The sequence below is a fragment of the Nocardia sp. CS682 genome (genome assembly GCF_004634405.1).
Lineage (GTDB): Bacteria > Actinomycetota > Actinomycetes > Mycobacteriales > Mycobacteriaceae > Nocardia > Nocardia ninae.
In genome coordinates this window covers 4,460,815-4,517,559 of the sequence record NZ_CP029710.1, presented here as the reverse complement: position 1 = coordinate 4,517,559, position 56,745 = coordinate 4,460,815, and the positions used below count along the sequence as shown (strand labels likewise).

Here is a 56,745-nt window from a genome sequence, read left to right as displayed (position 1 = left end):
TTTTGGTCCGCCGTACCCGGCGATCCGTGCTGCCCGTCAGTCTTTTCACTTCCGACGACAATGTGCCTCCCGTACAAATGTCGCGAATCCGTCCCGAATGGAACGGTTTCCGTGGTTTTGCCTCTGGTCGAAGTGGCGGCCCCTCCCGACCATGAACACATGACCAAAAACGCACCCCAGTCTTCCATTCGACAGGGCCACCATGACACCGAAACCGGTGTTCTGCTTACCGAGCCGCGGCGTTACCGCATATTCAAGGCTCTATTTCTACTCGGTCGAGGTAACCGCCTCAACGCCAGGCTGGTCGTCCTCAGTGGTGCGGCCCCCGGCCATGCGGTAGCCGATATCGGTTGCGGGCCAGGTGATCTCGTCCGAGCGCTGGCCGCACGAGTCGGCCCCGACGGTACTGCTGTCGGCATTGATCCGGCCGTGGAAATGATCGAGTTCGCGACCCGGCATTCCCGTGCGGTGCCGAATTGCCGATTCGAACTCGGTGCCGCACAGACGCTACCGCTGCCCGACGCTTCCTGCGACGTGGTCACCTCGACCTTCGCCATGCACCATATCCCGGAGGCGCACCGCGCGGCGGCCGTCGCGCACATGTTCCGGATACTGCGGCCCGGCGGCACGCTACTGCTGGCCGATACCCATCCGACGGGCCGGGTATTGCCCGCCGTGGTCCGGGTAATGGCACGCGCCGCCGCGCGCCGCACGCATGACGAGATCGGCTCGGATCACCACGCGGATCCGTTGGCGGCGGTGGATATTCGCCGCTATCGAGACATGCTGACCACGGCCGGATTCGCCACCGTGACCTTCCACGCCGTCCAGCCTGCGACGGGAGTCCTGCTGGCCACCAAGCCGGCTGAGGTCTAGATCATGTCCTTCGACGCCAGCCAGCGCATGGTGAACCAGCCGCACAGCACCGGCAGCCAGCAGGTGAGCACGCGGTAGAGCAGCACCGAGGGCACCGCGATGTCCAGCGGCACGTTGAAGGCGCCCAGACCACCGATCAGCGCCGCCTCGACGGCGCCGACACCGCCGGGTGTCGGCGCCGCCGAGGCCAGCGTGCCGCCGATCATGGTGACGATGGTGACGGTGATGAAGGTGGTGCCGCCGCCGAAGGCTTCCACGCTGGCCCACAACGCCCCGGCCATGCCGAGGGTGATCGCGGCGCAGCCGAGAATGATCACCGAGAAGCGCTTGGGATCGCGCGCCAGTTGGGCGAGCTCGCCGAGTACCTCCTGCAATTGCGGGCGCACCGAATTATTGAGCCAGCGGCGCAATTTCGGCACGAACATGAAGGTGCCGATGATGCCGACGCCGACACCGGCGATCAGATACAGCACCGTGGCATCGGGCACGAAGTGCGAGAGATCCGCGGAGGTGCCCGCCGCGATGCTGAACACGGCGAGCAGGCACAGGTGGGTGATCACCTGGACCGCCTGCTGCAGCGCCACCGCCGCGGTGGCGCGCACCGTGCCGACGCCACCCTTCTGCAGGAACCGCACGCTGAGCGCGAGTCCACCGACCCTGGCCGGGGTGGTCGTCGCGGCGAAGGTGTTGGCGATCTGCATGATCACCAGGTTCTTCAGGCTCACCGCGCCAGACGCGCAGGCCCACAGTGCCGCCGCCGCACCGATATAGGTGAGGCTGGAGACGGCGAGTCCGAGCAGTGCCCACCACCAGTTGGCCGTCTTGAGCTGGGTGAAGAACGTCGGCACCGCGCTGATGAACGGGTACGCGACGTAGACGAGCCCGATCAGCAGCACCAGCTGGATGATCTGGTTGCGGGTGAACCGGGTGATCTGTTCGGCCTCGATCTTGTCCTGGCCGGTCTGCTTGCGCACCTCGTCGCGCGCGTCGGCCAGCGCGTCCTTCCAGCCGGGCACCGACTTGCGCAACCCGGCGGGCATGGCGGACTTGGCGAGCCGGCTCGCCGCGGCGATGACCGGCTCCTTGCCCAGGGATTCGATGGCCGCGGCGACCGCGGGTTCCTTGCCGAAGATCGCGGTGGTGGACACCAGCAGCTGGGCGATATCGGATTGTTGCTGCTTGTCCGAGGCGCCGTACTCGGCGTTGGCGAAGCCGCCGAACAGCGTGGTGCCGTTGTCGATTCGGATCTCGGTCGGGCGCAGGTCGCCGTGGGAGATCTGGCCATGGTGCAGGGCGCCGAGCGATTTCCAGACCCCGGCCAGCTGCTCGACCGACGCTTCGCTGATCCGGGTGCCCTTGGGCATGGTGTGCGCGTGCAGCATCCAGCCGCGGTCCAGCGCCGCGACGGCGACCGGTGTGCTGCTCGCCAGGCCGAGGTCGCCGACGGCGATAGTCATCAGCGCGCGATGCTCGACGGCGCGGTGCATGGACCCGTGCATCGCCGCGGTTTCGCTGGCGCGGAAGGTGAGCCAGCGCCACAGCTGGCGCAGCGCGCCGAAGCTGCGCTGGTTCTTGCCGTACATCTCGACGACGAGTCCGCGTTCGGGCCCGTCGATGGCGGCGGCCAGCACCAGCGGCCCGCGCCCGGCCGGATGCACCACGGTGAATCTGGTAACCGTGTGCCCGCGTTCGGCCAGCACCCGCACCGCGGCGTCGAGCGGCACCTCCAGCGCGGGCGTGCCGACGACCAGCACGATGACCGCGCCGACCAGCCAGCCGACGGCCAAGCCGAACATCGCCCGTGCGGGGACAACGGTGCTGACCACCAGATGGATCGGCGCGAACGCCAGCAGCAGGAACCACAGGTACCGCCGGGGCCGGTTGGGCAGCCACGGGCTGGACACCGTGAGCACGGCCGCCAGCATCGCGATCCAGCGCGGATCGTCCAGGAATTGGGAGAGGAAGGTGTCGAGCCGATCCGGCACCTGCAGATGCCATTTCGGCGCCGAGAGGCCCGTTCCGGTGATCGAGAGCAGCAGCCCTGCGGTGAGCCCCGCCGCGGCGTAGCCGGCGAGCAGTTTCCACTGCCTGCCGATGATCAATTCGATCAGGATGGCGAACGGCAGCGCCAGAATCGCCATGCCGTAGACGAGATACACCAGATTCGATTGGTCGGGGTTCAAGAATCCGACGATGTTGGATACCGAACGTTCCAGCGCAAGCCATTCCGGCCGGGTGATCACCGAGGCCGCGATGACGATCGCCACCCACGTCGCCGCGAGCACCACGCGAATGATGTCGCTCGTCCGCCGGATCAGCGGTTGTAGGAGGTTGCCCGTTACCGGGATTTCCCGCCCGTCGACTCGCATGAGCTCCTCCGCCTCTCCGCGTCTCTTGCCGGTCGTTCGGTGCGCTCAACGTACCGTCGCGGCCCGGCGGTTCACGGCATGCTGCGTTCTGGGCGTACCCGGCGAGTTACCCGTGTAGTGACGAAATCAGTTGTTTACGTCCGCCGGGGAGAATACACACCGTCGCGTCGCGGCTGCCTCGCCCGAATCGCCGCCGATCCGCGGGCCTGTGCGGTATCTCACGCCGCGCCGGGGTTGAACCTGACATGAGTGTCAGATTCGAGAATCGACGCATGGACAACGAGCTCTACGACTACAGCCCGATCACCGACCGTGCCCCGATTCGCTGGCCGGACGGCGCTCGCGTCGCCTTCTACGTCGGCCTCAACGTCGAGCACTATCAGGTGGATCGACCCTCGACGAGCATCTTTCCCGGGACCGCCGCCCTCGCCCCCGACCCGTTGAACTACGGCTGGCGCGATTACGGCCCTCGGGTGGGCATCTGGCGGTTGACCGAGATCCTGGACCGGCACCGCGTTCGCGCCAGCGTGCTGCTCAATTCCGATGTGGTCGAGCACAATCCACAGATCATCACGGCGGGCCTGGCCAGGGACTGGGCTTGGCTGGCGCACGGGAAGAACAACTCGATCTTCCAGGCCGATATGACGATCGAGCAGGAGCGCGCCTACCTCACCGAGGTGGTCGAGACGATCGAGCGGGGGACCGGGCGCAGGCCGCGCGGCTGGATGGGCCCGGCACTCACCGAGACCTTCAACACCCCTGCGCTGCTGGCCGAACTCGGCCTGAGCTACGTGCTGGACTGGACCAACGACGACCAGCCGTACCGGCTGAACGTGCCCGAGATGCTGAGCGTTCCGTACACGGTCGAGCTGAACGACAACACCCTGTTCCTCGGCAAGGGGACCAGCGGCCCCGACTTCGTGCGGATCGTGCGGGACCAACTCGACCAGCTCTACGCGGAGTCGGCCGACAGTGGCCGGGTAATGGCGCTCGCGCTGCACCCCTTCGTCATCGGGCAGGCGTTCCGGGCCAAGTATCTGGATCAGGCGCTCGAGTACGTGGTGAACCATCCCGGCGTGTGGCCGACCACCACCGACGACATCGCCGCGCACTTCGCGGGCGCGTCACCCCTTGCCGAATCCGCGCGGGCCGAAGACGATCAGGGCAGTTAGGCGTACCCGCGGCCGGACGAGGCCGGGGATCGACTACGTCCGGCTGCTCGCGTTTGGCCGATGTTCAGGAGGCAGGAATGGCTGTGCAGGACCAGGATCTGACAGGGAAGACGGTGGTGGTGACCGGTGCGAGCTCCGGTATCGGCGCCGAGGCGGCGGCCACATTGGCCGCTCGCGGCGCCACCGTCGCGGTGGTCGGCCGGTCACCGGAGCGGACCGCCGAGGTGGCGGCCAAGGCGGGTGCGGAGCCCTTCCTGGCCGACTTCGCCCGGTTCGACGAGGTGCGCAAACTCGCCGACCAGCTGCTCGACCGCTATCCGCGCATCGACGTACTCGCCAACAACGCGGGCGGTTCCTGGCCGAAGCGGACCGCCACCGACGACGGCAACGAGCTGACCTTCCAGGTCAATCACCTGTCCCCGTTCCTGCTGACCAGTCTGCTGCTGGACCGGCTCGTGCAGTCGCGGGCGCGGGTGATCAACACCGCGAGCATGACCTACCGGATGGCGAAGCTGAACCTGGACACCGTCAACGCGACCACCGGGTCGTTCAACCAGATGGGCGCCTACGCGGCGTCGAAGCTGGCGAACATCGTGTTCACCCGGGAACTGGCGCGCCGCACCGCGGGCACCGGCCTGGTCACCGCCGCGTTCCACCCCGGCGCGGTGGCCACCCACGTGTACGACAACGCGCCGCTCGGCCTCGGCATGCTGATCCGGTCCCCGCTGGCCAAGCCGTTCTTCATCAGTCCGAAGAAAGGCTCGGAACCGTTGGTGCACTTGGTAACCACCGCCGACGACATCAACGGGCACTACTTCCACCGGTTCAAGCTGGAGCCGCCGAGCAACAAGCAGGCGGTGGATCAGGCTCTCGCGCAACGGCTGTGGGAGCTGTCCGAGCGGGTCACCGGCGCGTCGCGGTAGCGGTTACTGTTCGGCCTCGGCGAGCTGGGCGGGCGCGCCGTCCGGCTCGCTCGGCTCCGCGCCGATGCCGAACACCCCGCCGGTGAAGCTGCCACCGTCGAGTTCGACGATCGCCTGCGCGACCTGCTCGGTGGGTACCAGTGCGGGAAACGTGGTGGGCGCGATGGCATTCGCGCGCACCCCGAACTCCGCGAACTCGTCGGCGATATTCCGGGTCAGCTGATTGAGCGCCGCCTTCGACGCGGAGTACAGCGTCTGCCCCGGATACACCTCCGAGCCGGAGATGCTGGAGACGTTGACGATGTTCCGGTTCGCCGCGCGATTCTCGGCGCCGGTGTGCAGCCAGCTGCGCTGCGCCAGCCGCGCCGCGAACCGCAGCGGCACCGCGACATTCAAGGTGAAGTGCGGATCGAACTGCTCCAGCGAGGCGTCACCGTCGACGATGCCGCGCGGCTGCAACTGGACGTGCGCGGCATTGTTGACCAGCAGGTCGACCTTGCCGTACCGGGCGAGCGCGAGATCGACCACCCGCTCCACCTCGCCCGGCACGGTGAGATCGGCGCGGACCACGAAGACTCGCGAATTGTTCTCCGGCACCGGCTTTTCCGGCTCCAGCGGGTCGACGAACGACTCCAGCTGCGAGGGCACCGCAGGCGTCCGGGTGCGGCAGACCGCGACGATGTCGTACTCGGTGTAATAGGAGCGACAGAACACGTTGCCGAGCGTGCCGCCCGCGCCCGTGATCAGACAGACCCGGCGTTCACCAGTAGACAATCTTGTCCCCTCCCCAGCGGGCCACCGCGTCGTCCTTGGTCCGGTGCACCCACATCACCACGCTGTTGCGGTCCTTGACGTTGCCGCCTGCGAACGTGTGCCAGGTGCGCGGCGTGACTTCGAACAGGATCAGCGAATTGTCCAGTGGCGGAATCAGCGTCAGGTCCGGCAGCTTCTCGCCATCGGAAAGGTTGTTGTAGAGCGCGGTTTCGCCGCCGTCGCCCGGCTGCCAGTCCGGGTTGCCGAAGTAGAACAGCACGGCCACCGCGCGGATCGACTCGCGGGCGAGCACCCCCGCTTCGCGCTTGCCGGACTTGGTCTCCACCGACTCGGCAGGCAGCCGCACCTCGTCGGGGCCCGGAGCCGCGCCGGGGAACCAGGCGGGATTGAGATCATTGTGCGGCCACCCGTACGGGGCGCCCGGCGCGTGATGATGCACCGACCCCTCGACGTCGCCGGTCGCGGTGACGCCGACGATCCCCGCGACCAGGTCGTGCCAGTCCCTGGAGGCGAACACGTCGAACGCGGTGCCCCGCAGATTGGCCAGGCTGATGCCGTCGGCGCTGTAGTTCGCCGCCACCTGCTGGAACAGGCCGGGGCTTTCGCGACGCACCTGGGCCAGGTCCTCGCTCATCCGCGCGAAGTACTCCGGCACGAACACGTCGCGGGCGTACACATGCGGGAACGGCTCGCTGCGCCGGATCCAGCGCCGATGGGCGAACAGATCCGCGAAGCGCTTCGGGCGCGCCTCGAGTACCGACTCGGTTGTCACATCACTCACTCCCTCCCGGTCGAACCACTCGCGATCATATTGCGCGGTGCACGCAGTCGCCGCTGGTGTGCGTTTTGTGCGCGGGTGGGTGGGCGGTGCGCATCGGTGGGAGTGGTCGGGACAGCGGGAAGGCGCGCGGTCCGATTTCCGGCAACCCCTCGTGTTCCGGAATTCGCGACCGTGCCGGTTGTCAGGCCGGGCCGGTCACCACGCGACCGTGCCGGACTGTTCGACCGGCCGGGCGCCGGAGAACCGTGCGGCGAGGAAAGCGAGGTAGGCGATGAAGCCGACGGAGCCGAGCGGCCTGCTCCGCCGGAAGGTGATCGCCAGTCCCAGTACTACTTCGGTGAGCCCGTTGCGATAGGTCCAGCGGCGGGTGGCGCGGGGAAAGGCACGCGCGGTCAGCGGATCGAAGGCCTGCGGGGCCGTGAAATGTGCCGCGCCGGTACCGGCGAGTCCGAGTCCGAAAGCCCGCGCGCGCAGGCTGTCCGGCTTGCGCGGCGGGAGCGCGACGGGATGCTGCGGCGGACTGCCCGCCGCGAGCGCTCGGCTTGCCTTGCGGCGCTTACGACGGCCGATGATTCTGCCCATGCTTCTCCTCGGTGTTCGCTGGGTACGGATGCTCAGCCAGCGACTGCGGACGATCTCGGCCGACTGGCGGCCGGCTCCCCGCGTAGCTGACACGTAGGTACCCAAACCCTAGCACTGTCTGAGACAGCATGTCTCGGTAGGTGTCATACCCCGCTCGTAGGGGGCAGCCCGGTCTCAGCCGACCGACATCTGGCGATCCGCAGCCTCGGCTCGCTGCTCGCGCACCGTGGCCAAGTCCACCGGCCGGTCCGGGTCGGGATCCTCGAGCGTGCCGAGCGCCTCGGCCAGCATCGGCATCCAGCGCAGGATCTCCTCGCGGTAGGGCCCCTCGGTCTCCAGCTGGCTCAGCACTCCGACCAGCGTGAGCGCGGCCCGCGCGAACGGCGTGAAGTAGGCGGGCATCGTCATCTCGCGCACCACGTTCGACAACCGCGGATTGGTGGTGCGCAGCACCTGCTTGCGCAGCCACGGCGTCGTCATCCGATAGGTCGCGTGCTTGAACGGCTCACTGCACGGTTCGACAACGGCGTAGAGCGCATCGCTGTCGAACGCGCGTCCGAAGGTGACGAAGCCGTGCCGCCGGGTCGCCGCCGCCAGCTGCTCCGGCCCGCCGCCGGTGAAGAAGGCCTTGCAGTAGTCGATCGCCAGTTCCTCGAAACCCTCCGGGGGCCAGGCGCAGCAGGCCCCGAAGTCGACCACGCCGAGCCGTCCGTCGGGCAGCACCCGGAAGTTACCGGGATGCGGATCGGCATAGAGCAGCCCGTGCCGTCCCCAGCCGGAGGTGACGAAACGAACCATGAGCATGCCGACCCGATCGCGCTCGGCCTGCGCACCGGTGGCCACGATCCTGGTGAGCGGGGTGCCCTCGACCCACTCGGTGATCAGCACGTCGCCGCACTGCGCGACCACCTCGGGGACGTAGAAGTCCGGGTCGTCCGCGTAGGCCACGGCGAAGGCGCGCTGATATTCGGCCTCGGCCGCGTAGTCCAGTTCCTCCCGGACGCAGTCGCAGATCGCCTCGGTGACCGCCTTGACGTCGGCGCCGGGCAGGAAGACGGTGGCCAGATGCGAGATCCGGCGCAGCTGCTCCAGATCGCCCTCCACCGCCTGGCGGCCGCCGGGGTACATCACCTTGACCGCGACCGCTCTGCCGTCGTGCCACACGGCGCGGTGCACCTGGCCGAGCGAGGCCGCGGCCGCCCGTCGATCGTCGAATTCCTGGAAGCTGTCGCGCCAGTCCGCACCCATGCTGGCCGCGATGGCCTCGTGCACGGTCCGCGGCAGCATGGCGGGGGCCGCGTCCTGCAGCCGGCTCAGCGCGATCCGATACGGTTCGGCGAGTTCCGGCGGCAGTGCCAGTTCGTAAATCGCAAGCAGCTGACCGAGTTTCGCGGCGCAGCCCTTCAACTCACCGAGCACCTCGAACATGTGCTGGGCGGTGCGCAATTGGATGTCTCGATTGACTTCTTCGGACGATCTGCCGAGGGCGCGTTTACCGACGCCCGCGGCCTGCCGACCGGCGAAGGCCAAGGGCAGTGCGGCGAGCTTCGCATTGCGAACAGCGGTGCGAACTGGGGGTTTGCCGTCGGACCTCGACGCAAAAAGGCGCGAGCGCTTGCTCGCTGAACCCTCGTTTGAACTGTCGCCGCTGCGCCGGATCGCCATGACTCACCTCACACTGTGCGCCGACCAGTGTTACACACGTGCAGTCTGGCACAGTAGGCCTTAGACTGTCTGGGACGTATTCGAACGTAGTCGAAAGGTGACTTCGATGGGATCCCAGACGGTAGTCGCCGACGTTGCCGATGAGTTGGCACGCCGGGTTGCCGCGGGGGAGTATCAGCCGGGGGATCTCATGCCGTCCGTGCGGCAGGTGGCCGAAGAGTTCGACATGAACCGGGCGACCGCGCAGCTGACGCTGGGACGGCTGGAGACGAACGGATTCGTCGAGGCGCGCCGCGGCAAGGGTTTCACCATCCGCGATGTCCGCGAGGCCGGTGGCGTCGATGTGTATCGGCAGCTGTTCCGGTTCTCGATTCCGATGCCCGACGTCGCGACCGAGATGTTCCGCGACATCGTCGATGTCGAGCGCGGCATCGTGATGGAGACGCTGCTCGCCTACACCGGCAGCGAGCAGGCGATCGATCAGGCCGTCCTCAAGGCGGAGATCGACAAGCTGGAAGCCATTGCCCGACAGGATGATCCGGACCTGCGGCAGATTCTGGCCATCGAGGTTGGGCTGGTCCGCAGGCTGCTCACCGCGCTGGGGCTCACCATGCAGCGGGCCATCATGAACTCGGTCGGCGAGATGGTGCTCGAGGTGCCGGAGGCGGTCGAGGCGTTCTTCGCGGGCGCGCCGGATCTGCACGTGCTGGTCTGGCGGGCGCTCGCGGCGGTGTGGGACTCCGGTTCCGGGCCGTCCGACGCGCAGGTCGCGCTGTTCGAGGATCTGTTCGGGATGTACCACGAGCGGGTGATCCTGCGCTTCGACGAGCTGGTCGGCGCGACGGATGGGCAAGTCGACAACGGACACGCGGCGACCGCCTGACGGCGTCTTCCTCGCCGCACAGTCCCGATACCCCTTGCTGTTTCGCGCGGTCCATGCGACTCGTGCGGCCGTATTGCCCCATTGCCTCACTGTCCCAGACAGAATAGGGTAAAGGGCACGCAACGAAGCGAGGGAAACATGGCAGGCAGCAGGCGTAAGGGCTTGGCGCGGTCGGCGAAGTTGGCCGGCCTGCCGATGAGCATCATGGCCCGCCGGGTCACCGCGACCGGGCGCGCGATGATGACCGGCGCATCGCGCGACGAACTCGACGACGAGCTCATCGACAAGGCCGCCGACCAGATGTTTGCTGTGCTCGGCGAACTCAAGGGCGGCGCGATGAAACTCGGCCAGGCGCTGAGCGTGGCCGAGGCCAGCATTCCGCCTCGCTTCGCCGACCGCTACCGCGACGCGCTCACCAAGCTGCAGTCGCAGGCGCCGCCCATGCCGACCAGTTCCGTGCACCGCATGCTCGCCGAACAACTCGGCTCCCGCTGGCGCGAACGCTTCACCGAGTTCGACGACGAGCCGGTCGCCGCGGCCAGCATCGGGCAGGTGCACCGCGCGGTCTGGCGCGACGGGCGCACCGTCGCGGTGAAGGTGCAGTACCCGGGCGCGGACACGGCCCTGATGTCGGACTTGAAGATGCTCCAGATGTTCTCCGGCGCTTTCGGTCTCATGATGCCGGGCGCGGATGCCAAGGCGCTGATCGCGGAGTTCATCGACCGCACCGCCGACGAGCTCGACTACCGGATCGAGGCCGATCACCAGCGGCGTTTCGCCAAGGTCTTCGCCGGTGACCCGGCCTTCCAGGTGCCCAGGGTGATCGCCAGTGCTCCGAAAGTGCTTGTCTCGGAATGGATGCAGGCCACTCCGCTGGCCGCGATCATCGCCGACGGCACCAAGGAACAGCGCGATCGAGCGGGCCGACTGCTCGTCGAATTCTCGCTGTCCTCGCCGGTCCGGGCCGGGTACCTGCATTGCGATCCGCATCCGGGCAACTTCCAGCTGCTCGACGACGGGCGCCTCGGGATCATCGACTTCGGTGCGTCCATCGCACTGCCGGAAGGCATTCCGCCGGTGATCGGGGAATTGGCTCGCTGTGCGGTGCGCGAGGATTACGAACAGTTGGCGATCGTGCTGCGCGACAACGGTTTCGTGCGGCCGGGCCATGCGTTGGAGCTGGGCCCGATCGAGCGGCTGGTCGCGCCGATCGTGGCGCAGATCAGTGGCGAGAGCGTGCACATCAGCCGAGAACTGTTGCAGGGGCACACCGCTCGCGCGCTGGACATGAAGAATGTGTCGCTGGCCAACACCCGGGCGGTCAAGGCGCCCGCCGAGATTCCCGAGCTGGCCATGCTCGGCCGGGTCTTCGCCGGCGTCGTCGGGGTGTGCGCCCAGCTCGACGCGGAAGGACCGTTCGTCGAGCTGGTCGCGCGCTGGCTGCCCGGTTTCGGTGCAGACGGCGCCGCGGCCTGATCGCTCAGAGACGACTGGCGAGCCCGCGCAGACTCCACCGCGCGAACGGCCGCGCCAGCGGGGCGAAGAGCCGATACGGCAGCAGCCAGCCGAGGCGGGGCTGTGCGGCCAGCGTCCAGGTCAGGGTGGTTGCGCCGGAATCCGTTGCGCTGAGCACGTATTCCTCGGCGATCGACTTGACGGCGAACGGCACCGAGGAGGTGGTCGCGGTCAGCGCGAGCCGGTGCCCCTCCTCCCTGGCGACGACCTGCTCCGCTCCGGCGACCAGAAAGCCGTCGAAGACGCGGGTGGCACCGACGCCGCGATCCTGGTCGGGGTAGCGCATGCCGTTGATCAGCGGCAGCCAGGAGAAGAACCCGTTGGTGTGGAGCGCGGCCCAGACACGCTCCGGTGCCGCGTCGTAAGTGTGCGCAGCGGTGACCACGAAGCCCGCTTTGCTCGCCATGAAGCGCTCGAGTTTGTCGGCGCGCGCCGGCGTGAGGGAGCTGCCGCCACCGGCCAGCAGGGCCTTGGCCGAGCGTCGCAACCCGATCAGCACGGCCACTCCGGCGAGACCGAGGACGAGCAAGATGGCGGCGGCAATGATCCAGGGCGTCATGGGGATACTCCTCGTGCTGCTACTGCGGTGATCGACGGTGCGTCCGTCGAGGCGGGGGTCATGCCGAAGTCCGGCGTACTCGTCGGCGGGCCTTCGCGGCGCAATCCCTTGCACCGCTGCGGTGACCGCGCTTGCGAAGTGTACACTGTCTGGGACAGCTGGAATCGATACTTTCGGCTGACCCACGGCCTGCGACCTGATGCACCGACTCGTCCACTGGGGCGTGCCCGGCACCGCAGAACTAGCCGGGTGACCGGCTGGACGCCGGCCCGCCGCCGACCTTGCCGGGTGACGGTGGCGGGCCCGGTGGACGCGGCGGCGTACCGTTTTCGGCATGACCGTGCCATTCGAGCCGTTGCCCGCGATTCCGCTGGACTCCTGGCGGCCGACCAAGGAGACCCTGCACCGCTTCGCCCAGATCGTCGGCAAGGTGGCGCTGGCCAAGGGCGTCCGGCGCAACCACTGGTGGCATATGACTTACCGGCTCACCGCGCGCGGCTGGACCACCGTCCCGCTCGGGTCCGCCCGCAACGGGCCCGTTTTCACCTGCGCGTTCGACTTCTTCGATCATGTGCTGCGCATCGCCACCGATCAGGGCACCCAGGTGGAGATCGACCTCGTCGACCAGTCGGTGGCCACCTTCTACGGCGCTGTGCGTAACGGCCTGCGCGACTTGGACGTGGATGTCGTGCTGGCGCACCCGAATCCGTTCGATCTACCGGACGCGCACCGGCCGTTCGAGGACGACGACGAACACCGTGACTACGATCCGGACAAGGCGCGCCACGCTTTTCAGGTGCAGAGTCAGGTCGGCCGGGTGCTCGAGGAGTTCAGCGCGACCTTCTCCGGCAAGATCAGCCCGGTCCAATTGTTCTGGCACACCTTCGATATCGCGGTGCAGCGGTTCTCGCCGCGGCACATCGAACTGCCCGACACGGTGGATCCGGTGACCCGCGAGGCGTACTCACGCGAGGTGATCAGCTCCGGCTTCTGGTTCGGCGACGACAAGGTGCCCGAGCCGACGTTCTACTCCTACACCGCACCCGAGCCCGCCGGACTGGCCGACCGCGCGCTGACCCCCGCGGGCGCCCACTGGATCACCGCGGGCGCGGGCCACTCGGCGTACTACCCGTACGACGCCGCCCGCCGGACCGCCGACCCGGTCGGCGCCGCGCTCGAGTTCTTCCAGTCCGTCTACGCGAACGGGGCCGAGCTGGCCGGGTGGGATACCGACCAGCTGGCCTGCGCGGGCGGCATCACCGACCCGGTGCTCAAGCGAGGAGACGTGCGCTCGCCGGGATGGTCAGCATCGGAATGGACAATCGGGCAGTAGATTTCGCGAGTACATGGGTAACTCACCGGGCACGCCCAAAAGGTGATGAGCGCCTGACGCAGGACCTGGACGCGCCTGGTGGAGCACCCGACCTGTATGGCCTGAGGCGCGGAGAGGCGGGGGAGCTGGAGTGACTACAGTCCGCCGTTGAGTTTGTTGAGCCGGTCGCAGGATTCGACGTATTCCTGGATCAGCCGATTCACCACGTCGGCGGAGCGCTCGACCTTGGTCATCATGCCGACCACCTGGCCGACCGGGTTGAAGTTCACGTCCTTGGCCGCCTCCGGGTAGCGGTGCCCGCGCTTGACGCCGTCCAGCGCCACCATCATCTGCAGCGGCATGGGCAGCGGGTCGGGGGTGTCGGCCTGCTCCCAGGCGTCGGTCCAGTCGTTGCGCAGCATGCGACACGGCTTGCCGGTCCACGACCGCGAGCGCACGGTGTCGTGGCTGGACGCGTCGATGTAGGTCTGCATCTGCGCGGGCGGCACATTGGCCTCCTCGACGGTCAGCCACAGCGAACCGGTCCACGCGCCCGCCGCGCCCATCGCCATGGCGGCGGCGACCTGGCGGCCGTTGCCGATGCCGCCCGCCGCGAGCACCGGCAGGTCGCCGACGGCGTCGATCACCTGCGGCCACAGCACCAGCGAGGAGATCTCACCGCAGTGCCCGCCGCCCTCGGTGCCCTGGCAGACGACGAAGTCCAGGCCCGCGTTCTTGTGATTGAGCGCGTGCTTCACCGAGCCGCACAGCGCGCCGATGAGCCTGCCGGAGTCCTGCACCTGCTTGATCACGTCGTCGGGCGGGGTGCCCAGCGCGTTGGCGACCAGCTTGGCCTTCGGATGCCGCAGGATCACCCCCACCTGCGGGGCCGCGGTGGTCGCGGTCCAGCCGAGCAGCTGGTTGTGCCGCTCGCCGTCGGGCAGCGCGGGCACACCGTGGTCGGCCAGGATCTTCTCGGCGAAATCCCGGTGGCCGTTCGGAACCAGTTCCGCCAGTTTGGCTTCCAGCTCTTCGGGGGACAGACCGTCGATGCCCTGGCCCTCGTACTTGCTCGGAATCACCAGGTCGACGCCGTACACGCCGTGCACGTGCTCGTCGAGCCAGGCCAGCTCGACCTCGAGCTCCTCGGCGGTGAAGCCGACCGCACCGAGCACGCCGAGCCCGCCGGCATTGCTGACCGCGGCCGCCACGTCGCGGCAGTGGGTGAACGCGAAGATGGGGAATTCGATCCCGAGCCGTTCGCAGATTTCGGTACGCATGGCGTGCTGGTCTCCCTCACTGCTCCGCCGCCGCGAACGACGAGCTGCAGCTTGTCCTAGAACGAGTTACATAGTTGTCCGCGGTGCTCGTCAGCTCACGCTCGAACCCAGACGCGTCGAATCGGCCGCGAGCCGCAGAGATCGCCATGACGCGGCCGCGGCTTCCTCGACTGGTCTGTGCACCATCATCTGACAGTAACACGTTCTAGTTTTGCTCGGCAGACCTCTTTCAGACGGCGGCTTCCTCCAGTGCGGTCAGCGCGTCTTCGAGGTGGTCGAGCAGGCGGGGGAGTTCCGGCACGCTGCGTCGGCAGCCGACCAGACCGAAGTCCAGATTGTCCGCGTTGGTGGTCAGCGTGATGTTCACCGCCTGGCCGTCGAACGGGATGGACATCGGGTAGGTGGCGTCGAGGCGAGCACCGTTCCAGTGCATGGGTTCGCGGGGGCCCGGCACGTTCGAGATGACGATATTGAACGGCGGATTGGTCAGCGGGACGAGACCGGGCAGCAGGCTGAGCGCGATCGGGCTGACCATCAGCGCGGACAACGCCATCGTCTGCAGGTTCGACAGCGAGCCGTACACCTCCTTGCTCTTGCGCATCGACTCGCTCACCACCCGCAGCCGTTCCAGCGGATCGGCGACGTCGGTGCCGAGGTTGCACAGCGCCGCACCGACCTTCACACCATTGGTCTCCACGTCGTCGGCGCTGCGCAGCGACATCGGCACCATGGCGATCAACGGCTTGTCCGGCAACTCGTTTCGTTCCGCGAGGTAGGCGCGCAACGCACCGGAGGACATGCTCAGCACCACGTCGTTGATGGTCGACCCGGTGGCCTTCTTCACCTGCTTGATCCGCTCCAGCGGCCAGGACCGGACCACGGTGCGGCGGGCGCCGCCGATCGGCACGTTGAACATGGTGCGCGGCGCCTCGAACGGCATGGTCAACTGCTGCTGGACCAGCACGGAGCGTGCGGTCCGCAGCAGGGCGGGCCCGGATGCGGCCGCCGACAACAAGTTTCGGGCCGCGCCACGGAGTCCGTTGGACGACTCGGCGGCTGGCTCGCGCGGCGTCCTCGGCAGGTTCCACGGGACCTTGGCCTCGGTCGTGGCCGGGTCGTTCGTCAAGGTCCGCTGGATGACGCGTTGTGCGGAGACGCCGTCGATCAATGCGTGATGCATCTTCGAGTAGACGGCGAAGCGGCCGTCGGCCAGGCCCTCGATGAGGTAGATCTCCCACAGCGGGCGGTGCCGGTCGAGCAGGGTGCTGTGCAGCCCGGACGCGAGCTCGACCAGCTGGTCCATCCGGCCGGGGCGCGCAACCGCGAGGCGGCGCACGTGGTATTCGAGTTCGACGTCGTCGGCCTTGGTCCAGGCCAGCTGCGGCGCGCCGAACAGGGTGGCCGGATGCTTACGGAAGGTCGAGTCGATGTCCTTGCACGCCAGCAACTTCTCGTGCGTCAGCCGGGCGAAATCGGGCCCGGCGTCCTCGGGCGCCTCGAAGAGCTGCAGCGAGCCGACATGCATCGGGTGTTCGCGGGATTCGGCGAGGAGGAAGACGGCATCAATCGGTGCGATGAGGTCCATGGTGTGGTCGCCCCCTGACGACAGTGGTGTGGTTGCAAACGAATCGACCACGTTGTCGGGCGGGCCCGCGCGCAGCCATGAATCCTGCGCGACACCATTAACTTACCTGGTCCGGGCGGTGATCGCCCAGTCTTCAGCGAACCTTTACTGCCAGTAAGTAACCCTGTAGGAATCGCTCGCCCGGATCCGGCTCCCGGACCATCCGCGTGTGCACCGTGAACCCGGCGTCCCGCAACAATGCGGCAAGCCGCTCCGGTGCCCACCGGTAGGCGCGAGTCACCTTGTGGTCGAACGCTTCTACCGAGTCGGGGGTGTCGGTCGCGAAGAATGCCAGCAACGCGTGCCCTTGCATCGCTAATACCCGATTGAACTCGGTCAACACATCCGGGACTCGTTCCGGCGGAAGATGAATGATCGAGTACCACGCGACGAGCCCGCGCAACGAACCGTCGGCCAGGGCCAGTTGTTCCATCGTGCCCTCGTGGAAGGACAGCTCCGGATACCGGCGCCGCGCGATGCCGATCATCTCCGGCGACAGATCGATGCCGAAGGCAGGCACACCGAGGGTGTGCAGGTGCGCGGTGAGCCGCCCCGGTCCGCAACCGATGTCGGCGGCGGCGCCGGAACCATTGGCCTGCAACAGTTCCGCGAACACCGCCAACATGGCGCGGTCGTGTGGCTGGCCGGCCAGATGGTTCTCGGCGAATTCCGTATAGATCTCCGCGATGCCGTCGTAGGCGGCACGGGTGCTGTCCACGTCTGCCGGAGTGCTTCGATTTGCTGTCACCCCAACATCATCCATACCGCGCAGTGGGGTCAGGCGTCGGCCTCGAAGGCTTGCGCGACGGCGAGGCTGTCCTCGTATACGTGATGCCTGGTGATCAGTCCCGCTTCGACGGTCAGGTGCAGCGCGAAGCGGGCGCGGTAGGCGCGGCCGGTGCTGCGCGCGGTCTGCCGGATCTCGCCGAGCACCACCGCGTGGTCGCCGTCGACGAGGACGCGTTCGATCTCGGTCGCCGCCTGCCCGGGCACATGGTGGTCGGCGATCGCGCGGAAATGTGCGGCGGACTCGGCGCCGGTCGAGCGGTGCCGGATCCAGGGTGTCGCGGCGCGGCCGTGCTCGGCGTCCGGCCAATCCAGTTTCCAGTCCACCTCGTCGGCGTACAGCTCGGCGATCGCGTCGGCGTCGCCGGAACCGATGCGGCGCAATAGTTCCGCTACCACGGCGTGGGTGGTTGGTGTGGTGGTCGACGACACGGCCGATCCTTCCGATCTCGCTGCCGCCTCCGATCGAGGCGGCGAGACACCATTCTGGGCGCGCCGAGTGGACGCCGTCGATTACCTCTCAGGTAATTGGACCGCCGCTTCCGGTGCCGCGGGTGTGGTGCACAGTGCTTCCTCCGGTTTCTCCCGACTGCGCGCGGTGCCGAGGATGGAGCCGAGGATCACCAGCGGGAAGCCGATCGCCATGCCCGCGGTGAGCGGTTCGCCGAGCGCCGCGACGCCCAGCACGATGGCCACCGCGGGATTGATGTAGGTGATCACCGTCGCGCGGGCCGGGCCCACCTCGGAGATGAGCGCGAAGAACAACAGGAACGCGGCGGCCGTGCAGATCAGCGCGAGGCCGAGTACCGACAGGGTGGCGTCGGCGGGGTAGCTGGTCGGCCTGCGCAACGCGGCGAACGGTGCGTAGACCACGGCGGCGATGATCAGCGACGCGGTCACCACGCCCAGCGGTGGCAGATCGGCCAGCGACCGGTTGATGACGATCGGGCCGACCGCGTAACCGATGGTGGTCAACGCGATCGCACCCAGGGCGGCGGGGCTGGACAGGTCTATATCGAGGCCGATCAGCGTTGCCACCCCGGCGAACCCGATCAGCAGTCCGGTCACCCGGCGCCGGTCGAACCGGTCATGGCCGAGCTTGGTCACGAGGACCACCGCGATCAACGGCGTCGCCGCGAGCAACAGCCCGACGGTCGAACTGTGCAGCGTGGTCTCCGCGTACCCGATGAAGAACCACGGCCCGACGATCTCAGCCACCGTATACAGCAGCAGCGGCCGCCAGCGCCGGAACACCGGAGCCAAGGCGTTGGTGTACACCGCGATCGGCAGCAGCACCAGCGCACCGAGCAATGTCCTGGCGAACGCCACGACCACCGGGTCGAAGTCCTCGACCGCAATCCTGATCATGGCGTAGGGCACGCCCCAGATCAGACCCATCGCGAGGAACAGCGCCCACCCGCGCCGCGTCACGCGACCACCCCTCGGCACAGAACAGATATATGGGTCACCGGCATGCTCCACTCGCTTTCGATCGAACGGGAGCTTATACAGAAGATCCGATCATCCGACAGATCCACTTTTCGGGGTTCGGGCCAGGCCAGTCGGCCCTGTCGCCCGGGGCGGCAGCGCCGTCGGCCGAAAGGTTTCAGACGGTATCGACCAGCGGGCGCATGCGGTCGGCGGCACCCTGGTCGTCGCGCCAGGTGCAAGCCAGACCGAAGGCGGCCACCCTGCCGGTGTCCACGATCGCGCGCACCGCACCGGAGACCGCCTGCAAGCTCGGTCCGCCCGGTGCGGGGAAGAGCAGGCCGGGCAGGTCGCCGGGATCGACCACATCGCAGTCGAGATGCAGGTAGATCGGGCCGTCCGGCAGGTCACCCAGGCCGGCCACGGTGCGGTGGCTGATCAGTGCCGTGCGCAGGAACTCCGCCTCCGGCGGATCGAGATCACGACCGTCGACCAGCACGGCGCGTTCTTCGGGTATGTCGCGCAAGCCGATTCGATCCGCGATCAGGTGCCGCCCGTACCCGGTCAGCATCCGCAGCGGCATCCCCCCGAGATACCCGGAGCCGGACGTCTCCAGCGTCTGCACGTCGCCGTGCGCGTCGAACCAGACGATCGCGGGATCCACACCCGCGCGCTGCAACCCCGCCACCATGCCCAGCGAGGTCGTGCAGTCGCCCGACGCCACCACCGGACGTTCGCCCTTGCGGACAGCCGCCGCAACCTTTTCCGCGACGGCCTCGTACAGCACCGCCATTCGCGTCCATGGATCGTCCACATCCGGCAGATCCGCGGTGATCACCTCGTCCGGTGTCACCGGCGCATCCAGTTCTGGACGGTGCTCGTCGAGGTGGTATGGCACGAGAAAACGCATGTGCCCGAGCCTAATTCGATACCGGTTGGTCGGCACTCGATTATCGGCAGGTTGCGGGTTGTCCGGATCGGCGCTGATCTTCGTCGTCGGGCAGCGCCGGTGCTCGGGGCGCTAAACCAGGTCAGGGCTGGTCAGTGCGCGTAGACTCATTTGGTGAAGCAACTAACAATCGGTGTAGTCGCGACCTCCCGCAAGGAGGACGAGCACCGGTTGGCGATCCATCCGGCGCACCTCGACCGGATCGATCCCGGGCTTCGTGACCGCGTCTTGCTCGAGCATGGCTACGGCGAGCGCTTCGGCTATACCGACGAGCACCTCGCGCCGCTGGTCGCCGGCCATCGCTCGCGGGCGGAGCTGTTCGCCGAGTGCGACGTGCTGTTGCTGCCCAAGCCGCTGGCCGAGGATCTCGAGCAAATGCGTCCAGGGCAGGTGGTGTGGGGGTGGCCGCACTGTGTGCAGGACGAGCGGATAACCCAGCTGGCCGTCGACCGCGGGCTGACCCTGATCGCCTGGGAGGCAATGAATCACTGGACGAAGGAGGGCAACTTCAGCGTCCACGTCTTCCACAAGAACAACGAGCTGGCCGGCTACTGCTCGGTGCTGCACGCGCTACAGCTGCGCGGATCCACCGGCGACTACGGACGGCGGATGCGCGCCGCCGTGATCAGCTTCGGCGCCACCGCCCGCGGCACCGTCCGAGCGTTGAACGCACTCGGCATCAGCGACGTCACGGTGCTGACCCAGCGCAGCGTCTCGGCCGTCGCCTCGCCGTTCGCGTCCGTGCGGATGCAGCACTTCCAGCGCGACCCCGCGAACCCCGGCCGGACCCTGGCGCTGAAAGCGCCGGAACCCGGACCGCTGGCCGAGATGCTCGCCCAATACGACGTGGTCGTCAACTGCATGTTCCAGGACACCGAGGACCCGCTGATGTTCGTGCGGAACGAGGACCTGCCCTTGTTCGCGCGCGGCACCCTGTTCATCGACGTCTCCTGCGACGAAGGGATGGGCTTCGAATGGGCCCGCCCCACCTCGTTCACCGCGCCCATGTTCACCATCGGCGACGACCTGCACTACTACGCCGTCGACCACAGCCCGTCCTTCCTGTGGAACTCGGCCACCTGGGAAAACTCCGAGGCGTTGCTCGAATACCTGCCCATCGTCATGGCAGGCCCGGACGCCTGGGACGGCAACGAAACCGTGCGTCGCGCCATCGAGATCCGCGACGGCCGCGTGCAGAACCTGCGCATCCTTTCCTTCCAGAACCGCGCTGCCGCCTACCCGTACGCCGTCGTGTGACTGCAGCACCGGTTTGCGCACAACCAAAAACCCTGCCCGGCGCGTAGTGCGCCGGGCAGGGTTTTGTATTCAGTGGACCGAGAGCCCTTACTTCGTGCTGGTGGTGCTCGGTGCCGCGGATTCTGTTGTGGTGGTGGGCGCCACGGTGGTGGTCGGCTTCGCCGTCTCGGTCGTGGTGGCCGAGGTCGGAGCCGGTGCGGTGGTCGACTGTGGGGCGACCGAGGTGGTGGTCGGCGACGCCGAGGTGGTCGGCGTCGTGGTGGGCGCGCTGCTGGTCGTGGTGGGCGCGGCACTGGTGGTCGGCGTCGCGCTCTTGGTCGGCGTGGCCGACGGCGATGTCGAGGTGGCCGCGGCCGCCTTGTACGCGGCGGCGAGATCCGCTTCTTCCGGCTTGGCGGTGGTGTCGACCTTCTTGCCCGCCTGCGCCTGCTTGGCCAAGTGGGTGATCCAGGCGGCCGCGTATTCGGCGGAGGTGAGCGGCTTTCCGTTGGCCGGGTCGGCGTCACGCCAGTAGTCGAAGTGGTGACCGGTGTGGTTCGGCCCGAGGGTGAGCTTGTACGGGTCGTTCATGACCACCGGAATGGTGTTCTGGTTCGTCACGATGAGTCCGACGATCTCGTTCAGGATCTTCTGCGGCAGGTAGGCCAGCGGCGACATGTCGTCGGCCGCGATCGCATCCGCCTTCACCGGAGTCTTCGGCGCCTGGCCCGGCTTGTAGGCCGGATCCGACACCTTCAGCAGCACCTGCAGGAAGGTCTCGTCGCTCTTCAGCCAGTTCGGCTGCGACTGGATGTCGGCGAACGCGGCCAGCGCGATGCGGCTGAGCACGACGGCGACGTCCTGCCCGGTCGCCGGTGTGAGACCGTCCTTTTCGAGCGCGTCGACATTGATCTGCCTGCCGACATTGACCACGAGCTGCAGCAGGGAGATGTTCTCCGGTGCGGCGCAGGTGAGATCACCGTCGGAACAGAACGACGCGATCCGGCCGTTCAGCGCACCGAAATCACCGCTGGTACCCGGCAGGGCACCCTGGCCCGGCGTCGGGTTCTTCCCGTTCTGATACTTCTGGTCGAAGCCGTCCGGGTTGCCGTAGGGATCCTTCGAGCCGGGGAACGGCCCGTCGCCCGCCCCGCGACCGGAGTCGGCGAGGATGACGACACCGACGACATTGGCCGGATCGACGATCCCGTAGGCCCCGTCCTTGTCGGCTTCCTGATGCCCGACCTTCATCGCGACCCGGCGCACGACATCGGCGCCCTCGCTGTAGCCGACGATGGAGAACTTGGTGTCGGGACAGGCCTTCGCGATCTCGCGCATCACCTGCTCGGTATTGGCGGCACCGGCGTTGACGGCGTCCTCATAGGTCGCCATGTTCGCCGGGTACGCGATGTAGACCGCGGCGTAGGAACCCGGATCGACGGCACCGTTGGGCGCGTTGACGACCGGGTCGACCCATTCGCTCTTGTGGTCACCGGACAGCGCGGCGGGCAACTCCTTGCCATTGGCGTCTACCAGCAGTTTCGTCGTCCCCGCGACGGGCGTGTCCCCGCGGCCTGCCACCGAGATGCTCACCATGTCGTGGCACTCGGTGACCGACGACGTGAGCTGCGTGTCTCGCGTCTCGGGCGTCGACGTCAGTGCGAACGTGGTGGCCACGACCGCCGCCAGCCCGAGCACCGCGGGCGCCGCGACGGCGGTCGCGATTCGATGTCGCGCGAAGAACTCGCGAAATTCCATGTCCTGATCCCCATTCCAATTTACCGGCACGTGAACGGGCAGGGCCCCCGAGGCCATGCGTCACCAGGAACGTCGTGGATGGGGCGGCGATCGTTACGTAGTCGAGCTCCTGAGGCGACGAGCAACACAAACGAGTAACACTGGGGGAGCGGCGTTTGCCCCCATTGATAGGGGCATCGATGATTCCTCGTCTCGAATGTGTTCAGTTCCGCTACACACTGCCCGCGGCGACTGCACGATCTGTGCATCGAAGAGGTTCGAGGTGGAACTTCCTCGCACGCGTCCGCCCTGCGCGCGGCGGAAATTCGCGCCTGCGTTCACACCTGGGTACAACCCACGCTCGAGCTACGGATACTCGACGACGCCATGGTTCGAAATGTCTATGGCACAACACAACTCGTAGTATTCGAGAAAGGTGTTCGATGGTGGAACAGCAGACCGTTACCGTGGTCGAGGGGTTTGTCCCGGTGATCGACTTGTCGTCCAGGGATAATGCGGCGGGCCGCACGACGATTGCCGAAGCGATCAATCGGGCGTGCGCGAGCTCCGGCTTCTTCACCATCGTGGGTCACGGGGTGCCTGCGGAGCTGATCGAGCGGATGTGTGCGACGAATCGAGAATTCTTCGCACTGCCCGATACCGTGAAAAAACGTGTCGCGCACCGGCCCGGTGTATCCGGATTCCGGCGTCTCGGCGGGTCGACCGCGCACAGCCTGGACCTGAAGACCCCACCCGACCTGTGCGAAGTCTTCTCTGCGCATGTCACCGGCGATTTACCGGACAAGGAACGTGACCGCCTCGGCGACTACTGGGCGTCATGGAAATTGGCCAATGTATGGCCGACTGTTCCCGCTGATTTCGAGAGCACCTGGCACGAGTACATGGCGGCGATGACGGAGCTGGCCGGCGACCTCATGCGTCTGTTCGCACTGGCACTCGACCTCGAGGAACATTTCTTCGACCGGATATTCGACAACCATGTTTCCTCGGTAGCCGTCAACTACTACTTCCCACAACATCATTCGCCGCTTCCCGGGCAACTGCGCCGCGGCGAACACACCGACTGGGGCAGCCTGACCATCCTCTACCAGGACACCGACATCGGCGGCCTCCAGGTGCGGCACGGTAGCGGCGAATGGCAGGACGTCCCGACCATTCCCGGCGGTTTCATCGTCAATATCGGTGATCTCATGGCGTTGTGGACCGCGGGCCGCTGGGTATCGACCATGCACCGAGTGATCAACCCGGAACTCGGTAATACCTCGTCACGTCTGTCGATCCCGTTCTTCTATCTGCCCGATCATGATGCGGCAATTGATCCGATCGGCTCGTTCGCGGGTGGCGACCCGGACACATTCGGGATAACCACCGCCGGACAATGGATCTCGCGGAAAATGCAGAAAACATTCGCGGAAGATCCGGCCGACTACCCATCAGCTGACTGAAGCTCGGCCACCGGTCCGCCGCTCGCGGACCGGTGGCTTCGACTGCGCGACAGCGGCTCCCGTCACTTGGCGACGAGTTCGGCTGCCACCGTGTCGGCCGCCAGGTGACGGCGGCGGCTCGGCATCCCCAGGGTGGGGTGCGCGGCGCTCCACGCCGCCCCCGAGCAGATCAGCTCCTTGACGCGGGCGGCGATCCGGCCGGTGAGGACGGTGGACGTCGGCTGATCGTCGGGCGTCACCTTCTGCATGATGGCGTCGCGGCGACCGAGGCTGATGCACTGGCTGGCATAGCCGATCAGGGTCTCGGGAACCTTGCGCCCGGTCAACCGCGCGGCGAGGGCGTCGGCGCACTGCCAGGCCATCGGAGAAGCCGTGGCGCAACCCATCCGCAGCGGCCGGCCGCCCACACCCATCGCGAACGCCGCATCGCCGACCGCGTAGACATCGGGGTGCGACACCGAGCGCAGGGTGCCGTCGACGACGATCTGCCCGCTCGCCGACACCTCGAGAGTGGTCGCGGCGGCAATCGGGTGCACCGCGAAACCCGCTGTCCAGACGGTCAGCTGGGCCGGGATCCGGTTCGCACTGTCGTGGATCGGCGCTGCCTCCGCCGGAGCTGACGCGAGGACCACACCGTTCGCCTCGACGCGCACGACGTCGGCGTGCTCGTGCACCGTGATGCCGAACCGTTCGAAGGTACGCCGCAGGTGGCGCTGGGCCTTGTCGCTGAGCCAGTCGCCGACACCGCCGCGGGCCGCGATCGCGACCTGGAGGTCCGGGCGGGCCTCGGCGATCTCGGTGGCCGCTTCGATACCGGTCAGACCGCCGCCAACCACCAGCACGGTGTCGCCGGAGGCCAACTCGTTCAAGCGGTTCCGAAGTCGCAGCGCGGCCTGCTTACCCGCGACGTGATAGGCGTGCTCGGCGACGCCGGGGGTGCCGTAGTCGGCGACGGTGCTGCCCAAGGCGTACACGAGACTGTCGTAGCCGAGGGTCGCGGCGCCGTGCTCATCGGAGAGATCGACGGTCTTGCCGTCGACGTCGACCGCGTCGACCCGGGCCACCCGCACCTGCACCCCGGTGCCCGCGAACATGTCGCGCAACGGGCGGGGCGCCAGCTCCTGGCCACTCGCGAGCTGATGCATGCGCACCCGCTCGACGAACTCGGGATCGGCATTGACCAGCGTGATCTCGACGTCGTCGCGGTGCAGCCGCTTGGCGAGGCGACCGGCGGTGATGGCTCCGGCGTATCCGGCGCCGAGGACGACAATGCGATGCTTCATGGCGAGCTCCTCTGTGGTTGCGTACACCTCCTGAACCGGACAGCCCCGCGATCCCTGACAGAAAGCTCGTGTGATGTGGGTCACCACTTCCGGATGATCGGCTCCTGCGGCCCGGCGGCCGCCCACTGACGAGCGATGCGGGCCAGTTTGTCGGGGTTGACCTGGATGTGGATCGCCGCGACGCCGTCGGCGGTCGGCTCGAGACCCACGACCCCGTACACCCGCTCGCCGACCTCGACCAGCACGGCGGGCGCACCGTTGACCACCACGGCATAGAAGACCGCGTCGTCGCCGACGAAGGCTCGTTTGGCCGGGGTCGGCTGGAACACGTGACGCAGGTACCGGGCGATATCGAAGGCACCGACGACTGGAATCTTGCGGGCAGGCAGCCGCCCACCGCCGTCGGCGATGCTCACCGCGTCGTCGGTGAGCAGTCGGATCAGTGGCTCGGTATCGCCGCTGAGCGCCGCGGCGAGAAATTCCTCGACGATCCGGCGTGCGGTGTCGGCATCGACCTCGGCGCGCGGCCGTTCGGTGCCGACGTGCTGCTTGGCGCGCCGGTAGAGCTGCTGGCAGTTCGATTCGGTCAGGTCGAGCATCTCCGCGATCTCCCGGTGCGAGTACCCGAAAGCCTCGCGCAGCACGTACACCACGCGCTCGTTGGGCGACAGGCGCTCCATCAGGGTGAGCATCGCGAGGGAGACCGACTCGCGCTGCTCGACCGTGTCGGCCGGGCCGAGCATCCGATCGCCGGCCAGCACCGGTTCCGGGAGCCACTGCCCCACATAGGTTTCCCGCCGGGCCCGGGCCGAGGTCAGCTGGTTGAGGCAGAGATTGGTGAGCACCTTGGTCAGCCAGGCCTCCGGGGTCTCGATCCGGGTCCGGTCGGCCGCATGCCAGCGCAGGTACGCGTCCTGCACGGCGTCCTCGGCGTCACCGGCGGAGCCGAGCAGCCGATAGGCGATCGCTTCCAGACGACCCCGGTAACTCTCGAACAGATCGGCTTCGTGCGTGCTGAGCGACATGCCCCTATGGTCGACCATCTGGGCAGGCCGCGGCCACCCGACCGGGCGTGACCTGGTGGTTACGGAACTCCGACGGGACTCAGGCAGCTGGCCGGTGGGTCGACCAGGAAGCAAGGCGCCGGGGCGCGGGTGGGCCGGTAGCCGTCGGGGACGCCGCCCTCGGCGACGAGCTGTGTGTAGGTGCCGACCGCGTCGGTGGGGCGGCGGACGAGCCCGGGGTCGGTGCGCACATCCACTGTATAGAGCCCGAATCGTGGTGTGTAGCTGCCCCATTCGTAATTGTCGGTGATGCTCCAGTAGTTGTAGCCGATGACATTCATGCCGTCGGCCTTGGCGCGCTGGATCCAGTAGACGGTGTCGCGCAGGTGATCGCTGCGGGAATAGCCGTCGGCCCGGGGTCGGCCGTTCTCGGTGGGCATGCCGTTCTCGACGATGTAGAGCGGTTTACCCGGGTAGCGGCGCGAATAGTGTTGCAGCGCGTAATAGATGCCCTCGGTCCGCAACGGCAGATCCCAGATATTCGTGCCCGGCAGGCTCGGAATGGCGGATCCGGTGGCTCTGCTGATGCCGCCGAGCAGTGACTGCACCGGGTCGTAACCGAAGTAATAGTCGATGCCGACGTAGTCGAGCCGGTGTCCGATGCGATCGAGGAACGACCCGTTGACCTCGCCCTCCGCCCCGGCGACATAACCGACATTGCTCGTCACCTGCGCGCCGGGCTGCACATGGTGAATGTGGTCATAGATGGCGTTGTGCGCCTGCGCGATCCGATCCAGCATCTCGCCGGCGTCGGCGGCGCCCCTGCGGACCTCGTGCGAGATGTAGGCGGCCGGCTCGTTCACCGCGACCCACAGCGGATTGCGGGAGGCGTAGCGATCGACCACCGTACGCATGTTGTCCAGCCAATCGCCGACCATGCCCGGGTTGCGCCAGCCGCCGCGATCGACCGCCCAGCCCGGATAAACCCAGTGGTCGAGAGTGATCATCGGCTGCATTCCCGCCCGCGTGATAGCCGCGATGACGGCGTCGTAGAAACGGAATGCTTCCTCGTCCCACACCTCCGGCGCGGGTTGCACTCGGGCCCATTCGATCCCGACGCGGAACACTCGCACGCCGAGTGCGGCGGCCGCATCGATGTCCGATTCGTAGCGGTTGTAGAAGTCGACCGAATCGTGCAATGCGTCGTAATCCGGGTGTTTGGGGATGTAGCGCGTCCAATTGCTGTCGGGCGCATGACCTTCGGACTGGAATCCGGAGGACGCGACACCCCATAAGAAGTCTCCGAGCGGCGCCGCTACCGGGCGAATCGGCGGAGCCGCAGCAGAGTTCGTGCATAGCAGCATCGTCGACGCGGCAGCGGCGAGTACGGTCAGTGCATATCGACGGAACCGGAATCGCATCACCTCAGGGTAACTGGATGTGTACCGTCGAAGTGCGGATCACGCGATAGTCGGCGTTTCTGGAGCTCGCCGGCAAATGTCGCAGAGACGCAGCCACTTTCGCCGACCTACCTCACAGCGTTCGCTCTTGCTCGGCGTCGACCTGGTCGTCGAAGCGCGCCCGGGCCCGCTCGACATCGGGCAACGTGACGGTGGACCAGCGCAACAATGCGTCGATCAGATCCTGCAACGTCTTACCCAGCGGCGAGATCCGGTACTCCACGGCGACCGGACGCGTATTCGTCACGATCCGCTCGACCATCCCATTGCGCTCCAGCCGCCGCAGCGTGGCCGTGAGCGACTTCTGCGTCACCACCGGAATCGCCCGGCGAAGTTCGTTGAAGCGCAACGGGCTTCCACACAGCGCGTCGAGCACCTGCAGCGACCACTTGTCGAGCAGCTGATCCAGCAACTCACGGTGCTGCGCGGTCAGTTGCGGGTTGTCCGAAGGTGTGAGAGCGGTTTCCTGCATGACACCTAGTCTCGTTGAAGTGTCCTCGGGGCACCAGGTAGACATCGGATACCTACTCCGAGAGGAACCCCATGGCCGTGCAACTGCTGACCCCCGAAGGCATGTTCACCCCCGTCCCCTACCACCACGTCTCGATCAGCACCGGCACCCGCCACGTGCACGTCGCCGGCCAAATCGCCCGCGACGCCGCAGGAAACCCGGTCGCCCCAGGTGATCTCGCCGGCCAACTCGCGCACGCGCTGCGCAACACCGCCGTCGGCCTAGCGGGCGCCGGCGCAACCTTCGCCGACGTCGTCCGCCTCCGCTTCTTCGTCACCGACTGGACCCCGGACAAGTACCCGGACTTCGTCGCCGGAATCGACCGCGTCACCGAAGAACTCGGCATCCCCCAGCCCCTACCGCCCCTCTCCGCAATCGGCGTCGACTACCTCTTCGAGCCCGACGTACTCGTCGAGGTAGAGGCCTACGCCGTCCTCGACTGACCCGCGGGCCGACAGCACGTTCACGGCGCTTCAGTACTGGATCAACCCGCCCACTGGCACGGCAGCGACATGACCGGTTGCCGGAAGCGTCCGAGCAAGGGCGAGGCCGACGTCCACCAGTGACGATCGCCGCAGGTGATCGACGTCGGCGAGGGGAGTCCATGTCGGCTCGGCGGTTTCACCGTTCGACTCCGGCTGGGGGCGGCCGCCGGTGACGCGGACTCGATAGAAGATGCCGACGTTCTGGTGCTCGGTTCCGGCTCGTGCGGCGGCCGCCGGGATCACCCGCGAATCCACGCCGAGCAGGCGTTCGACGATCCCACGGTAGCCGGTCTCCTCGGTGAACTCCCGCGTCACCGCATCGAATGGATCCTCGCCGTGCTCGACCTTGCCACCCGGCAGAGTCCAGTTGCTCTCGCCGTCCGGAGACATCTGCCGGGCGAGCAACACCCGCCCATCCTCGATGCATACGGCATAGGCCGCCAGCCTGAAACTCATTGCCTCAGTCTCCATTGCTTCGGCGTCTACTACTGAAACAACCGCAGCCTGCCCGGGGGTTGCCTTCCGGTGTTGACAGCCGAGCACTCGTGGTGACAATATCTGCATGCACCTACATTTATTGCATGCACATACAACATCTGAGAGGACGACGATGACCACGCAACGCATCGAGAAGATCGCCACCACCCCCGACTGGTATGCGCCGTACAAGATCTCGCAGGCGATCAAGGCGAACGGCCTCATCTACGTGTCCGGGCAATCGGGTATCGACGAGCAGGGACGCACCGTCTCCGACGACTTTCTGGCACAAGGGCGACAGGCGTTCGCCAACATCAAGCGGGTGCTGGCGGAGGCCGGGGCCGACCTGGGTGACGTGGTGAAGGTCGGCATCTTCATCACCGACATGGCCGCCAATCTCGACAAGCTCATCCACCTCCGCGAGGAGTTCCTCAGCGAGCCATACCCGGCCGACACCCTGCTCGAAGTGTCTTCCCTCGCCCAGCCCGACTGGCAGATCGAAGTAGAAGTCACCGCACTCGCTCGCTGACCCCCGATCCACATCGTGAAAGGAAAACTTATGTCCGACAGCCCTTTGCTACGCCCCTACCGCCGCGGCGCACTCGATCTGCCGAACCGCATCGCGATGGCCCCGATGACCAGGGGACGCGCGGACGACTCCACCGGCGTCCCGAACCCGCTCACCGCGGACTACTACGCCCAGCGCGCGAGCGCAGGACTGATCGTCACCGAAGGCATCTACGCCAACGTTCTCGGCAAAGGCGGCCCCGGCATTCCCGGCCTCGTCGATGACGCGCAGGTGGCAGGCTGGCGCACGGTGACCGATGCGGTGCACGCGGCGGGCGGACGCATCTTCGCCCAGCTGTGGCACGTCGGCCGGATGACCCACCCGCTGATCCTGCCGGGCGGCGCGACTCCGCTGGCACCCTCGCCCGTGCGCATCACCGACGCCCAGATCTTCACCGGCCAGGGGCTGATGGACCATGTCACGCCGCGCGCGATGACCACCGCCGAAGTCGACTCAACGATCGAGGATTTCGCCACCGAAGCACGCAACGCCATCGCGGCCGGCTTCGACGGCGTCGAGATCCACGGCGCGAACGGCTACCTGATCCAGCAGTTCCTGGCAGAGAACACCAACCAGCGCACCGACCGTTACGGCGGCTCCCGCAACAACCGGCTCCGACTGGCCGTCGACATCACGACGGCCATCGCGGCCGAAGTTGGCGCCGAACGCGTCGGCCTGCGCATCTCCCCCGACAACCCGGAAAACCAGCTCGCGGAACAAGATCCACAGACCACCTACCGCACCCTCGTCGACACCCTCGACCCCCTCGGCCTCGCCTACCTCCACATAATCGAACGCGGCGCATACCGCGCCCTCGCCGACCTGCGCCCCCGCTGGTCCGGCACCCTCATCGCGAACTTCAACGGCCCGACCCCCACCACGCGCTCCGCAGGCGAAAAGATCCTGGAAACCGGCCTGGCCGACCTCTTCTCGTTCGGACGGCTCTTCATCGCCAACCCCGACCTCCCCGCCCGCTTCGCCACCGGAACCCCCCTCAACGAATACGCCCGCGACCTGGTCTACGGCGGCGGCGCCGAGGGTTACACCGACTATCCCGTGCTGCAAACAGAACCGGCATGAGCCGTTGTCGCGTAGCTTCGGTCATTGCACGATCTGCATGCTCGCGGCGATCGCATCGTTGTGTTCACCCGGATGCTGTTCGAAGATCGCGACGTCCTCATCGGCAAGTACCCAAGCTTGATGCGGTTGTGGTGCCATGCCGTTCGGGCACGTGACCACCCACTTTCGGTAGTCTGCTTTTGGTCCCCCACCTGCCGATATCGGGTGCCATCTCCTGTCGTGGCGGTGACGTCGTCGACGCGCAGCGCGTCGACGGCACCGGCGTGGCGATAGCAGCCACCTTGATTTCGGGTTTCAGAGCGGCGATTTCGCCGGTGAATGCCGCGTCGTATCGCAGCGATAGATCACCGTAATCGTCGTTCGCTAACCGCGCGCCATATCCACGAACCGACTCAAATGCAGCTGGTGCGCAACGGTAATGGTGGCGGTCGGGCCGTTACGGTGCTTGCCGACAATGAGGTCGGCTTCGCCACCACGTGGGTCGTCGCGTTCGAAGGCGTCGGGGCGGTGCAGCAGGATGACCATATCCGCGTCCTGTTCCAGCGAGCCGGACTCGCGGAGGTCGGAGACCATGGGGCGCTTGTCGGTTCGCTGTTCAGGACCACGGTTCAGCTGGCTGATCGCGACCACCGGAACCTCGAGTTCCTTGGCGAGCAGTTTCAGATTTCGCGAGAAGTCCGAGACTTCCTGCTGCCGGGATTCGACCTTTTTACCGGAGGTCATCAGCTGGAGGTAGTCCACCACAACGAGTTTCAGGTCGTGGCGTTGTTTGAGGCGCCGCGCCTTCGCCCGAATCTCCATCATGGTGAGGTTCGGTGAATCGTCGACGAACAGCGGCGCTTCACTGATCTCACTCATGCGCCGCGCGAGTTTGGTCCAGTCGTCGTCGCTCATCCGCCCGGAACGCATATCACCGAGCTTGATCTTCGCCTCGGCCGACAACAGACGCATCACAATTTCCGTGCGACTCATCTCCAGCGAAAAGATAACGCTGGGCAGCCCATGCTTGATCGAGCAACTGCGCATGAAATCCATGCCGAGCGTGGAGTTATGCGTCGGCACCATCGATCGTCCGGCGAGGTACAGATGTTCGGCGTTGTCGACTTCGACGCAGCGGACGGGCACGCTGTCGATACGGCGGACGTCCACGATGTATCGGGAACCGGATCGCGCGGTGCTGCGGCTCGCTCGGCGCTCCTTGTGTAGCAGCGCTTTTCGATACAGGCCGAATACTTCGTCGTCTGTGGAGAACGTCATGGTGTACGCGGTCGATGAACTCTCAGACCGCCCGCGGACGCGCTTCGTAGAGACGTGGCAGCGGTATCCGAGGCTGACAACGAGTTCTTGGACGTCTCGGAACAGCCGCTCATTGGTCACGCTGAATTGGACCGAACCACCGTGGGTCACTGTGCCATCGGTGTCCAGTAGACCCGCGAGCAGCGCGCGACGCTGGGCTTCGGCGGATCGAAGGTACTGGATCGGAATGTGTTTGTCGCCGAGCACGCCGATTGTCCGCAACCGAGCCTGCACGCTGCCCACTGTGTTTCGGCATGATTGGCACATCCGCAGCCCGATCGACGGCCCGCCGCAGTGCACGCAGGTGGGCGCGGCGACCGGCGCGGAGTGGAACCGCGCCTTACCGCCGCATGAGCGGCCGCAGGTGCGAACTTCGCTGGTGAACGGGGTGAATTCCGTTCCACACACCACGCATTCGCGCGACGGGATCGGCTCGTCGGCAGGTAACCGCAGTTGGTAACGCAAGTGCGCGGTCTTGGACGGGACCGCCGTCAGACCTTCGGCTTCGATGCGAGCGACGATCTCCGGATCAGCGGTAGTGAGTTGCGCGGCAGCGGACGTGCCGTCGCCGAGCCAAGCACCGAGGGTATACGGCGGCACCAGGAGGTCACGAGCGGGCAACTGCAGCGGCTGCGTGTTGTCCACAGAATGATTGAGCCTGCGATCGGCCGTGGCGCAGCGCAGCGTGCTCGCGATCTCACCGGTCGTGCGGATCGCGGCGAAGGTGCGTTGATTGCGGTAACGGTTGTAGCCGGTCGTCGCCTGCTGGGCGGACCGTCGGGAGGCCCGGGTCTCGGTCAGCCACTGATGCTCCTCGTCCGCCACAAGCACGGTCCCGTCGGAGAATTCGACCTCGTAGCATGGGCGGTCGGTAAGGATGTCGGTGGCGGCTACGACACGGGTGGGGTGTCCGTTGGCGTCGAGGAGTTCGTCGCCGACGCGGACTTCACCCATGGTGGTCCAGCCGGTGGGGGTCGGCAGCGGGGTGTCGAGTGCCAGGGCCTTACCAACGCCAGGTCGGGCCGCGACGATGACCATTTGTCCGGGGTGCAGACCGTTGGTCAGTTCGTCGAGTTCGGTGAAACCGGTGGGGACGCCGAGGGAGATGCCGCCGCGACTGGCGATGGAGTCGATCTCGTCCATCGTGGGCTGCAGGAGTTCCTCGAGGGGGAGGAAGTCTTCGGTGGTGCGGCGTTCGGTGACCTCGTAGACCTCGGCTTGGGCGCGGTCGACGACCTCGGCGATGTCTTGGCCGTCGGCGCCGGCGTAGCCGTATTGGACGATGCGGGTGCCGGCCTCGACGAGGCGGCGCAGGATGGCTTTTTCGGCGACGATCTCGGCGTAGAAGCTGGCGTTGGCCGCGGTCGGGACGGTCTGGGTGAGTGTGACGAGGTAGGGGGGTCCGCCGATGCGCTTGAGCTCGCCGCGGCGGTCCAGGCCTGCCGAGACGGTCACCGGGTCGGCGGGTTCGCCGCGACCGTAGAGGTCGAGGATGGTGTCGTAGATGAGCTGGTGTGCGGGGCGATAGAAGTCGCCGGGCCGCATGACCTCGATGACGTCGGCGATCGCGTCCTTGCTCAGCAGCATGCCGCCGAGCACGGACTGCTCGGCCGCCATGTCGTGCGGTGGCTGGCGCCCGAAATCCTCACCGGGGGGTTCGGGCGGGAAGTTCGCGTGCCCGCGGTCATCGACGACTGCCATGAGACTCGACCGTCCTCTCTCTACCCACCGGGGCCCACGCTATTGATGATCGTTCTACTCTCGGTGCTCCGACACGCTGCCGCAGCGGCAGCGGCTGATGACCAAGACCACCTGCGGGTTCCAGCTACCGTTGCGGTATCCACGATTTCCGGACGTGCGGGCCGTTCGTTCACGACGTAGCGACGAACTTAGGCGACCCGAAGGGTGGTCGCCAAACGCTGCTGTGCACACACCTGTGGATAACTTGGGGACTGTTCACCTAACTGTGTGCAGCCCCTGTGTACTACTTGGGGAAAACCCAGGTCATCCTGCGAAAAACCGCAGATAGACATCGATTTACCGATCTATCCACGTGTGGATGAACAAAGTCGCGGCGTGTCGGCCAAGTTGAACGGCCGGGCGTGTTGGGTTAACAGCACGGGTGACGGCTATGAGCTGAATCACATTGCCACCGGTCGGTTTCCTCGGTAATCCACAGGCCTGTCCGTGGGAACCCTGTGACCAGCGACGATTTGCCGAAAATGTTCCGTATGGCAGTGCCCGGTAATGAGCAAACAGCTAGTTATTCAGAAGAGTGGCCGGCGTCGCACAACCGAAGACCACTCCCGTGCCGAACACGGGAGTGGTCTTCGATGTGGTGCTATATCAGCTGGCAGCGACCGTCAGGTCGAACTTGGCCACCACGTCCGGGTGCAGGTGCACCACGACGCCGTGCTTGCCGGTCGACTTGATGTGCGACTTCGGCAGCTCGATGCTGCGCTTGTCGACCACGGGTCCACCGGCCGCCTTGATGGCCGAGGCGACGTCCGCCTGGGTCACCGAGCCGAACAGCTTGCCCGTGCCCGCCGTCTTCACCGACAGCGAGACCGACTCGAGGTTCTCGATGGCCTGCTTCAGTTCGTTGGCGTGATCCAGGTCGCGCACCTTACGGGCGTCCTGCGCCCGGCGGATGCCCGCGACCTGCTTCTCGGCGCCACGGCTGGCCACGATCGCCAGTCCGCGCGGCAGCAGGAAATTGCGGCCGTAGCCGTCCTTGACCTCGACGGTGTCGCCGGGCGCACCGAGGTTGTCCACGTCAGCAGTCAGAATCAACTTCATTTGCGTGCCTCCCTTACTCAGCGAGCCGTCGACACGTAAGGAAGCAGGGCCACCTCACGCGAGTTCTTGACGGCAACCGCGATGTCACGCTGGTGCTGCACGCAGTTGCCGGTGACGCGGCGGGCGCGGATCTTGCCGCGGTCGCTGACGTACTTACGCAGCAGCGCCGTGTCCTTGTAGTCGATGTTGACGATTCCGGACTTGGCTTCTTTGCAGAATGCGCAAGCCTTCTTCTTGAGCACCTTTTCGCGCGCTGGCGCTTTAGGCATGGTCGTTTACTCCGTAATCATTGATGGTCCACGCGAAGTGGGCCTATGAGAGCCGTTGTCAGAACGGCGGTTCGTCATCCATGCGGCTGCCCCCGAAGGAGCCTGCCGCGGGCGCACTGCCCCAAGGGTCGTCCTCGGCACCGCCGGAACGCCCACCGCCACTACCGGAGCCGGCCGGCGCGTTGCCGCCGGAGCCACCGCTACCACCGGACCCGAAGCCGCCGCCGCCACCGCCGCCGCGACTGGTCTTGTTGACCTTCGCGGTGGCGTAGCGCAGCGAGGGGCCGACCTCATCGACCTCGAGCTCGACGACCGTGCGCTTCTCACCCTCGCGGGTTTCGTAGGAGCGCTGCTTGAGCCGTCCGCTGACGATGACTCGGGAACCCCGGGTCAGGCTTTCGGCGACATTTTCCGCAGCTTCGCGCCAGATATTGCAGCGCAGGAACAGCGCTTCGCCGTCTTTCCATTCGTTCGAATTACGATCGAACACACGGGGTGTCGACGCGACGGTGAAATTAGCCACCGCCGCTCCCGCGGGCGTGAATCGAAGCTCGGGGTCGGCCGTCAAGTTTCCGATGACGGTGATGACCGTGTCGCCTGCCATGTGGTTCCTCCTGCTCGGTGTGCAGTCCGCGTCTCGCTGTTGCGCTAGAGCCTAGATATAGGCACCGACGCAATCGAGGTTTGCGGGACTACTTGTCGTGGCGCAGAACCTTGGTGCGCAGCACCGACTCGTTCAGGCCGAGCTGGCGATCGAGTTCGCTCACGGTCGCGGGCTCCGCGGTCAGATCGACCACCGCGTAGATGCCCTCGGCCTGCTTGGCGATCTCGTAGGCAAGCCTGCGGCGGCCCCAGATATCGACCTTGTCGACCTTGCCGCCCTCGGTACGAACCACGTTGAGCATCGTCTCGAGAGACGGACCAACGGTGCGCTCGTCCAGACTGGGATCGAGAATAACCATCACTTCGTAATGACGCACGGACCAATCACCTCCTGTGGACTAGGAAACGGCCACGGGCTCTCCGTGGCAGGAGGGTCGTTGCGTCAGCAACCCGACAAGGCTACATGAACCGCCCTTGACCACCGAAACTCCCCCGCCTCTCCGCGACTTCTGCCGGTCGTGGGTGCGCCCGGGCTGCCGTCGCGGGCCGTCGGTCACGAGCGGGTCGGGTCCTGGGCGTGCCCGGTGAGTTACCCAGGTAAGGACGAAATCAGCTGGCGCGTCCGTATCTGCGGGGGATACAGACGAGGTCCGGCCGTGCCGCTTAGGGTGGTGCTCATGCCGACCGGACTCGCCATCAGCGACCTGATCGCGCGCCGCGTGACCCGTCGCGTGGCGCTGGCGGCGGTCGTGCTCGTGCTGTGCGCGCTCACCCTGGCGCTCGGGTATGCGAACAAGGCGCGGTGTGCGGGAGCGCCGTTCACCGCCGATGGTCGCAGCACGGTATTCGATGTCACCAAGGATTCGGATGTCTGCTACTCCGATATCCAGTTCCTCTGGCTCGGCCGCGACATCAACGAGCACGTCTTTCCCTACGTGCACGGCGGCATCACCGACGACGGCACGCTGGTCGGCGGGGCGGTCGAGTACCCGGTGCTCAGCGGCACGCTGATGTGGCTGAGTGCGCTCGGCGCGGACAACGATGCCGAGTTCCTGCGGCACTCCGCGCTGTTGCTCGCGCCGTTCGCGCTGCTGACCGCCTGGATGCTGGCCCGGCTCGCCGGTCCCGCCGCGCTGCTGTGGGCGGCGGGACCGCCGCTGGTGCTCTACGCCTTCCACAATTGGGAACTCCCGGTGGTGTGCACGGCGGTCGCCGCGGTGTACGTGGTCGCGACGTGGACCCGATATTCGTTGCGCACCAGAGGCATGGTGGCTGCGGTGCTGCTGGGTCTCGGGTTCTGTTTGAAGCTGTACCCAGGGATTTTCGTGCTGCCGCTGCTGGCCTACGTGCTCACCGGTGGTGTCGAACGCGACCGCGAGGACACCGGCCTGGACGTGCGCGGCGCGCTGCTGACGGCGGGCGCGGCCATCGGCACGGTGATCGCGGTGAACCTGCCGTTCGCGCTGGCCGGGTACGAGGGGTGGCGGGCCTCGATCACCTTCCAGCAGTTGCGGCAGGCCGACATCACCACGAATTCCATCTGGTACTGGGGACTTCGGCCGCTGTTCGGGCCGGATACGCAGAGCGAGGCACTGTTCCAGCAGGTGGTGTCTATCGCCTCGCCGACCCTGGTGCTCACGGCGTTCGCACTCGCGATGTGGCTCGGTGGGAAGCGATACCTCGCCACGAAGGTGTTCCCGTGGGTCGGCGTGAGCGGCGCGATGCTGTGCGGATTCCTGCTGTTCCACAAGGTGCATTCACCGCAGTACACGTTGTGGCTGGTGCCGTTCCTGGTGCTGCTGGAGGTGCCGTGGGCGGCGATCGCGGCCTACTTCGTCGCCGACGCCGCCCTCGGGATCGGCGTTTTCCGGTACTTCTACGCGCTGGGTTCCGGCCTGCCCTGGGAAAATATGGAGAAGGTCGTGCAGTTCGGGGTGTGGGGCAGGGCGGTGCTGCTGGTCGCGCTGTTCTTTCTGTTTCTGCGGGCGCGGCCGCGCGGTTTCCGGCCGGTGCCGCCGCCGGTGCCGCGGTTCGCGCCCGGCGCGCTGATCTCGGTCGGATAGCCGCTCGGCCGGTTCGCGCTACCCCGCGCGAATCCGCGCTGCAGAGCGGCGGCGATCTCGATCGCGCGCAGGGTCTGGAATTCGATGGCGGCCAACTCGATTTCGCCGGGCGGTATCTGTCCGTTGTTCGAAACATGGCTCGCCCCATAGGGATTGCCGGAGCGGAACTGCACCGGGTCGGCGTAGCCGGGTGGCACGATGATCGAACCCCAGTGGTAGAAGGTGTTGTTCATGGCCAGGATGGTCGATTCCTGACCGCCGTGCGCGGTGCCGGTGGAGGTGAACGCGGAGGCGACCTTGTTCACCAGGCCGCCCTGTTTCCACAGGCCGCCCGCGGTGTCGATGAACTGCTTCAGCTGGGCGGCGGGCAAGCCGAAGCGGGTCGGGCTGCCGAACAGGATCACCTCGGCCCAGTCCAGGTCGGCGATCTGCGCCTCCGGGACGTGCCCGGTGGCCGCGTGATTGGCCGACCACAGGGGGTTCGCGGCGATCGCCTGCGCCGGTGCCAGCTCACCCACCCTGCGTAGCCGGACCTCGGCGCCGGACTTCTCGGCGGCCGCCGCGGCAGCCGCCGCGAGCCGGTACACGCTGCCGGTTGCCGAGTAATAGATGATCGCGACCTTGACCACGGTGTGCACGGTTGTCTCGTCTCCCTGTTTCGCGCTGCGAGGTGCGTCACTGCCTACCTCGGCGGACAGCGTGCCGGGCGCTGCTGAACGGTTGCTCGAGACGCGCCGAACGCCCAGCTCAGCGACCGGTCCCGACCGTGCCGACGGATCGCGAACGCGGTGGTCACTGCCCCTGCGGTGCGCATGCTTTCCGTGTTCACTCCGACGCCGGTCCGCTTACCCTGGTCGGGCCAGGTCGGAGTGAGGCGGTGGAGAACGGATGGATCAGGCGGTCGCGGGCTCGCCGCCCGCGGTGCGGTTGACGCTGCTCAACGGGGTGGAAGCGCACCGCGGCGAGCAGATCCTTCCGCTCGGCCCGCCGCAGCGCCGGACCGTGCTGTGCGTACTGGCCTTCCGGCGTCGGCAATGGGTGTCGGCGTCGAGCCTGCTCGCCGCGCTGTACGACGGGGTGCCGCCGGCCAGCGGGGTCGGCGTGATCCAGACGTACGTGTCCGCGCTGCGCCGAGTACTCGAGCCGGACCGCAAACCACGCACGCCACCGGTGCTGCTGCTGTCCGGTCACGGCGGATATCAGCTGCGGATCGAGGACGAGCAGACCGATCTGGGCGTGTTCGACCGGTTGGTCGGGGAGGCGGGCCGCGCTCGCGAAGCCGGCGATTGGGCCCGCGCCGAAGACCGTTACGCGCAGGCCCTCGCCTTGTATTCCGGTGAACCGCTCGCCGGACTGCCCGGCCCGTTCGCGCAACGCCAACGCACGGCGCTGGCCGAACGGCGGCTCGCGGTGGTGGAGGACAGCCTCGATGTCACTGTGGCACTGGGCCGTTCCGATGAGGTGATCGATCGGCTGCGTGTCCTCACGGCGGAACACCCACTGCGGGAACGTCCGCGCGTGGTGCTGATGCGTGCGCTGTACTCGCGCGGCCGTCAGTCCGAGGCGCTGGACGTCTACCGAGAGACCCGCAACTTGCTGGTGGATCAGCTGGGTGTCGAACCGGGGGAGGAACTTCGCGTCCTGCATAAACAGATCCTGTCCGGCGAGGTCGTGGTGCCTCGGGCACCACAACGACCGCACGCCGAGAGGCAACCGGGCCGGGTCGCCGAACCACCCGCGGGAGAGTCGGCTGTTGACTCGACTGCCGTTGTCGCGCAGCGCTTTACGCGTCAGTGTGGGTCTGATGGTGCGGCCGCTCGGACCGCTGAGACTCCGGAAGGTACCGCTGCACAGCGGCTTTCGGACACCGCCTGGGTTAGGGAGTCGGCACCGCTCCCGCCCGGCGCTGAACATCGACTCGCGATGGTGTCCGCGCTGTGGCCTGCACCAGCGTCGCCACCGGCGGCAACACAGTCGGCACCGGCGTCGTCGGCTGCCCTGGCTCCGTCTCGGGCACCCGCACCGGCGCCGACATCTCCTACGCCGACTTCCCTTGCGGCGCCGGCGCCACTGGCAGCGGAGACACTGCCGGCACCAGTACCGCCATCGACACCATTACCGGCGGCACCGACACCATCATCACCGGCACCGGCACCGGCACCGGCGTCATCGTCGGCGGCGACGGCGACGGCGACGGCGAAATCGCCGACCGCCCTGACGTCGCTACGTCCCCCGGCACCGGCTTTTGCGCCGCCGGAACCAGCACCGACTTCGCCAGTGACCCCGACACTCCCACCCACGCCGACATCGGTTGTGGCGCCAACAGCACCAGCACCTGCATCGACACCGCAGGCACCATCATCGCCATTGGCACCAGCACCAGTAGCGGAACCGACATCGGCAGCCGCGGTGCCGATAGTGGGACCGTCGGCGGTCGGGTTCGCGCCGATGCCCACACCGCCAGCAGCCCCCACCTGGACGATCGCACCTGCAACGGCGTCGACACCGCCGGTCGCATCGGCATTGGCAACGGGCGTGACACCGCCGACAACACCACCATCGGCACCGGTACCGCAATCTGATTCCGCAGCACCGCTGGTGTTCGAACGCGACCAGGAGTTGACGCGGATCGCGGCGTGGACCGAGCGGGCCACTGCGGGCAGCGGTGGGTTGGTGGTGATTTCGGGGCGACCGGGTTTCGGGAAGACGCAGTTGCTCGACGAGTTGGCGCGTCGGGTGCCTGAAGCCCGGCGGGTGGACCTGCCGCCGCCGTGGGAGGGTGCGCCGCCGCTGGGGGCGATCGCGGAGCTGTCCGGTGTCGAGGTGTCGGCGCAGGACTCCGATGCTCGGCTGGTGGAAGCGTTGCATGCCAAGCTGATTCAGGACTCGTCGGCGGGGCTGCACGTGCTGCTGGTGGATGGTGCGGAGCACCTGGACGAGCGTTCCGCGCGGGTGTTGACGGCGGTGGCGCCACGGCTACGCCGGATGCGGGTGCTGCTCGTGCTGGCATTGGACGAACGTCCTTGGGAGCCTGCGATTCTCGATCTGCATGCACAGCTGGAACCGCTCGCCGTCGCGATCTTGCGGCCGAGTGGGCTCAGCGTCGCCGCGATCGAGGGTCTGTACGAGCGGCGAACCGGGGCGGTGTGCCCGCCGGGACTGGCCGCGGACATTCAGCAGGTGACGGCGGATATCCCGCTGCTGGCCGGTGCGTTGATCACCGACCTGGTCGCCCTGCGCGACCACGACCGCATCCCGGAATACCTACCGGAGGGCTGCTATTCGCGCTCGATCAGCCGACTGCTCGGCCGATACTCCCCACGCGGCGTCGCGATGCTGCGCGCTCTCGCCGTGCTGGCGGATGTGGCGCCGACCATCGAGGTGCTCGCTGCCGCCTGTGACGAACCGGTCAGCGTGATCCAGCACCGCTGCGAATTACTCGCCGCCTCAGGCATTTTGACCTCAGTGACACCACCGGTGTTCCGTCATCGGTTGATCGGCAACACGATTCGCTGGCTCGGCCGCCGCGAGGAAACGGACCGGATCCGGATCGCCGCCGCCGAACAGGCGCGCAGCGCAGGCTACTCGGCCAGACAGGTCGCGGCCTACCTCCGTGATCTGGTCGGCGTGCAGTACGCGCGGTGGACGGTGGTACTGCTGGACGCGGCGGAGGAATGCCTGCGTCACGGCCTGATCGTCGACGCGGTGCGCCAGTTGGCGGCGGCGTTGCGCATCACCGCGCCGGCGGGTCGCGATGACATCCTCGTTCGCCTCGGCCAGCTGGAGTTGTGGACCAACCCGGCCGCGGCCCGCGCACACCTGGAGGAGGCGCTGCACAGCCAGCGTGCGCGTCAGGTCGCGCCGACCGCGCTCATTCCGCTGGCCTGGACGATGTCGACGCGCTGGCAGTCGGGCGCGGCGATGGCGCTGGTCGGCGAGGTACTCGCCGAGACCGAAGGTCGAGATCCGTTGGCGGCCAAGAGTATTCGCTCGGCCTCCTGGGCGGTCGCCGGACTGACCTCGGCGTCGTGGCGCGACTACATCGCCGCACTGCGCGGCACCGATTCGACCGATCAGATCACCACGGCGATACTCACCTGGGACGACGCCTTCCGGGTGCGGCACACCGCACGCGAGACTCTCGCCCGCTTTCCCGCCGAACCCGATCCGGCCCGCGGCTGGGAAGTGCTGCCGCAGCAACTGATCGGCCTGCTGGCGCACCTGTCCATGTGGTCGGGCGACCTCGCGCTGGCCAGGCAACTCAGCGAACAGCGCAAGGACCACCACTTCGGCACCATCGACGTCTACCGTCTCATCCTGCACTCGGAAGTGTTGTTGCGCTGCGGCGATTACCGCCGGGTGCTGCGCGAGGTCGCACCGACCGTCGGCACGCTGGGCGACGAGTCCATTCGGCCGCCGCTGGCACTGGTCGCCCAGTACGCGCACGCCCTGCTCGGGCTGGGCCGCCTGACCGAGGCCGAGCAGTGGCTCGACAGCGTGACCGAGCATGCGAACCCCGAAACCTGGGAGTGGACCGTGGTCATTCACGTCAAGGGTCTGCTGTGTGCCGCCCGCGGCGATTCCCGCCAGGCGATCGCGCACTTCCTGGACTGCGGCCGCCGTGTCGCCGCGGTGGGCATCCGCAACCCGGCCCACATCCCGTGGCGCAGTTCGGCGGCCATGGAGCTGGTGCGCCTCGGCGACCACGCGCAGGCCCGCGAACTGGCCGCCGCGGAACTCGAACTGGCCGAACAGTGGGATACCCCCGGCACCATCGGAAGGGCCTTGCGCGCCATGGCTTCCGCCGCGCCGGGCGGCGTGGACGCGGACCTGCTCGACCGGGCCGTCGGCCTGCTGCGCCGCTATGACTCGCCGGTCGAACTGATCCCGGCGCTGCTGGAACTCGCCGCGGTCCGGCACGACAGCGGCGACCAGGAACGGGCCGTCGAACTCCGCTGGGAAGCCCGCTCGCACGCCGAAACCATCGGCGCCACAAGGTATCTCGAGCTCATCGGGGATCTGTTCGGTGCGACGGCGAGCATCCCGTCAGCCGGCAGCCTGCCCACCGGCTGACGTGGGCCGGGATGCGAACGATCGTGTCGTCCGTCCTTAACGACCGGCCGCCCGCGCGATCAGCTCGGCGATGGCGTCCGGCTGGGTGATCATCGAGGCGTGCCCGGTGGCCAGCGAAACGATGTGATCCTCGGTGGCCACCTGGTAGGCCATCTTGGTCTCCAGGTCCGGGTGGATCATCGCGTCCAGCTCCGAGATCTGGTACCAGGTGTTGTCCCGCAGCGTCTGCCACGCGGGCGTCGCGGTGCCCGAACCGGCAAGCGACAGCACCGAAGTCGGCTTCTGGGTGGCGGCGAGCAGCGCGGCCTCGCGCGGGTCGGCGTCGGCGGCGAAGTCGGCGTGGTAGCGGTCGCGGGCGATGATCAGGTCCGGGACGTCCTCGGCGCCGATGTTCACCAGGTCCGCGCCGCTGGGCAGGTCCTGGCCGAATTCCTGGTTGATCTGGAAGGCGGACTGGCCCGCGGTGGGGGCGTAGGCCGCGACGAACACCAGCCCGGTGACGTCGGCGCGAGCCGCGCCCGCCTGGCTGATCACGGCACCACCGTAGGAGTGGCCGACCAGGATGGTCGGACCGGTCAGCGCGTCCAGGTCGCGGGTGACGGCGGCGACGTCGTCGGCGAAGCCGCGCAGCGGCAGCTGGCTGGCGACCACGGTGTCGAAGCCCTTGTCGAGCAGGCGCTCGATCACCTTGTTCCAGCTGGACCCGTCGGCCCAGGCGCCGTGTACGAGCAGCACATTCGGGGTGGTGGTCATGGGTTTCCTCCAGTTCACGTCGGAGCGCCGCAGTACCGGCGATCGATCTCCTACAGCATCTGGAGCCGACTGAACGTGGTCTGAATGTCCACCGAACGCGCTGGTCGAGCGGTCTATCGCGCGCGAGAGGGGTTGGTCTATTTACGAGCGCTGTGCCAGTTCATGCCCCAGCGGTACGCCTCGTCGATCTCTTTCTGCGCACCGTTGATGTAGTGCACTTCACGGTGGACCGTGATGCCGCTGCCCTGGTTCTGCAGCAGCGCGATGGCGCAGGAACGGGCGCCGTCCACCGGCGAGTCGAGCCGGACCTCGATCTGCGGGCCGGAGGTCGGGAAGAGGGTGACCACACCGTCGGCGGCGGCCCAGTTCGGCACGCCCTCGTAGATGAAGGCGAAGATCAGAATGCGCCGGAACAGTTCGGGCCGTGCGAGATTGATGTGCATGTTCTCACCGCCGGCCGCGTTGCCGCTGCGGTCGTCACCGTCGAGCGCGATGAACGGCTCGGCGTCGAGCGCGCCGAAATTGTTGCCGACCGCCTGCACGACACCCTTGTTGCCGTTGGCCAGTTCGTAGAGACAGCCGAGGTCGAGATCGACCGGCTTGGACCTGCGGAAGAAACCCTTCGAGCCGGTGGACCAGTTCAGGTTGACCCGCATGTTGCCTTGCTGCTCACCCGGTTTGGTGAGGTTGATGCTGGGTGTCGCCTTCGACAGGGTCACCTTGGACAGGTTGACCCCACCGGCGTTGCTGTCGTTCGCCATCGGCGTGATCCCCCTAGAGAAATGGGAGCGGCAGCGGTCCTCCCGAGGGAGTGGCCGCTGCCGCACGAGTATTCGGCTGCCTGCCGAAAATCAGCCTACCGGGGTCGGCTCTCGTTCGCTCTCCACTTCTTTGTCGTCCTCGCGGCGATTGCGCAGGATGCTGGAGATGAACGCGGCACCGATGAACGCGACACCGACCAGGCCGGTGACGAGCTCGTTGACGTGCACGCCGATCGAGACGAACAGGATGACCGCCAGCGCGCCGATCGCCCAGTGCGCGCCGTGCTCGAGGTACACGTACTCCGCCAGCGTGCCCTTGCGCACCAGGTACACGGTGATCGACCGGACGAACATGGCGCCGATCAGACCGAGGCCGAGCGCGATGATGATCGGGTCGGCGGTGATGGCGAACGCGCCGATCACGCCGTCGAAGGAGAACGACGCGTCGAGCACCTCGAGGTAGAGGAACAGGAAGAACCCGGCCTTACCCGTGGCCTTGACCAGCTCCGACGGCCCGTCACCCACGTGCTCCTCGGTGTGGAACATCGAGCCGAGCCCGTCGACCACGATGTAGACCACCATGCCGAGCAGGCCTGCGAGCAGGACGGTCGAGCGCTTGTCGTCGGGGGTGAGCAGTTCCGCGGTGAGCACCAGGCCGATGGACGCGACGACCACCGAGAGCATGTCGAGCTTGCCGAATCGGGCCAGGGGGCGCTCCAGCCAGGACAGCCAGGTGATCTCACGCTCTTCGAAGATGAAGTTGAGGAACAGCAGCAGCAGGAACATGCCACCGAACGCGGCGATCTGCGGATGCGCGTCGGTGAGCAGCGTTTCGTAGCTCGGCTCGCCGTTCGGGAAGTACGCCGCGTCGCCCTCGGGGGGATTGAGCGCCAGGTCGAACGCCTTCACCGGGTTCAGCCCCGCGGTGATCCAGACGATCGCCAGCGGGAAGACCAGGCGCATGCCGAACACGGCGATCAGGATGCCGACGGTAAGGAAGATCCGTTGCCAGAACTCGCTCATCCGCTGCAGCACCGTCGCGTTGATGACGGCGTTGTCGAAGGACAGCGATACTTCGAGGATGCCGAGGATCAGGACCAGCGCCAACGCCGTTGGTCCGCCGTACAGGAAGGCGACGACCAGCGACAGCAGTGTCACGACGATCGACATGCCGAAAATGCGCACGACCACGCGGGGGACCTTTCGTTTGCGTCGACCGGACGAGCATCCGTCCGAGCGCTTGTCTGATGAAACCGAGTTGGCGCCGCTGATACCAGCGTGGCCGGAGAACCCTTGCTTGTCCAACGATCCTGCATGCAGCAGGGTTCCCGCGCATCCGGAGGACCGGGCGCACGAGCAGGGGGCCCGTCACCAGGCCCCCTGCTTGTAGTGAAGTGTGCTTTAGACGTTCACGCCGTAGTCACGGGCGATACCGGCCAGGCCGGCCGCGTAGCCCTGACCGATGGCACGGAACTTCCACTCCGCACCGTTGCGGTACAGCTCGCCGAAGACCATCGCGGTCTCGGTCGAGGCGTCCTCGGTGAGGTCGTAGCGGGCCAGCTCTTCGTTGCTGCTGCGGTCGACAACGCGAATGTAGGCGTTGCGCACCTGACCGAACGACTGCTGCCGCGTCTCGGCGTCGTAGATCGACACCGGGAAGAAGATGCTCTCGATGGTCGGCGGGGTGTTGGCCAGGTCGACGTTGATGACCTCGTCGTCGCCCTCGCCCTCACCGGTCTTGTTGTCGCCGGCGTGCTCGATGGCGCCTTCCGGCGACTTCAGGTTGTTGAAGAACACGAAGTGCTGGTCCGAGAGGACCTTCTTGTCCGCGCCGGTCGCGATCGCGCTGGCGTCGAGGTCGAAGTCAACCCCGGTGGTGGTCCGTACGTCCCACCCTAGGCCGACTGCGACGGCGGTCAGGTTAGGCGCCGCCTTGGTCAGCGAGACATTGCCGCCCTTGGACAAACTGACACCCATGCGGGATTCCCTTTCAATAGTCCGTCATTGGTTCCCAGCATGTCCGAATCGCCGGGTACGCCTTACGACAGTAGTAGGTTTCCGCGAACTTGCGTAGGAACCCGCAGAACCCTCGGTGAACACGAGAGATCTCTAAGATCGGGGCGTGGCGGGTCGTAGGCGTGGTTGGTTCCGTTCGTCCGGGAACAACGAATGGATCGAGCAGGCGCGAGCCTCGCTCGCGGCCGCGTTCCTCGACATGGACCAGCGCCAGAGCGCGGCCGAGGCGGCGGTGCACGCGGCCGAGGAGGTGTTCCCGGACCGCCGAATGGCCGCGGCCTGGGAGCCGGTGCGCGGCCGTTGCTACGACGCGGCGGGGGCGTACGTGGCGCTGACCGAGCAGCTCGACCAGGCCGAACGCGAAGGAACCCCGCAGGCGCAGGGCCCGCAGCAGACCCAGACGGTGACCAGGCAACTGACCGACGCGGCCCGCGCCGTCGACGAGTTCTACCGCCGCCATCAGGCTCAGCTCGAGCAGGCCGTCGCCATTCTCGGCACCGTGCCGCAGCTGGCCCACCAGGTGAAGGTCACCGCGGCGGGGGTGCGCGGGCAGGCGGCCGAATCCGAGTACGCGAACTACCCGTCGGTGCGCGCACACACCGCGGCCGTCGATGAGGCTCTCATCACACTGGAAGCCCTGGGTCCGGGCGCGTCCGCCGCCGCGGTCCGGGAGGCCGCGAACCGGCTGGAGGCGGCGACGAAAAGGTTGGCGGACGCGTTGGCGCAAGCGCCGACCCGGGCCACGGCCGCGAAGACCGCGATCTCCTCGGTCAGCACCAGGCTCGCCGCCGCGCGGACCAAGGCCGAGGGCCTCGCACCGGCGTACTCGAGCCTGCTGCGCGAATTCAACGCTGCGAGTTCGGCCGATTTAGCTGACAATGAGCGGGAAAGCCAGCGAGCCATCGAGGCCGCGGAGGCCGCCCTGGGCCGGGCGCGCGCGGCAGCGGCGGAGCACAACCCGGAGATAGCACTTGATCTGACCACATCCGCCCGCGGGTATCTGACAGAGGCCGAGCAACGGGTCGACGCCGTCATCAAACGGCTCGCCACGTTGCGTGAAGTACGGTCCGACCCGCAAGAGAAAGCCAAGGCCGTACGATTTCGGCTGCGGGACGCCCAAATGCTCGCGGTGAGTCGCGGGCTCGTCACCGAATGGGGCTCTGTGCTGGACGCGCAGGCCGCACGGATCGACCGGATCAGCGAAACACTGACAGGTAGGCACCCGAACTACTGGGCCTATGTGGTGGAGCTGGATACCATCACCGACTTCATAGCCGGGGTAGTGGATCGAATGAGAAAACAAGCAGGACCACGACGAGAATGAGGGTGGGAAAACGATGACCGCAGGCATCGCCGTCCAGCGGGAGGTTTCCCTGCGGAAGCGCATGCCGCTGCGGCATTTCCGGCAGCTGCACGGACCGGAGGCGCGCGATCTGTTCCACCGCGAGCCGGAGCCGTTCGGTGACGACTACACCGATCGGGAACTACTGGCCGTCGGCCTCGGCGCGACGCTGTACGCACCGGCCACCCGGCCGGACCTGGCACTGACCATCAGCAAACGCGCCGAACGCGGCGTGTGCTCGATGGTGATCGATCTGGAAGACGCGGTCGCCGATCACGAGGTCGAGCTGGCCAAACGGCAGACGGTGGACACGCTCAACCTGTTGGCGGCCAACGGTGATTCGAATCCGCTGCTGTTCGTCCGGGTGCGCGACGCGGACACGATCGGCGAGATCGTCGAGCAGTTGGGTGCGGGCGCCTCGGTGCTGACCGGCTTCGTGTTTCCCAAGTTCGACAGCACGACGGGGCCGAAGTATCTCGCCGCGCTGGACGCGGCGATGCGGCGGCTGGGCAGGCCCATCTACGGGATGCCGGTGCTCGAATCGGCGGGGCTGGTGCACCGGCAGACGCGTGACCAGGAGCTGACGCTGATCGCGGAGTTGCTGGCCGAACATCGGGAGCGGGTGCTCGCGGTGCGGGTCGGTGCGACCGACATGTGCTCGACGTTCGGCATTCGGCGCGACCGGGATCTGACGATCTACGACGTGCGGGTGGTCGCCGACGTGATCGCCGACATCGTGAACTACCTCGGCCGCGCGGACGGGACCGGTTTCGTGATCACCGGGCCGGTCTGGGAGTACTTCGCCGATCACGAGCGGATGTTCCGGCCGTTACTGCGCACCGCGCCCTTCGAGGAGTCCGACGCGGTGCCGTTCCGGCAGTACCTGGTGAGCCGGGACCTCGACGGTCTGCTGCGCGAGATCACGCTGGATCGGGCCAACGGGATCCAGGGCAAAACGGTGATCCATCCGTCGCATGTGGCGGCGGTGCACGCGCTGTCGGTGGTGACGCACGAGGAGTACTCGGACGCGCTGGACATTCTGCAGGTGGATGTCGGCGGCGTCGCGGCGTCGGGTTATCGGAACAAGATGAATGAAATGCGCCCGCACCGTAGTTGGGCGCGGCAGACGCTGTTGCGGGCGCGGGTTTTCGGTGTGGCGAATAAGGGAGTTTCGTTCGTGGATTTGTTGACGGCGTTGGTGACGGTATGACCGGCGCTGCGCTCGACGTTGTCGGAATTCCCTGGGCGACAAAAACTCTCGGTCTTCGACTGCACCACGAAGAGTCGTACAGTGCGATCGATGCCGGGCAGGCCAGTGCGCTGCCCGCCGAGCTGGCCATCGCGGAGCTGATTCAGCCCGGCCTGCGCCGCAATCCGCGGCGCGCGCATCTGCTGGTGTCCACCGTGCTCGGTAAGCATCTGCCGACCGACCCGCGAGTGGTGCTCGACGGCGGTAATCGGCTCGGTGACCTGGTGCGTGAGCTGCTCGGTGACCGCGAGGCGCTGGTGCTCGGCTTCGCCGAAACCGCGACGGGGCTCGGGCATTGCGTGGCAGCGCGGATCGGCGCGGTCGGTTATCTGCATTCGACGCGGCGCGACGTCGCCGAGGCGCAGACCCTCACCGGATTCGAGGAGGGGCACTCGCACGCCACCTCGCATCTGCTGCAACCCGTGCCCGCCGATATCTTTGTGAACGATCTTCCGCTGGTGCTGGTGGACGACGAAATCTCGACCGGTGCAACGGCGCTCGACGCGATCCGGGCGCTGCACGCCTTCTCGCCGCGCTCGCACTACCTGCTCGCCTCGCTGGTGGATATGCGCCTGGACGCCGATCGCATCGCCTTCGACAAGGCGGCCGCCGAGCTCGGCGTCAGCATCGACACCGTCTGCCTGGCGTCGGGGCGCACCGTGCTGCCCGACGGTCTGGTGGACGCGGTCGCGGACCTGCCGGAACCTGAACTGAACCCCGTTGCTGCACAGCGTGGTTCGTTCGAACGAGTCGAGCTGCCTTGGCCCGCAACGGTGCCCGAGGGCGGCAGGCACGGAATCCTGCGTGCGGACCTCGCCGCGTTCGACGCGGCCGTCGAGGCCGCGCACGAGGTGCTGCGGTCGCGGCTCGAGCTCACCTACCCAGGACGGCCCGTGATCGTGCTCGCGCACGAGGAGCTGATGTATCTGCCGCTGCGGCTCGCGGCGGAGTTGGCCGACTCCGGCACGCCGACTCGATACCAGACCACCACGCGGTCACCGGCCTACGTGCTGGACGAGCCTGGATACCCGCTGCGCCGCGGATTCCGTTTCACCGCACCGGAATCGGATCAGGAAGCGCCGCGCTACCTGTACAACGCGCACTGGACGGCGGAGTTCTCCGGGCAGCCCGAAGGTGCTGCGCCGGTCGAGACCGTCGACCCGGTGCTGGTCGTCGTCATCGACCCGCCCGCCGATACCGCCGCGCTGGTCGCGGACGGTGGGCTCGTCGATGCGCTGACCGCCTCCGGCTCCGATGTACTCGTCGCGGTGATCCCCGGTGCCGATCCCCGCGCATTGCATGCCGCGCGCGGTGACGCCACGGTGGCGGGCGCACTGCCCGAACCGCTGCACGGTCCCGAGTTCGGTTCGTATGCGGCCGAAGACGTTTCGTGGCTGTTGCAGGACCTGTCCGACGTTGACCTCGAGGCCGACGTGGCCGAACGGGAACGGCGCATCCAAGCCGGTGTCGCGCACTACGCGGAGTCGCTGCCGATCGAGTACCAGCCCGACGCCGCCTACCGTTCGCTGTTCGACGAGGTGCTCGCCGACAGTGCCGAACGGCTGGCGCTGGCCGTGGCCACCGTCGCCGAACTCGTGGTGGCCGAACGCGGCGACGACATCGTGCTGGTGTCGCTGGCGCGGGCGGGCACACCGATCGGCATTCTCATGCGGCGCTGGTTGCGCTCCGGGCGGGCCGCCGGGCGCCTGGACGTGCCGCACTACGCGGTCTCCATCGTGCGGGATCGCGGTATCGATGCTGTCGCGCTGGATTACCTTGCGCGCCATCATGATCCGACTTCGATCGTGTTCGTGGACGGCTGGACCGGCAAGGGCGCCATCACGCGCGAGCTCACCGAGGCGCTCGACGCGTACCACGCGGCGGGCGGTGCGCGGTTCAACGATGAGCTCGCCGTGCTCGCCGACCCTGGGCATTGCGTCCGCACCTATGGCACGCGCGATGACTTCCTCATTGCGTCCGCCTGCCTGAATTCGACTGTGTCCGGCCTGGTTTCCCGCACGGTGCTGAACGACACGTTGATCGGGCCGGGCGAGTTCCACGGTGCCAAGTACTACCGCGAACTCGCCGACGACGACGTCTCGCAGCGCCTGATCGATACCGTGACCGCCGCGTTCGATGCAGTCCGCGCTCGGGTGCCCGCGGCGGTCGCGGCCGTTCGGGACAGCGATCGCACGCCGACCTGGGCGGGCTGGGCCTCGGTCGAGCAGGTCCGCGCCGAATACGGCGTCGCCAGTGTGAACTTTGTGAAGCCCGGCGTCGGCGAGACCACCCGGGTGTTGCTGCGGCGGATGCCGTGGCTGGTGCTGGTGCGCGACGCCGAGGCGCCCGAACACGCGCACATTCGCTTGCTCGCCGCGGCCCGCGGCGTGCCGGTCGAGGTCGTGCCCGACCTGGCCTACTCGTGTATGGGACTGATCAAGGACGTGCAGCAGCCGTGATGGAGCTACGAAGACCCCGAAGACGCACGCTGGTCGCCACCGACCTGGACCGGACAATGATCTACTCGCGCAACGCGTTCAGCGCGACCGCCGACGTGCCGACCGTCTGCGTGGAACATCTCGAGGGTGCGCCGCTGTCGTTCATGACGACCGCCGCCGCGCTGCGCATGCAGACCCTCACCGAACCCGCCGCCGTCATCCCGACGACCACCCGCACCATCAAGCAGTTCACCCGCATCCAATTGCCCGGCGCCCCATGGCGTTACGCCATCACCAGCAACGGCGGCAACATCCTCGTGGACGGCGTGCCGGACCTGCGCTGGCGCATCGACATCGATGCCAAGGTCCGCGCGGGCGGCGCGACGCTCTCTGAGGTCACCGCCGAACTCCGGGCCCGTATCGACGATTCGTGGGTCACCAAATTCCGCGAGGCCGACGACCTCTTCTGCTACCTCGTCGTGCGCCCCAAGGAAGTTCCCGCCGGCTTCCTGGCCGAGTGGGACGCCTGGTGCCGGGCTCGTGGCTGGTCCGCCTCCCAGCAGGGCCGCAAGATCTACTCGATGCCCGACGTCGTCTGCAAGAGCCACGCCGTCGCCGAGGTCCGCCGCCGTCTGCTCGAATCCGGCGAACTCGCCACCGAGGCCGAGACTTTCGCCGCGGGCGACGGCGCCCTCGACGCCGAGATGCTGCGCGCCGCCGACTACGCCATCCGGCCACGGCACGGCGAACTCGAACATCTCAACTGGACCCACCCCAACCTCACCATCACCCGGGCCACCGGCATCCTCGCAGGCGAGGAGATCATCAACTGGTTCATCAAGGGCGCACCGTCGGCTGAGTAGGTCCCGTCGGCCCGGTGGCCGACCGCGCGCTGCGCCACCCGACAATGTGCGGGTGCGGGTATTGGTGACGGGTGCGAACGGCTACCTCGGCGGTGCCGTCGTCGAGCGACTGCGGGTCAGCGGGCACGAGGTGATCGGGCTGGTGCGTGGCGCGGGGACGCCGGGGGAGGGTCCGGTTCGGACTGCCGACCTGCTCGACCCGGAGGCCTTGGCCGCGGCTGTCCGCGACATCGATGTGGTGTGTCACCTGGCCGGGCTCACTCGCGTCCGCGAGTCCCTCGCCGATCCACTGCGCTACTTCGAGGTGAATGTCGGTGGCACGGTCGCGCTGCTGCGTGCGATGGCCGCGGCGCAGGTGGGCGGGCTGGTGTTCGCGTCCACCGCGTCGATCTACGGCACGCCGGACCGGCAGCCGATGTCGGAGGAACTGCCGGACCGTCCGCCACATCCGTACGCGGCAAGCAAGGCGGCCGCCGAATCGGTGATCGCCGCGCAGGCGGCGACCGGTCAGCTCGCGGCTGTTGTTCTGCGGTTGTTCAATATCGCGGGCGGTGCGGACCCGGATCCGACCAGGATCGTGCCGCGCGTCCTCGCCGTAGCGGCGGGCGACGAGCCTTTCCTGGCGATCAACGGTGATGGCACCGCGGTGCGCGACTACGTGCATATCGAGGACGCGGCAACGGCTTTCGCGGCGGCCGTCGCGCATCTGCCCGAGCGCGGTGCGTGCCGCCGGTACAACATCGGCAGCGGCGGTGGCACCAGTGTCGCTGAACTCGTGGCCGAGGCCACTCGGCTGACCGGTCGCGCCATCGTTGTCGAGCATCGGCCCGCGGCGCAGGAGCCACCGCTGCTGGTCAGCGACAGCGGCCTGGCCCATCGCGAATTAGGTTGGCAAGCAACGAGATCCGACTTGACTACGATCTTGCGTGACGGATGGGCCGCCCAGCACGAGATCTCATGATCGGCTCGTGATCATCGCCTACGGTCGCGGAACTGCTCGAGCAAGTCGCGGCTGTCGCGCAGGGCTGTCGAGCGTTCGGTTCTCGGCCGCTGCCGCGGAATGTACGTCTCGAGCCGAGTTGCCGCGGCCTTCTTGTCCGGCGCGAACGGAATACCGGTCGCGAGCGCGCGCAGTCCCAGCGTGCACATCTCACCGAGCATGCTGATACCGATCGACAGGGTGATGGGTTTGGCGTCGTGATGCATCCCCATGGTGCTGCCGAGCAGGTTGAGGCCGAAGCCCACCGCCGCCGAAGTCACCCAGACGCCAAGGGTTTTCGCGGTATAACGCTGCCACAGATGCCCGTCCCGCTCGAAGAGCACCGTCGTGGTGCCACGCACGGCACCGAACGCGATGCCCACCACACCACCGATCACCAGCCAGATGATGTCGACGCCATTGAGGTCCTCGACCCTGGTGACGCTGTAGATACCGATCCCCACCAGGATCAACGGCGTCAGAAACGTGTCACGCGCGTCCACCGGTTCCCCCATGAACCGCTTCACGATCATCACGATCGCCCCCACGATGATGACGAGCATCAACCCCACACTCATGGCGCCTCCCAGCACGAAAGTCCTGCCGGGAAACTAACCCCGCCCCGAGTGCCACCGCGTCCGCCGAACGGACGATCCGAAGGATGACTGCGGGTCGTTCGGCCGCCGCCACCTGCGGGCGGCTACCTGCTGATCAGGTCGGCGATCTGCTCGGCGATGGCGGTCATGCCGTCGAGGTTGGGATGGTACGAGCTCATGACGGCGGCGAGATCCGGTGTGCGGGTAAAGGGATCGGCGAAACCGGTGACCCACGGGGTGGATGTGCACGGTGTGTGGGTTTGGTCGACCTCGATGACGTCGGCGCCCGCCGAGCGGGCCGCGCGGGCGGTCGCGGCGAGCAGCCCGTCATAGCCTGCACGCGCGGCGCTGGCCTGGTGCGGTTGCAGGGGCACGGTCGTGCATGAGGTGGCTTCGCGGTCTACGACGGGCAGGTAGTCGACGAACAGCACGCGAGCATCGGGTGCCTTGGCGTGCACCGCGTCGGCGATACGCACCAGCGCCTGCTCGACGCGACCGTAATCCGTATCCATCGACGGCCCAGCGAGCTCGCCGCCACCGAGCGCACACCCGCGGGTCGCCACCTCCGCCGCCGCCGTGGGCAGCGAAAACGCCTGGGCGGCAGCGTTACCGCAGCTCTGGGTGATCATGGTGCCGACGAGACGCAGGTCGTTGCCGCCGACGGTGACGGTGACCAGCCGGGTATCGGCGGTCACCGCGTCGAGCTGTACCGGTACCGACCGCCCGTCCCGGAGTCGCTGCGCAGTGTCCAGGATGTGGGCCGTGGTAGCGCCCGAGCAGGTGACGTCGCTGAGCGCGAGCCCGAGCGCGTCGGCGAGCAGGCGCGGATAGTTCTGCGCCGATCGGGCGCACCCGGTGTCGACGACCGGCGCGATCCCCGGCCCGGCCGCGTAGGAGCTACCGAGCGCGACATACTGCGCGCCGGGCTGCGCGACGGCCACTGCGGGACTCAGGCCGGCGCTGGTGACAGCGGCAGCCGCGATCACCAGGGTTCGGAACAGCTTCGTACGTCGTGCCACGGTATCGACCACCTTGTCCAGACGTCTGGCTTTGTCTGAACGTAGCGCAGTCCAGGGCGGCGCCGCCCCGGACGGGTACTCAGTACCCCTGCTGCCCGCCCAACTGCTGAGCGATGACCCCCTGCAGACGTTGCAGTCCGGTGGGTGTGATGCCGCTCTGGATCTGGCCCTCGATGGTGCGGACCAGCATGGCGTCGCTGATCACCTTCTCGCTGGACTGGATGAGCACGGTGCCCGCGCCGGTGAAATCGAATTGGCGTTCCTCGCCGGAGTTGACGCCGAAGCGCGCGGCGCCCGCGGCCAGGAAGCTGGAGATCCAGCGCTGGTCGTAGTGATGGCTGGGGGAGGGGCAATCGGCCCAGCCGACCAGGGATTCCGGGTCGACCCGCAGCGGCGGCTCGGCGAACATGACCGGGCCGTTGGAGGAGGCCAGGAACTTGCCGGTGCCGATCAGGGTGAGGAAGCCGGGCACGATGGACTGGTTCAGCGACAGGCCCGGCTCGAACGCCAGCAGGTTGGCGGCGCGGATGGTGAGGTTGCCGTTGTCCTCGAGGTCATAGGAATTGATGTCGTAGCCGCGGTCGCCGATGATCAGCTTCCCGTGCCCCTCGGCCACCACATAGTCGCCGGTGAACAGCGGCGCCGAGAATTGCTGCGCCACCATGTGCATCAGCCCGCCCTGCAGGCCATGGGTGAGCATTTGGAATCGCATGTCGCCGTAGTAGGCGATCATCGCGCCCTTGCGCATGAACCACGGCTTGTTCAGGTCGATGCAGTAGGCGTAGCTGTTTCCCGGAATATTGTCGCTGTCACCGAGATTCATCGGATTCAAGATATCGGTCATGGTCACAACTTCTCTTCCGACGCCTGCACGTACACGACACCCTGACCGACACAATGCAATTGCATCGCCTCGCCGGAACCGCGACCCACCGCGTCGCGCCAGCTGAGCGCGGTCTTGAGCTCGGTCTGCACGTTTCCGTACGCGGCGACGAACGCCTGCGGGTCCACCACGATCGGATTCGGGCCGCCCACTTGCAGTTCCAGGAATCCGCCGTGGGCCAGCAGGACGGCGGCACCCTGCCCGGACAGTTGCGTGGTGAACATGCCCTGGCCGGTCAGCGCCCCGGTCGCGGCGCCGCGCAGCGCACCCATCAGTCCGCCGCCGCCACCGCCTCCGCCGCCACCCGAACTCATCACCGAGACAATGGAGCTCTGCAAACCGGCGGTATTGGCCAGCAATCGCGAAGCCTCGACCCGCAGCATCGCACCCGGCTGCATGTGGACCACATGGACTTCCAGTCCCGCGAATCCGTAATGCACTTCACCGGTGCCTTGCGCCAGCATGGTGCGCTCGTGCTCACCGGCCATCATGCGGCCGGCCATGCGCATCAACCCGCCGCCGCCGCCCATCGCCTGGCCGCCCGGAATCTGGTGCGGCGCAAAGGAAACGTCACCCGTGTAGAACAGCATCGCGCCGGTGCGGGCGGCCACGCCACCCGCCATCCCGACGTTGACCTTGACGACCTTGCTGTTGACTTTCTCGAACATCCGCTCGCCCTTACCGTTCCGCCGGCTGGATCAACACCACGCCCTGGCCGTCCCAGCGCAGCGAGAACGCCTCGCCCGCATCCTGACCGACCACCGTGCGCCAGGAGACGTCGGTGACGAACGACTGATTGAGGTTGCCGCGCGCGGCGACGAACGCGTCCGGGTCGACCACCAGCGGGTACTGCGGCGACACCTCGAGATGGATCAGCGGCCCGCCCGCCGACAACAGCGCGACCTGCCCCTGCCCGGACACCGTCGTGGTGAACAGCCCCGCGCCGGTCGACGCGCCG

The 56,745-nt window shown here is 67.3% G+C and carries 53 protein-coding genes and 2 pseudogenes (2 of these 55 cut by a window edge); 20 read left to right on the top strand and 35 right to left on the bottom strand.

The genetic code is table 11. From position 1 onward, the window contains the following. Positions 1-49, bottom strand: partial view of a TetR/AcrR family transcriptional regulator gene (locus DMB37_RS20420; RefSeq protein ID WP_240771585.1) — the 5' portion only. Its footprint begins 536 nt before the window's first position; 49 of the gene's 585 nt are visible here — the first part of the coding sequence; it begins with the start codon at positions 47-49; its stop codon lies off the left edge, out of view. 110 nt (positions 50-159) lie between these two features. Here DMB37_RS20420 and DMB37_RS20415 point away from each other — a divergent pair, with 110 nt between their 5' ends. Next, positions 160-876 (top strand): class I SAM-dependent methyltransferase, encoded by a 717-nt coding sequence (locus DMB37_RS20415; protein ID WP_135234083.1) that lies wholly within the window; start codon positions 160-162, stop codon positions 874-876. Here the strand turns inward: DMB37_RS20415 and DMB37_RS20410 are convergent. Next, the gene (locus DMB37_RS20410) at positions 873-3,245 is read right to left on the bottom strand and encodes a lysylphosphatidylglycerol synthase transmembrane domain-containing protein (protein ID WP_135234082.1); all 2,373 of its coding nucleotides are present in this window, start codon (positions 3,243-3,245) and stop codon (positions 873-875) included. The two genes, DMB37_RS20415 and DMB37_RS20410, sit on opposite strands and share 4 nt — an antisense overlap. A gap of 272 nt (positions 3,246-3,517) precedes the next feature. Here DMB37_RS20410 and DMB37_RS20405 point away from each other — a divergent pair, with 272 nt between their 5' ends. Together DMB37_RS20405 and DMB37_RS20400 are read left to right on the top strand one after the other, a co-directional pair. Continuing rightward, on the top strand, positions 3,518-4,417 hold the full coding sequence (locus DMB37_RS20405) for a polysaccharide deacetylase family protein (RefSeq protein WP_135237704.1): 900 nt from the start codon (positions 3,518-3,520) through the stop codon (positions 4,415-4,417). A 77-nt stretch (positions 4,418-4,494) separates the two neighbouring features. Continuing rightward, on the top strand, positions 4,495-5,340 hold the full coding sequence (locus DMB37_RS20400; protein ID WP_240771584.1) for an SDR family NAD(P)-dependent oxidoreductase: 846 nt from the start codon (positions 4,495-4,497) through the stop codon (positions 5,338-5,340). 3 nt (positions 5,341-5,343) lie between these two features. On the opposite strand, the gene DMB37_RS20395 is transcribed toward DMB37_RS20400, so the two are convergent. From DMB37_RS20395 to DMB37_RS20380, 4 genes are all read right to left on the bottom strand, one after another. Next, entirely contained in the window at positions 5,344-6,114 is a 771-nt protein-coding gene (locus DMB37_RS20395) for an SDR family NAD(P)-dependent oxidoreductase (protein WP_240771583.1), read from the bottom strand. Beyond that, positions 6,101-6,886, bottom strand: a complete 786-nt coding sequence (locus DMB37_RS20390) for a 2OG-Fe(II) oxygenase family protein (RefSeq protein WP_135234081.1) — start codon at positions 6,884-6,886, stop codon at positions 6,101-6,103. Before DMB37_RS20390 ends, DMB37_RS20395 begins: the two co-directional genes overlap by 14 nt. Positions 6,887-7,090: 204 nt before the next feature. Next, complete coding sequence (locus DMB37_RS20385) at positions 7,091-7,477, bottom strand: hypothetical protein (RefSeq protein WP_135234080.1); 387 nt, start codon at positions 7,475-7,477, stop codon at positions 7,091-7,093. Between the two features lie 174 nt (positions 7,478-7,651). Further along, on the bottom strand, positions 7,652-9,007 hold the full coding sequence (locus DMB37_RS20380) for an AarF/ABC1/UbiB kinase family protein (RefSeq protein WP_135234079.1): 1,356 nt from the start codon (positions 9,005-9,007) through the stop codon (positions 7,652-7,654). Positions 9,008-9,248: 241 nt separating this feature from the next. Between DMB37_RS20380 and DMB37_RS20375 the strand changes: the two genes are divergently transcribed. Together DMB37_RS20375 and DMB37_RS20370 are read left to right on the top strand one after the other, a co-directional pair. Next, positions 9,249-10,025 (top strand): GntR family transcriptional regulator, encoded by a 777-nt coding sequence (locus DMB37_RS20375; protein ID WP_135234078.1) that lies wholly within the window; start codon positions 9,249-9,251, stop codon positions 10,023-10,025. A 138-nt stretch (positions 10,026-10,163) separates the two neighbouring features. Next, on the top strand, positions 10,164-11,501 hold the full coding sequence (locus tag DMB37_RS20370) for an AarF/ABC1/UbiB kinase family protein (protein WP_135234077.1): 1,338 nt from the start codon (positions 10,164-10,166) through the stop codon (positions 11,499-11,501). A gap of 4 nt (positions 11,502-11,505) precedes the next feature. Here the strand turns inward: DMB37_RS20370 and DMB37_RS20365 are convergent, their stop codons facing one another. Beyond that, the gene (locus DMB37_RS20365) at positions 11,506-12,099 is read right to left on the bottom strand and encodes an SRPBCC family protein (RefSeq protein WP_135234076.1); all 594 of its coding nucleotides are present in this window, start codon (positions 12,097-12,099) and stop codon (positions 11,506-11,508) included. A gap of 334 nt (positions 12,100-12,433) precedes the next feature. On the opposite strand from DMB37_RS20365, the gene DMB37_RS20360 reads away from it, so the two are divergent. After that, positions 12,434-13,432, top strand: coding sequence for a DUF5996 family protein (locus DMB37_RS20360; RefSeq protein WP_135234075.1), 999 nt, complete (start codon positions 12,434-12,436; stop codon positions 13,430-13,432). Between the two features lie 134 nt (positions 13,433-13,566). Here DMB37_RS20360 and DMB37_RS20355 read toward each other — a convergent pair whose 3' ends face one another. From DMB37_RS20355 to DMB37_RS20330, 6 genes are all read right to left on the bottom strand, one after another. Beyond that, positions 13,567-14,691, bottom strand: a complete 1,125-nt coding sequence (locus DMB37_RS20355; RefSeq protein ID WP_135234074.1) for a nitronate monooxygenase family protein — start codon at positions 14,689-14,691, stop codon at positions 13,567-13,569. Positions 14,692-14,920: 229 nt separating this feature from the next. Beyond that, positions 14,921-16,276, bottom strand: coding sequence for a wax ester/triacylglycerol synthase family O-acyltransferase (locus tag DMB37_RS20350; protein WP_135234073.1), 1,356 nt, complete (start codon positions 16,274-16,276; stop codon positions 14,921-14,923). A 133-nt stretch (positions 16,277-16,409) separates the two neighbouring features. Next, the gene (locus DMB37_RS20345) at positions 16,410-17,063 is read right to left on the bottom strand and encodes a class I SAM-dependent methyltransferase (protein WP_240771582.1); all 654 of its coding nucleotides are present in this window, start codon (positions 17,061-17,063) and stop codon (positions 16,410-16,412) included. A 29-nt stretch (positions 17,064-17,092) separates the two neighbouring features. Beyond that, a complete protein-coding gene (locus DMB37_RS20340) occupies positions 17,093-17,533 on the bottom strand; it encodes a nuclear transport factor 2 family protein (RefSeq protein ID WP_135234071.1) in 441 nt (146 codons plus the stop codon). Positions 17,534-17,614: 81 nt separating this feature from the next. Further along, positions 17,615-18,532 carry a DMT family transporter gene (locus DMB37_RS20335; RefSeq protein ID WP_135234070.1) on the bottom strand — a complete coding sequence of 306 codons (918 nt, stop codon included), beginning with the start codon at positions 18,530-18,532 and terminating at the stop codon, positions 17,615-17,617. Between the two features lie 175 nt (positions 18,533-18,707). Beyond that, positions 18,708-19,439, bottom strand: coding sequence for an arginase family protein (locus DMB37_RS20330; RefSeq protein WP_135234069.1), 732 nt, complete (start codon positions 19,437-19,439; stop codon positions 18,708-18,710). Between the two features lie 153 nt (positions 19,440-19,592). Between DMB37_RS20330 and DMB37_RS20325 the strand changes: the two genes are divergently transcribed. Next, the gene (locus DMB37_RS20325; RefSeq protein ID WP_135234068.1) at positions 19,593-20,735 is read left to right on the top strand and encodes a N(5)-(carboxyethyl)ornithine synthase; all 1,143 of its coding nucleotides are present in this window, start codon (positions 19,593-19,595) and stop codon (positions 20,733-20,735) included. Positions 20,736-20,822: 87 nt separating this feature from the next. On the opposite strand, the gene DMB37_RS20320 is transcribed toward DMB37_RS20325, so the two are convergent. Then, positions 20,823-22,472, bottom strand: coding sequence for a cutinase family protein (locus tag DMB37_RS20320; protein ID WP_135234067.1), 1,650 nt, complete (start codon positions 22,470-22,472; stop codon positions 20,823-20,825). Between the two features lie 179 nt (positions 22,473-22,651). Between DMB37_RS20320 and DMB37_RS20315 the strand changes: the two genes are divergently transcribed. Continuing rightward, positions 22,652-23,917 carry an isopenicillin N synthase family oxygenase gene (locus DMB37_RS20315; RefSeq protein ID WP_240771581.1) on the top strand — a complete coding sequence of 422 codons (1,266 nt, stop codon included), beginning with the start codon at positions 22,652-22,654 and terminating at the stop codon, positions 23,915-23,917. 62 nt (positions 23,918-23,979) lie between these two features. Here the strand turns inward: DMB37_RS20315 and DMB37_RS20310 are convergent, their stop codons facing one another. From DMB37_RS20310 to DMB37_RS20295, 4 genes are all read right to left on the bottom strand, one after another. Next, complete coding sequence (locus tag DMB37_RS20310; RefSeq protein WP_135234066.1) at positions 23,980-25,200, bottom strand: NAD(P)/FAD-dependent oxidoreductase; 1,221 nt, start codon at positions 25,198-25,200, stop codon at positions 23,980-23,982. Between the two features lie 80 nt (positions 25,201-25,280). Next, on the bottom strand, positions 25,281-26,225 hold the full coding sequence (locus tag DMB37_RS20305; protein ID WP_135234065.1) for an RNA polymerase sigma-70 factor: 945 nt from the start codon (positions 26,223-26,225) through the stop codon (positions 25,281-25,283). A 59-nt stretch (positions 26,226-26,284) separates the two neighbouring features. Then, on the bottom strand, positions 26,285-27,625 hold the full coding sequence (locus tag DMB37_RS20300; RefSeq protein ID WP_135234064.1) for a family 1 glycosylhydrolase: 1,341 nt from the start codon (positions 27,623-27,625) through the stop codon (positions 26,285-26,287). Between the two features lie 112 nt (positions 27,626-27,737). After that, a complete protein-coding gene (locus DMB37_RS20295; RefSeq protein WP_135234063.1) occupies positions 27,738-28,136 on the bottom strand; it encodes a helix-turn-helix domain-containing protein in 399 nt (132 codons plus the stop codon). A gap of 71 nt (positions 28,137-28,207) precedes the next feature. Between DMB37_RS20295 and DMB37_RS20290 the strand changes: the two genes are divergently transcribed. Next, positions 28,208-28,618 (top strand): RidA family protein, encoded by a 411-nt coding sequence (locus DMB37_RS20290; RefSeq protein WP_135234062.1) that lies wholly within the window; start codon positions 28,208-28,210, stop codon positions 28,616-28,618. Positions 28,619-28,648: 30 nt separating this feature from the next. Here DMB37_RS20290 and DMB37_RS20285 read toward each other — a convergent pair whose 3' ends face one another. After that, the gene (locus DMB37_RS20285; protein ID WP_135234061.1) at positions 28,649-29,116 is read right to left on the bottom strand and encodes an NUDIX hydrolase; all 468 of its coding nucleotides are present in this window, start codon (positions 29,114-29,116) and stop codon (positions 28,649-28,651) included. A gap of 154 nt (positions 29,117-29,270) precedes the next feature. Between DMB37_RS20285 and DMB37_RS20280 the strand changes: the two genes are divergently transcribed. Together DMB37_RS20280 and DMB37_RS20275 are read left to right on the top strand one after the other, a co-directional pair. Continuing rightward, positions 29,271-29,666, top strand: coding sequence for a RidA family protein (locus tag DMB37_RS20280; protein ID WP_135234060.1), 396 nt, complete (start codon positions 29,271-29,273; stop codon positions 29,664-29,666). Positions 29,667-29,696: 30 nt separating this feature from the next. Beyond that, on the top strand, positions 29,697-30,785 hold the full coding sequence (locus DMB37_RS20275; RefSeq protein ID WP_135234059.1) for an alkene reductase: 1,089 nt from the start codon (positions 29,697-29,699) through the stop codon (positions 30,783-30,785). Between the two features lie 21 nt (positions 30,786-30,806). Here the strand turns inward: DMB37_RS20275 and DMB37_RS40600 are convergent, their stop codons facing one another. The 6 genes from DMB37_RS40600 to rpsF form a co-directional block, all read right to left on the bottom strand. Next, positions 30,807-30,944: a hypothetical protein gene (locus DMB37_RS40600; protein ID WP_167768892.1), complete on the bottom strand. Its 138-nt coding sequence runs from the start codon at positions 30,942-30,944 to the stop codon at positions 30,807-30,809. A gap of 204 nt (positions 30,945-31,148) precedes the next feature. Continuing rightward, entirely contained in the window at positions 31,149-33,782 is a 2,634-nt protein-coding gene (gene dnaB, locus DMB37_RS20270; RefSeq protein ID WP_135234058.1) for a replicative DNA helicase, read from the bottom strand. A 645-nt stretch (positions 33,783-34,427) separates the two neighbouring features. Further along, positions 34,428-34,880: a 50S ribosomal protein L9 gene (rplI, locus tag DMB37_RS20265; RefSeq protein WP_107653392.1), complete on the bottom strand. Its 453-nt coding sequence runs from the start codon at positions 34,878-34,880 to the stop codon at positions 34,428-34,430. Positions 34,881-34,897: 17 nt separating this feature from the next. Then, a complete protein-coding gene (gene rpsR, locus DMB37_RS20260) occupies positions 34,898-35,149 on the bottom strand; it encodes a 30S ribosomal protein S18 (protein WP_014989074.1) in 252 nt (83 codons plus the stop codon). A 58-nt stretch (positions 35,150-35,207) separates the two neighbouring features. Continuing rightward, complete coding sequence (locus DMB37_RS20255) at positions 35,208-35,753, bottom strand: single-stranded DNA-binding protein (RefSeq protein WP_135234057.1); 546 nt, start codon at positions 35,751-35,753, stop codon at positions 35,208-35,210. Positions 35,754-35,841: 88 nt separating this feature from the next. After that, positions 35,842-36,129: a 30S ribosomal protein S6 gene (rpsF, locus tag DMB37_RS20250; protein WP_014989072.1), complete on the bottom strand. Its 288-nt coding sequence runs from the start codon at positions 36,127-36,129 to the stop codon at positions 35,842-35,844. Positions 36,130-36,429: 300 nt separating this feature from the next. Here rpsF and DMB37_RS20240 point away from each other — a divergent pair, with 300 nt between their 5' ends. Then, a complete protein-coding gene (locus DMB37_RS20240; protein WP_135234056.1) occupies positions 36,430-37,815 on the top strand; it encodes a hypothetical protein in 1,386 nt (461 codons plus the stop codon). A gap of 50 nt (positions 37,816-37,865) precedes the next feature. Here the strand turns inward: DMB37_RS20240 and wrbA are convergent. Continuing rightward, a pseudogene (gene wrbA / locus DMB37_RS20235) lies at positions 37,866-38,444 on the bottom strand (NAD(P)H:quinone oxidoreductase); the annotation flags it as partial. A 259-nt stretch (positions 38,445-38,703) separates the two neighbouring features. Between wrbA and DMB37_RS41970 the strand changes: the two are divergent. From DMB37_RS41970 to DMB37_RS41385, 3 genes and pseudogenes are all read left to right on the top strand, one after another. Beyond that, positions 38,704-39,414 (top strand): annotated as a pseudogene (locus tag DMB37_RS41970) (BTAD domain-containing putative transcriptional regulator); the annotation flags it as partial. Positions 39,415-39,752: 338 nt separating this feature from the next. Then, the gene (locus DMB37_RS41390; protein ID WP_240771579.1) at positions 39,753-40,397 is read left to right on the top strand and encodes a hypothetical protein; all 645 of its coding nucleotides are present in this window, start codon (positions 39,753-39,755) and stop codon (positions 40,395-40,397) included. A 16-nt stretch (positions 40,398-40,413) separates the two neighbouring features. Further along, on the top strand, positions 40,414-42,888 hold the full coding sequence (locus DMB37_RS41385) for an ATP-binding protein (protein ID WP_240771578.1): 2,475 nt from the start codon (positions 40,414-40,416) through the stop codon (positions 42,886-42,888). A 36-nt stretch (positions 42,889-42,924) separates the two neighbouring features. Here the strand turns inward: DMB37_RS41385 and DMB37_RS20225 are convergent, their stop codons facing one another. The 4 genes from DMB37_RS20225 to DMB37_RS20210 form a co-directional block, all read right to left on the bottom strand. After that, positions 42,925-43,641 (bottom strand): alpha/beta fold hydrolase, encoded by a 717-nt coding sequence (locus DMB37_RS20225; RefSeq protein WP_135234054.1) that lies wholly within the window; start codon positions 43,639-43,641, stop codon positions 42,925-42,927. Positions 43,642-43,778: 137 nt separating this feature from the next. Further along, a complete protein-coding gene (locus DMB37_RS20220; RefSeq protein WP_135234053.1) occupies positions 43,779-44,402 on the bottom strand; it encodes a Tellurium resistance in 624 nt (207 codons plus the stop codon). 90 nt (positions 44,403-44,492) lie between these two features. After that, the gene (locus tag DMB37_RS20215) at positions 44,493-45,593 is read right to left on the bottom strand and encodes a DUF475 domain-containing protein (protein ID WP_135234052.1); all 1,101 of its coding nucleotides are present in this window, start codon (positions 45,591-45,593) and stop codon (positions 44,493-44,495) included. Positions 45,594-45,803: 210 nt separating this feature from the next. Next, complete coding sequence (locus DMB37_RS20210; protein ID WP_135234051.1) at positions 45,804-46,379, bottom strand: TerD family protein; 576 nt, start codon at positions 46,377-46,379, stop codon at positions 45,804-45,806. A 145-nt stretch (positions 46,380-46,524) separates the two neighbouring features. On the opposite strand from DMB37_RS20210, the gene DMB37_RS20205 reads away from it, so the two are divergent. Genes DMB37_RS20205 through DMB37_RS20185 form a run of 5 tightly spaced genes read left to right on the top strand, consistent with a single transcriptional unit; the run spans position 46,525 to position 53,271 of the window. Continuing rightward, complete coding sequence (locus DMB37_RS20205) at positions 46,525-47,742, top strand: hypothetical protein (RefSeq protein WP_135234050.1); 1,218 nt, start codon at positions 46,525-46,527, stop codon at positions 47,740-47,742. 13 nt (positions 47,743-47,755) lie between these two features. Then, complete coding sequence (locus tag DMB37_RS20200) at positions 47,756-48,970, top strand: HpcH/HpaI aldolase/citrate lyase family protein (RefSeq protein WP_206054997.1); 1,215 nt, start codon at positions 47,756-47,758, stop codon at positions 48,968-48,970. Then, positions 48,967-51,468, top strand: a complete 2,502-nt coding sequence (locus DMB37_RS20195) for a phosphoribosyltransferase (RefSeq protein ID WP_135234049.1) — start codon at positions 48,967-48,969, stop codon at positions 51,466-51,468. Before DMB37_RS20200 ends, DMB37_RS20195 begins: the two co-directional genes overlap by 4 nt. Next, entirely contained in the window at positions 51,468-52,310 is an 843-nt protein-coding gene (locus DMB37_RS20190; protein ID WP_135234048.1) for an HAD family hydrolase, read from the top strand. The genes DMB37_RS20195 and DMB37_RS20190 overlap by 1 nt, the downstream gene beginning before the upstream one ends. A gap of 52 nt (positions 52,311-52,362) precedes the next feature. Further along, complete coding sequence (locus DMB37_RS20185; RefSeq protein WP_135234047.1) at positions 52,363-53,271, top strand: NAD-dependent epimerase/dehydratase family protein; 909 nt, start codon at positions 52,363-52,365, stop codon at positions 53,269-53,271. Positions 53,272-53,282: 11 nt separating this feature from the next. On the opposite strand, the gene DMB37_RS20180 is transcribed toward DMB37_RS20185, so the two are convergent. From DMB37_RS20180 to DMB37_RS20160, 5 genes are all read right to left on the bottom strand, one after another. After that, on the bottom strand, positions 53,283-53,867 hold the full coding sequence (locus DMB37_RS20180) for a DUF1453 family protein (RefSeq protein WP_135234046.1): 585 nt from the start codon (positions 53,865-53,867) through the stop codon (positions 53,283-53,285). Between the two features lie 122 nt (positions 53,868-53,989). Continuing rightward, complete coding sequence (locus DMB37_RS20175) at positions 53,990-54,904, bottom strand: SGNH/GDSL hydrolase family protein (RefSeq protein ID WP_167768891.1); 915 nt, start codon at positions 54,902-54,904, stop codon at positions 53,990-53,992. Positions 54,905-54,983: 79 nt separating this feature from the next. Then, complete coding sequence (locus DMB37_RS20170; RefSeq protein WP_135234044.1) at positions 54,984-55,748, bottom strand: AIM24 family protein; 765 nt, start codon at positions 55,746-55,748, stop codon at positions 54,984-54,986. Between the two features lie 2 nt (positions 55,749-55,750). After that, positions 55,751-56,455 carry an AIM24 family protein gene (locus DMB37_RS20165; protein WP_135234043.1) on the bottom strand — a complete coding sequence of 235 codons (705 nt, stop codon included), beginning with the start codon at positions 56,453-56,455 and terminating at the stop codon, positions 55,751-55,753. 10 nt (positions 56,456-56,465) lie between these two features. Continuing rightward, positions 56,466-56,745, bottom strand: the end of a protein-coding gene (locus DMB37_RS20160; RefSeq protein WP_107653378.1) for an AIM24 family protein. 344 nt of this gene lie beyond the right edge of the window; the window shows 280 of its 624 coding nt (coding positions 345-624); its start codon lies beyond the right edge, outside the window; it ends in the stop codon at positions 56,466-56,468.

Excerpts from the sequence above, each read along its gene's own strand:
- DMB37_RS20275 (WP_135234059.1), top strand. The coding sequence starts at position 29,697 with ATGTCCGACAGCCCTTTGCTACGCCCCTACCGCCGCGGCGCACTCGAT.
- rplI (WP_107653392.1), bottom strand. The coding sequence starts at position 34,880 with ATGAAGTTGATTCTGACTGCTGACGTGGACAACCTCGGTGCGCCCGGC.
- DMB37_RS20195 (WP_135234049.1), top strand. The coding sequence starts at position 48,967 with ATGACCGGCGCTGCGCTCGACGTTGTCGGAATTCCCTGGGCGACAAAA.
- DMB37_RS20410 (WP_135234082.1), bottom strand. The coding sequence starts at position 3,245 with ATGCGAGTCGACGGGCGGGAAATCCCGGTAACGGGCAACCTCCTACAA.
- DMB37_RS20330 (WP_135234069.1), bottom strand. The coding sequence starts at position 19,439 with ATGCGTTTTCTCGTGCCATACCACCTCGACGAGCACCGTCCAGAACTG.
- DMB37_RS20190 (WP_135234048.1), top strand. The coding sequence starts at position 51,468 with ATGGAGCTACGAAGACCCCGAAGACGCACGCTGGTCGCCACCGACCTG.
- DMB37_RS20255 (WP_135234057.1), bottom strand. The coding sequence starts at position 35,753 with ATGGCAGGCGACACGGTCATCACCGTCATCGGAAACTTGACGGCCGAC.
- DMB37_RS20220 (WP_135234053.1), bottom strand. The coding sequence starts at position 44,402 with ATGGCGAACGACAGCAACGCCGGTGGGGTCAACCTGTCCAAGGTGACC.
- DMB37_RS20310 (WP_135234066.1), bottom strand. The coding sequence starts at position 25,200 with ATGAAGCATCGCATTGTCGTCCTCGGCGCCGGATACGCCGGAGCCATC.
- DMB37_RS20320 (WP_135234067.1), bottom strand. The coding sequence starts at position 22,472 with ATGGAATTTCGCGAGTTCTTCGCGCGACATCGAATCGCGACCGCCGTC.
- DMB37_RS20210 (WP_135234051.1), bottom strand. The coding sequence starts at position 46,379 with ATGGGTGTCAGTTTGTCCAAGGGCGGCAATGTCTCGCTGACCAAGGCG.
- DMB37_RS20200 (WP_206054997.1), top strand. The coding sequence starts at position 47,756 with ATGACCGCAGGCATCGCCGTCCAGCGGGAGGTTTCCCTGCGGAAGCGC.
- DMB37_RS20385 (WP_135234080.1), bottom strand. The coding sequence starts at position 7,477 with ATGGGCAGAATCATCGGCCGTCGTAAGCGCCGCAAGGCAAGCCGAGCG.
- rpsR (WP_014989074.1), bottom strand. The coding sequence starts at position 35,149 with ATGCCTAAAGCGCCAGCGCGCGAAAAGGTGCTCAAGAAGAAGGCTTGC.
- DMB37_RS20180 (WP_135234046.1), bottom strand. The coding sequence starts at position 53,867 with ATGAGTGTGGGGTTGATGCTCGTCATCATCGTGGGGGCGATCGTGATG.
- DMB37_RS20280 (WP_135234060.1), top strand. The coding sequence starts at position 29,271 with ATGACCACGCAACGCATCGAGAAGATCGCCACCACCCCCGACTGGTAT.
- dnaB (WP_135234058.1), bottom strand. The coding sequence starts at position 33,782 with ATGGCAGTCGTCGATGACCGCGGGCACGCGAACTTCCCGCCCGAACCC.
- DMB37_RS20305 (WP_135234065.1), bottom strand. The coding sequence starts at position 26,225 with ATGTCGCTCAGCACGCACGAAGCCGATCTGTTCGAGAGTTACCGGGGT.
- DMB37_RS20165 (WP_135234043.1), bottom strand. The coding sequence starts at position 56,455 with ATGTTCGAGAAAGTCAACAGCAAGGTCGTCAAGGTCAACGTCGGGATG.
- DMB37_RS20225 (WP_135234054.1), bottom strand. The coding sequence starts at position 43,641 with ATGACCACCACCCCGAATGTGCTGCTCGTACACGGCGCCTGGGCCGAC.
- DMB37_RS20285 (WP_135234061.1), bottom strand. The coding sequence starts at position 29,116 with ATGAGTTTCAGGCTGGCGGCCTATGCCGTATGCATCGAGGATGGGCGG.
- DMB37_RS20350 (WP_135234073.1), bottom strand. The coding sequence starts at position 16,276 with ATGGACCTCATCGCACCGATTGATGCCGTCTTCCTCCTCGCCGAATCC.
- DMB37_RS20290 (WP_135234062.1), top strand. The coding sequence starts at position 28,208 with ATGGCCGTGCAACTGCTGACCCCCGAAGGCATGTTCACCCCCGTCCCC.
- DMB37_RS20415 (WP_135234083.1), top strand. The coding sequence starts at position 160 with ATGACCAAAAACGCACCCCAGTCTTCCATTCGACAGGGCCACCATGAC.
- DMB37_RS20240 (WP_135234056.1), top strand. The coding sequence starts at position 36,430 with ATGCCGACCGGACTCGCCATCAGCGACCTGATCGCGCGCCGCGTGACC.
- DMB37_RS20170 (WP_135234044.1), bottom strand. The coding sequence starts at position 55,748 with ATGACCGATATCTTGAATCCGATGAATCTCGGTGACAGCGACAATATT.
- DMB37_RS20365 (WP_135234076.1), bottom strand. The coding sequence starts at position 12,099 with ATGACGCCCTGGATCATTGCCGCCGCCATCTTGCTCGTCCTCGGTCTC.
- DMB37_RS20400 (WP_240771584.1), top strand. The coding sequence starts at position 4,495 with ATGGCTGTGCAGGACCAGGATCTGACAGGGAAGACGGTGGTGGTGACC.
- DMB37_RS20375 (WP_135234078.1), top strand. The coding sequence starts at position 9,249 with ATGGGATCCCAGACGGTAGTCGCCGACGTTGCCGATGAGTTGGCACGC.
- DMB37_RS20360 (WP_135234075.1), top strand. The coding sequence starts at position 12,434 with ATGACCGTGCCATTCGAGCCGTTGCCCGCGATTCCGCTGGACTCCTGG.
- DMB37_RS20355 (WP_135234074.1), bottom strand. The coding sequence starts at position 14,691 with ATGCGTACCGAAATCTGCGAACGGCTCGGGATCGAATTCCCCATCTTC.
- DMB37_RS20315 (WP_240771581.1), top strand. The coding sequence starts at position 22,652 with ATGATTCCTCGTCTCGAATGTGTTCAGTTCCGCTACACACTGCCCGCG.
- DMB37_RS20300 (WP_135234064.1), bottom strand. The coding sequence starts at position 27,625 with ATGCGATTCCGGTTCCGTCGATATGCACTGACCGTACTCGCCGCTGCC.
- DMB37_RS20370 (WP_135234077.1), top strand. The coding sequence starts at position 10,164 with ATGGCAGGCAGCAGGCGTAAGGGCTTGGCGCGGTCGGCGAAGTTGGCC.
- DMB37_RS20405 (WP_135237704.1), top strand. The coding sequence starts at position 3,518 with ATGGACAACGAGCTCTACGACTACAGCCCGATCACCGACCGTGCCCCG.
- DMB37_RS20295 (WP_135234063.1), bottom strand. The coding sequence starts at position 28,136 with ATGCAGGAAACCGCTCTCACACCTTCGGACAACCCGCAACTGACCGCG.